This window comes from Pelatocladus sp. BLCC-F211 (assembly GCF_041928655.1).
Lineage (GTDB): Bacteria > Cyanobacteriota > Cyanobacteriia > Cyanobacteriales > Nostocaceae > Pelatocladus.
In genome coordinates, this window is the sequence record NZ_JBHFLM010000093.1 from 1 (window position 1) to 53,866 (window position 53,866).

Here is a 53,866-nt window from a genome sequence, read left to right on the forward strand (position 1 = left end):
GGTACAGCGAAGCACGGGATTAATCGTGCTGCCAACTCGGAGATTGTCAAACTTGATGGCATCGAGCCACCAAGTTTGACCTGCTATCCCTCCCCGACCTCAGCGAAGCAGGTCGGGGTATCCCGCAGAAAAAGATGAATACTTGATAAAAAACCATAGAATATAGCATTTTATCAGGCAAACTTAACGTAATTATAAAAAAATGTGAGCAATAATTGTGCTGGTAAGTAATTAAATTCTAGAATTGGAACTATTTTTAAAGTTCAGCTATCTAGGAATCAGATTCATTACCTGTAGAAAAACCCAAATCGAAATAGTTATCTATCACCAGTAATGGTTTGCAAGCTTTCAAAAACAATCATCCAAATTAATTGTAAATTTAATGTTTAATGAACGCTTATATAGTCTTTACCAGTTTTTGATCCCCATTTCGATAAAATGACGTGGCAGAAGCTTATAATTAGAAACCGCTTTTGACAGCGACGCCCATGAATCAACTTAACAATGGTTTTACTCTATTTTTGAGTCTGCTAGTCGAGGCGATGCCTTTTTTGCTGTTGGGAGTATTTTTATCCAGTTTGCTGCTATTTTTTATAGATGAGCGCAAATTGGTAGAAAAAATGCCCAAAAATCCCCTACTAGGTGCTTTAGTCGGTAGTATGGTCGGGTTTTTGTTTCCAGTCTGCGAGTGTGGTAACGTGCCAGTAGCACGGCGTTTATTGATGCAGGGAGTACCTACATCAGTAGCAATTGGCTTTTTGCTCGCCGCACCAACAATTAATCCGATTGTAATTTGGGCAACTTGGACAGCATTTCGCGATCAGCCAGAAATAGTAGTATTACGAGTAGTATTTTCCCTATTAATCGCCACTATTATTGGCTTTGTGTTTAGCTTTCAAGAAGACTTGACTCCCATAGTTCAACCTGCGATCGCTCGTTACTTGAAATTTAACCCACCCCCAACTCCAGACACAAAACACCGCCTTCAAGTTTCCCAAGGACAGCAGCAAGCAAATGTACCCACTTTATTACAGTCTGGAACGTTTTTGTTAGGAGCAGGGCAAACTACGCGCTTAGAAGCTGCTGCGTCAGCTACAACCCCAAATTCGATTCAGAGTAAACCCTTAAAAGCAAAACTGCGATTAGTATTAGAAAATACCGTACAGGAACTGCGAGAACTGGGAGCAGTATTAGTGATCGGTAGTGCGATCGCCGCTGCTATTCAAGTTCTTGCTCCTCGCGAATTAATTCTCAGCTTGGGTTCAGGCCCAATTAGTTCAATTACTACCATGTTGTTACTCGCAACAGTAGTGTCAATTTGCTCTACTGTTGATTCTTTTTTTGCTCTGTCTTTTGCTTCTATTTTTACCAGTGGTTCCTTATTAGCATTTTTAGTATTTGGGCCAATGGTTGACCTTAAAGGTATAGGTTTGATGTTAACAATATTAAGACCCAGAGCGATCTTTTACCTATTTGGTTTAGCTGCATTATTAACTTTTTTGTTCACACTGATTCTTAATTTGCATTTTCTTTAAAAATTTAGTTCCTAGTCTAAAGCCAATAGTCCAAAGCAATGACTATTGCCTACTAATTCTTGAATTTTGGCTCTTGACTAATCAGCAATGACTAAAAATCCAAACCGTATAAATAGAATTCAAAAGAAATTACTCCCCTGGCTTGATGTCTTCGCAATTACAGCTTGGGGAATTTTGCTGTTGAAATACTGGTTGACTGACAAGCTTAATTTGTTAATTCATCCGAATTATTTTGGATTAGTAGTGGCGGCTGCATTTTGCTTGTTAATTGTCGCTTTTTTCAAAGCCAAAGAACTTTTGCAGCGGCGTCGTCATGAAATGACTGGTAACATGCAACACATCAGTTTATTTCCACCTGGATGGGGTAGTGCTTTGCTGTTAGTAGCAGCCATCTTGGGATTGACCTTTACACCACAAGTATTTGCTAGTGACAAAGCACTACAACGAGATTTCAGTGAATTATTGGGTTCTACGCGCGTCAAACCACAAGCATTCCGCGCCTCTGTTGCTCCTGAAGAGCGATCGCTCGTAGACTGGGTACGGATGCTTAACGTCTATCCAGAACCAGATAGATATCAAGGTAATAAAGTCAAGGTACAGGGATTTGTCATCCATCCGCCAGACCTCGCAAAAGAATATATCTTTTTAGCGCGTTTTGTTCTGACTTGCTGCGCCGCCGATGCTTATCCTGTAGGATTACCAGTCAAATTAAAAGAAACTCGCGATCAATACCCAGTAGATACCTGGTTAGAAGTAGAGGGACAAATGACCACCGAAACAATAGCAGACAAACGTCAACTCACCATTGCAGCTAGTTCCTTGAAAAAAATTCCTCAACCAAAAAATCCCTATAGTTATTAGTCAATAGTCCATAGTCCATAGTCAATAGTCAAGCTTCTTTTACAAATGACCATTGACAATTGACAAATGACGATTAACAAATGACAAATGACAATTGACAAATGACTAGTAAAAAAAATTTTTTCCAACCCTTAGATCGCATTGCGATCGCATTAATGTTACTGCTCATTTTGATCATTGGGCTAATCATATCCCAGGGTGATGTAGTCAGAGTTCGTGTCCGAGAATTTACTTGGAAACACGTACAAAGTGAGGAAAAAGATATATCTAGGACTAATTTCACCACTCAAAATCAAAATATTGGGGCAGAATACAAAGCCTTCATCCTCAGCTTTAGCCGTCCTATGGATACAAAAAGCGTAGAGGAAAATTTAAAAATAGAGCCTCCCTTAGCAGGTACATTCAGTTGGGCGGGGCGACGCATGGGCTACAGTTTCATCACACCAGCACCCTATGGAACAACTTACAAAGTGAAGTTGGAGAAAGCAAAAGATAAATTCGCTAGCCAAGAAAAAACTAATAAACTCATACAACCATTTGAAACAACATTTAGCACACGCGATCGCGTAATTCTTTATATCGGCGCTAGCAATGAAGACCAAGGAAGGTTAGTTCTTTATAACTTAACCGAAGAACAAAAAAAGATACTTACCCCCAAAGACCTCATAGTTACCGACTTTAAGCCATTTCCAGATGGGCAGAAAATATTATTTGCCGCTCGCCCCGCAAATAGTCAAGACTTATTATCAGCACAATTGTATACAGTCACAACCGGTTTTAATGCACCTTATGAAAAAACAGCAGAAGCAGCAGCTAAAGTAGACTTGCTTTTAGACAACAAAGAATATCAAAACTTGAAATTTGATGTATCGCCTGATGGAGAAACCATTGTTGTCCAAAGAGGGAAAAAAGATAATCCTGGCGACTTTGGGCTGTGGTTTATACCAGTTATCAGTGATAGTTCTGGTCAACAAACACCTCCTCAACGCTTGCAAAGTCAACCGGGGGGAGATTTTATGATTACACCGGATAGTAAAGCTGTAGCGCTTGCCCAAGGTCAAGGAACGGCTATTTTGCCTCTACAAAAAGATGGTACTAAACCCCTAGATTTTTTCCCCCAATTTGGATTGGTACAGGCATTTTCCGGGGATGGTTCACAAGCAGCAATGGTTAAGTTTAATACAGACTATACACGAGACTTGTTTTTAGTCACCAACCAGGGCGTTCAGAAAAAACTCCTATCCACCACAGGTTCAATAGTGAATTGTCAATTTGATACTGCGTCCCCCACGCTTTACTGCTTGCTAACACAGCTATTACCAGGGGAATATTATCAAGAACAACCATATCTAGTTGCCATTGATATCAAAACAGGACAACAGAAACCATTATTGGTTCTACCTCCCGATCAACGAAACGTACAAATGAGTTTATCTCCTGATGGTTTGGGTTTATTATTTGACCAGATCCAGACAAACCCGAATCCACCAGCGAATGCACCTTTGTTGACAACTGATGATGGAGAGGCTATAGCCACTAGCAACCTGTGGTTAATGCCATTATTACCAATAGCCGATGCCCAGGAAAATGCAGACCTTAAGCCAGAACAACTGCCGTTAACAGGATTTCATCCTCGTTGGTTGCCTTGATTGAGGTGAGGGTGTGGGGCAGAATTTCTTAGTTGTTAATTTTTTAACAACTTCGCACTGTATGGTAGCAAAAAGTTATAACAAAATAATCACAAATGACTCTCCTTGGGGAGGTGACAAACTTGCCGAATGGAGTAGATTTTGATAAGACAGCATTGATACGTAATGCTACCGCAGTCACCAATCGATAAGTTTAAGCTGGTGGGTGAAAAGTGATGAATGAAGCAGACACCCCAAATAACGGGGCTTTTAATGAACCCCAAAATCCTGCTAGTGCGCCACAACCGCAACAAGCAAGTTGTCCTTTTTATTCTGTTTTGCCTCTCGAAAACAAAATAATTTCGCAATTGCCATTGTTAGCACCAGCGCCAGATCAGCAGTGTCAGGAAGATGCATCTTGTCAAGACTCAATGACAGAAACGAACCAACAAATAGAGGAAACGAGTAATTCTGAATACATATTAGAGTTAAATCAGCAGCAACTAGAGGAATTAAAACCTGAGCTAGATTGGGTTGCGGAGCCTGAAAAAGAAAAACAAGCACTGATTGACTCTGAATTTAAGCAACTGTTGGCATTAAATGAAGAATTGCGTTCTGCCAACAATGATTTATATGAACAAATAAAAAGCTTAAAAACAGCTTTATCTGAGTCGGAAGGGGCTGTGCAATGGCAGCAAAAGCGTTCTACTGTTGCAGAGTCTATGCTTAACCAACAGACTCAAGAGCTAAATGCTGCTCAAGAACAGATAAAATCCCTATATCAACAGTTGGAAACTGCACTACAAACAGTGCAAACTCAAGAAACTGTTATAGAGAACTATAAAGCACAGCTAGAAATTAACCAACAACGTCTTGCCCTACTGGAGCGAGAATGTACCTTACTTCAAACTAAATATAACGAACAATCCCACCAGCTACTGCAATCAGAAAATTCCTGTCGAGAATTACGTACTCGCTTAATGCGGCAACAACGCCAAACATTACAATTTAAAGCAGCTCTCGAAAAATGTCTAGAAACACCACCACCTAGCTCTGATTCTACAGATGCTTATACTAATACCAATAATGTAGGTAATGAACACGCTAGAAATTATCAGCGAACTCATTCTTTACTTCCCAACCAGCAACCAATTCAACCCTGGTCAGCAGAAGCTGATTCTTCCACAGAAGATACAGATCGTTTCAGGGTAGAATCTTCTTGCTCAAACCCATACCCATGGGATAACTCGACCTCTAATCAATCATCGACTACTGATACTCCATCTCAAGAAAGCACACTGACTCCAGAGCAAACAACTATCGAGCCAGAAATTGATGATGACACTGGATCACAAACAATTTCATCTTCAGACTCGTTAAGTTTAGATGAGCAAGTCGATAACTTAATTCAATTGTTTTTTGCTGCCCAAACCACATTTGTATCACCACCACTATTGGTTGAAAAAGATCCAGAAGATATAGAAGAAGCAAAAAATGATGATCAAAGTGTGACGCCCATTTGGGAAATAGTAGCCACTCCGGTGGAGGATACGGAGGATACAGAGGATACAAAAGAATCAATAATTGTCATCTCACCCAGTGCTGACACAGATTCTGAGGAAAATGAGGATTTATGGTTAGATATGTCACCATTACCCCCTTCTTTACCAGGGTCTGATGAGTCTGACAAATCGCCCTCACCCGTGGTTTATCCTGAACGACCACCTAAAGGGCGAAAGTCTTTAGCATCCGTAGAATTACCGAATTTTCGCCCTAAGAAGTAGTCAATGGTCAATGGTAAAAACTTTGGACTCTGGACTGTTGACTATGGACTATTGACTCTTGAGTCTGAACTTTTGGTTTTCCTTTACCTGTAGTTAACGCATAGCTGATAGCTGATAGCTGTAACCACAATGCTGGAGAGCGATTTTCTAACCATTGACCATTGCGGTGTAGAAAAATTGGTAGCCATCGACTCAGTAAAGCACTAATGAGACTATGACGAAGAAAGTCAAAATAGTTCCCTAACCAACGCCATAAATCTCTAGCACCAGCTAGTTCCCAAATCCACAGTAGCAATGCTGGGTTTTTCCTGGCTGCTTTGAGTGCTAACCGATTAAAAGTAAGCACATTGAATCTATCTTTGATAAAGTCATCTGCGACTTCGAGGGGTTCATCTGCCAAAAGACCAAAAAAGTTATTCAGCATAGTGTTGATGCGCTCTGGTGGTAAAAATTTACCAGTAGGAACCATCATCCCTTTGGAAAACATCCAAGTCACAGCAATATTATTTTGAAAGGCACGAATTCGGTTCAAGTGTCGAGAAGAAAGTAAATCGTGTTTGAGAGCGATATCTAAAAGAGTGGTGAGGCGTTCTAGGTTCCGAACCAAGGAACCAAATCCTGTGAAAACCAAGGGTGACTGGAGAGATGCAGCATCACCAATAGCGATTAATCGATCAAAGGCTATGGTGCGATCGCTACTCCCCACACTAAAATGCCCTGGTATATAACCAAAGGTCGGCTTTTTCCAGACTAGCTTGTCCATGTCACAGCGCCGATACTCTGGCAAAATTGTGAAAAAGTCCTCATACATTTCCAGTAAGGAACCGGGATTTTGGGCATTAACTTCGTGGTAATGAAATAAATAAATTGCTAGTTCTTCGTCTGTACCGGGAAATAATTCCCAAATTAACTGTCTTCCCCGCGAAATATCACCGTGACTATTAAGCACATCCCCATACTGACAATCCCATACTCCCGGCTCAAATCCCCGCTCAATCACCGCTCCTACCGTCGGACAAACACTGTCAAACGCACGATAGCCATTTAACTGCCAAGCGATGGGTGATGCTGTTCCCATCGCATCTACAAGCACTCGTCCGCTTGCTTGCTTGTCTATTTGATGACTTAAGTCTTTAAATGTAATAACAACTTCTGATGTATAAATATCAGCTTTGATAAACTCTGTTTCATCCCAGATTTCACCACCAGCTGCTAGCAGTTTTTGTCCGCATAGTTGGAGCAATTTCTCAGAATCTAACCCTAAATTTAGGACTGTGGGAGTGTGCAAAATTGGTGCTTTCAATGGTTTGGGAACATAAGCATCAAAAAATTTATTAAATCCGTCTTGATACTCACGGGCAATAATGAATTCTACTTCGTTGGATGTCAGCAAACCTAAATTTATCAAGCTTTGAATTTCATCACGAGAAATATTCCATTCCCGGTTCATACGTCCAAAACGTAACCGTTCCACCAACAGCACTTTGTAACCTAATTTTGCCATCACAGCCGCATGAATAACGCCAAGCGCACCGCCGATATAGATCAGGTCATATTGGGGATTGGTGTTTATTGTCCCCCTTCTCCCCTTGTCTCCCTTGTCCTCTTTGTCCCCGTGTCCCCACTTCTGGTGAGCAAACAACACCTGACGCGGCTTCTGGGGGTTGCGTACGCCTTGACGCCAGCGTTGCTCCCACCAGTACACTCGTTTCAGGTCATATTCGCCATGAGGAATTTTTTGAAAATATTTGACAGTAAGGGGATAATGGGGTGCTAGTGCTTCAAAAATCGATTGGTGGGATAAATCTATTGTTGGTGGTTCTGGGTATTGATGAGGAAAGCGGCTTCTGATTTCAGTTGTCAGGGTTTTGAGAATTTGTTTTTCTTGAGGAAAGGCTTGATCTGACCACCGGAACACCTTCAGGTAAGTAGTTCGTTGTAGTGACCAAACAAAAACAGAAAGTTCGCTGAAGTTTTCCGGAATACTTCTGCTTTTATCTGTATTTCCTATCATTCTCAGGCGGAAACCATCCGGTGTCGGCATTTTTTCCCCAATTCCTGCTTCAAAGTCAGTTTGTAACCATTTGCATACTGCTGATGTGTCCGGTGTGGGTATTTCTATGTAAAGTATCTCTTTCATTCTTTTTCAAATCTCCAGCTAATAATATGTACTAAGGCAGTTTCCAAACAAGGGTGATTTACGGTATGATCCGCCCTATCTTGTTGAATAAAAATTCAATAAAGAAATTTTAAAAGTTTGTCAAAGTTTTTGTTCATTCTCTGTTTCATTAAACCTTACGCCATGAATTATCCCATTCCAGACAACCCTCAAGAAATCATTGCCTTAAGGCAAAAACCAGTTGATGAAGCCCTAGTGGCTGCTGCGATCGCAGGTGTAATAAAAATTGTCCGCGATCAAGGCCAATCGCTGGAGGAACTAACAGCGCAATTGCTAGCTGAAGATACTCTACTAGATAAACAGCAGCGCCAGTGGCTTAGTCAAGTAGTCACCCAAGCCTGGGAAAGTTTTTCTTAGATTTGTTAGTGGTCATAGTTAGTAGTTAGTGGTCTACTAACAAACAAAAAATTCATTGCCAATTATTTTGTGTGGTGTGTGAGTGTACTATGTGTGGTCTGAGATTGGCAATTTGCGGGTGAAAAAGAATAACCACTTCCAAAGCAACAGACTTGCGACAAACAAGTCAGCAATTCTCAAGATAATATCTTGATTTAAGTCTTGACGCGGATAAATTTAGGATTACGCTTCAAATTCCTCAAAAGTTCAATTATCCGCGATGACAACCAAATAACTAGAAAATAGGTATAGGGGTATAGGGGTATAGGGGTATAGGGGTGTAGGAGGAAGAAAAACAATTAAATATTTACCCTTACACTCTTACACCCTTACACCCTTACACTCTTACACCCTTACACTCTTACTGCTGCTTGTGAATGTAGCAACAAGCCATATTCTAATCCTTCTACCACTGCTTGATAGGAAGCCTCCAAAATATTTGTGGAAACTCCTACTGTTGTCCACCGTTGATGACCACTTCCCGACTCTACCATGACACGGGTTTTGGCTGCTGTGCCTGTATGTCCGTTGAGAATCCGCACTTTGTAGTCTGTCAGTTCAAAAGCTGCAATCTGGGGATAAAAATTCACTAAAGCCTTGCGTAAAGCTGCATCCAAAGCAGCAACAGGGCCATTTCCTTCTGCTGCTTCCAAAATATTTTTACCATTTACGGCAACTTTAACTGTAGCTAGGGCGCTAGTATTTTCTTCTCCCTGTCCTAACTCACAGTGGACTTGGAAACCCCTGATTTCAAAAAATAACCGCCGACTTCCTAAAGCTTGGCGCATCAATAATTCAAAACTCGCCTCTGCTGCTTCAAATTGGTATCCTTCACTCTCCAAAGCTTTCAACCGTTCAAGAATTTTTCGAGTTGTCTGGTCATTTTTATCTAATTCAATCCCAAATGAGCGGGCTTTTGATAAAACATTACTAATTCCTGATTGTTCGGAAATGACGATCCGGCGACAATTACCAATTTGTTGTGGTTGAATATGTTCGTAGGTGAGGGGATTACGTTCTACCGCTGATACATGGATACCACCTTTGTGAGCAAATGCTGACCTACCAACAAATGGTGCATGTTCATCTGGAGCAAGATTAACAACTTCACTGACAAAACGACTGGTTTCTGTCAACTGGGAGATTTGGTTATCTTCTATACATTGAAACCCTAGCTTGAGTTGTAAGTTAGGAATTAGCGAACAGAGATTGGCATTACCACAACGTTCGCCATAACCATTGATTGTACCCTGAACCATCCTGACGCCTGTCATGACTGCGGCTAGAGCGTTGGCGACTGCTGTATCCGAATCATTATGAGTATGGATACCTAATTTTGTTCCGCTAGGAATATATTTAACTATATCAGTAATAATTTGCGTAATTTCATGGGGTAAAGTGCCACCATTAGTATCACAAAAGACTAACCACTCAGCACCAGATGCGATCGCAGTTTCTAATGTTTGTAAAGCATAATCCCGATTGTGCTTATAGCCATCAAACCAGTGTTCGGCATCGTAGATCACACGACGCCCTTGAGCGCGCAAATACTGTATCGTATCGCGAATCATCGCTAAATTTTCAGCCAAAGTAGTCTTGAGTCCTTCAGTGACATGTAAATCCCAAGACTTACCAAAAATTGTTACCCAACGAGTGCCAGCAGCGAGAATAGCTTGCAGTATTGGCTCAGAAGCCACTGTTGTGTTTGGGCGTCGAGTCGAACAAAAAGCCACGATTTCAGCCTGTTTGAGCGGTTCTTCCTGCAATTGCCAGAAAAACTGCACATCTTTCGGATTGGCGCCAGGCCAACCACCTTCAATGAACGGAATACCCAGTTGATCAAGTCTTCTGGCAATACGTAACTTATCTTCTATAGATACAGATAGCCCTTCGCGTTGAGTACCGTCTCGAAGTGTTGTGTCATAGATCCAAAGTTGAGGTAAAGAGTTAGCGCTCATAAGATGAAGAGTTGTTCAGACTACAGAATAAAATTAAAGATATGTCAGGATATATAATTGTCAAGAAAGCTAGGAGTTTATAGGCTAGCTGCTCCTTGCAGTTCATCACAACTATATTTCAAGGTCAATTGTGACAACACTACGCTGATGAAAATCTGCTCACAGATGGTGACGTTGATACCATCATTCAAATCTAGAAAACATCGACATCAAGAAGTCTGTATTCCCCACAGCACAACCACTTCAGTGTTTTTCAAGATCATCATAATATGACAATATCAAATGATTTCTAAACTTATCCTTAAGGATATGGTTGTGATTGTTTCATAACTAAAATAAGATTGGGAAATAGTTTTTTCTGTATCAGAAATAAATTGTTACAATACAACCTAAAACTTGTGTAGTGATCTGCAATGCCCAGGGTGCTAGCTCAAAGTAAAACTAGTGAGTGTATGCGCGGAACCAATCTGCGGAAGATTTTGCTGCAAAATGGTATTGACCTCTACAATAGCGATGCTAAGGTTATTAACTGTCGGTTAATCGATAGTTGTTCTTTGCAAATGCAAGTAGAAGGTAATTTTGCACCAAGCTAATTGGCGTAAACAAGGGTGGTACTCACTACCTCCTCATTATCAGCCAATTGATTTGGGTTTAGCTTGTCAAACTCAGCTTTTAGGAAATGTCAAAGTTACTAAATTTGATGGATTCTGGGCAGAAGGTTCTCAAGTAGTCTGGACACCAAAAGGTTAAAAAGGAGAAAAAATATGGGTAGATGGACACCACTCATTTTGATGGCTGGAGGTTTGGCAATTTTACTAGGTACGTTGCTGGGGATTAGCTTTCCGATGGGCGGACAAAATACTGCTCAAGCCCCAGGAGGTAAAACATCAAAAGTTCTCCCCGCCAACATCAATGTCAACAGCACTGCAACCGGTACAACTCCCACCAGAACCAACAAAACTAATGTTGCTCAGAACAACGCTGCTGATGACACATTGACCGATACCATGACTGACACAACAACAACTGCTCAAGATAATTCAAATACAACCACCACAGACGATACTCAATCAAATGATACTAACAATAACGAACCAATTCGTGCTTTGTGGTAGTGGTTGCTGATCATCAATTAACAGTTATGAGTTACTAGTTATGAGTTACCAATTATGAGTTAAAAGTTATATAGTCAATTGTCAATTGTTGATAGCCATTACTCTTGACTATGGACTCTTGACTATGGACTCTTAACTATGGACTCTTGACTATGGACTCTTGACTAATGAGTAACGATGTTTTGATTATTGGTGGCGGTGTCATCGGTTTAGCGATCGCCGTTGAGTTGAAACTGCGTGGCGCGAAAGTCATCGTGACTAGTCGTGACTTCCACGCAGCTGCTACACATGCTGCTGCTGGGATGTTAGCACCGGATGCAGAAAACATCTCCAATCAAGCAATGCAAGAATTATGTTGGCGATCGCGTTCTATTTATCCTGAGTGGACGTACAAATTAGAACAACTCACTGGTGTAAACAGTGGTTACTGGCCTTGTGGTATTTTAGCGCCAGTCTATGGAGAGGACGTGGGACATGGGGGACATGGGGGACATGGAAGCAGTGAGTTCTCGTCATCTTTTCCAGTGTCGGTGTCTTCTCAAACAGCTTACTGGTTAGACAAAGAAACTATTAACCAATATCAGCCGGGTTTAGGAGAAGAAATCACTGGTGGTTGGTGGTATCCTGAAGATGCCCAAGTAGACAATCGAGCCTTGGCAAAAGCATTGCTTGGTGCAGCGCAATCCTTGGGTGTGGAACTAAAAGAAGGAACAGCAGTAGAAGGTATCTTGCAGCAGCAAGGGCAAGTTGCAGGAGTCCAAACCAATGCTGGAATTTTGCGTGCCGAACACTATGTTTTAGCTACAGGTGCTTGGACGAATCAATTATTTCCTTTACCCGTACGTCCAACCAAAGGACAAATGTTGAGTGTGCGTGTACCAGAAGCGATCGCGGAATTACCCCTAACACGAGTTTTATTTGGTCACGATGTTTACATAGTGCCAAGGCGCGATCGACGAATTATTATTGGTGCTACGGTCGAGGATGTTGGCTTTACTCCCCACAACACACCAGCAGGAATTCAAACTTTACTACAAAAAGCCATCCGTTTATATCCTCAAATCCAGAATTATCCCATAGAAGAATTATGGTGGGGATTCCGTCCTGCTACCCCCGATGAGTTACCAATCCTGGGAAATAGCCCCTGTCAAAACCTCACTTTTGCTACGGGACACTATCGGAATGGGATTCTGCTTGCACCCATAACAGCAGCATTAATTGCTGATTTGATTTGGGAACAAAAATCTGACCCTCTTCTGTCCCATTTTCATTACTCGCGCTTCCAGAACCAATCATCTACCTCCCCTGTGATGCTTACTCATTCGCCTTCACCACTATCCTACGGGCAGATTTCCCAACCCACCCCTACCATTGCTGACACACCCCTCGTCATCGCTGGCAAAACTTTCACCTCCCGCTTAATGACGGGAACTGGTAAATATCGCACCATCGAAGAAATGCAGCAAAGTGTAGTAGAAAGTGGTTGTCAAATTGTGACTGTCGCAGTTAGACGAGTACAAACTCATGCACCTGGACACGAAGGTTTAGCCGAAGCGCTCGACTGGACAAAAATTTGGATGCTACCGAATACTGCTGGCTGCAAAACCGCCGAAGAAGCTATTCGTGTTGCCCGTTTGGGACGAGAAATGGCAAAACTTTTGGGACAGGAAGATAATAATTTTGTCAAGTTAGAAGTAATTCCCGACTCTAAATATTTATTACCAGACCCCATTGGTACCCTACAAGCGGCAGAACAATTAGTAAAAGAAGGCTTTGCGGTTTTACCTTATATTAATGCTGACCCAATGCTAGCCAAGCATTTAGAAGAAGTCGGCTGTGCAACAGTAATGCCTCTCGCCTCACCGATTGGTTCCGGTCAGGGATTGAAAACAACTGCTAACATTCAAATCATTATTGAAAATGCCAATGTTCCTGTAGTGGTGGATGCTGGTATTGGTGCGCCATCTCAAGCAGCACAAGCGATGGAAATGGGTGCGGATGCTTTGTTGATTAACAGTGCGATCGCCTTAGCAAAAAACCCACCCCTGATGGCACGCGCCATGAATCTGGCAACAACTGCCGGGCGCATAGCCTATCTAGCTGGCAGGATGCCCATCAAAGACTACGCCAGCGCCTCTTCACCAATTACTGGAACAATTACAAATTAGGGATAGGGGATAGGGGATCGGGGATGAATCAGTTATCAAATTAAACTGTTAACAGTTTAATTTGATAACTGATAACTGATAACTGATAAGTCTCCCTTGTCTCCCTTCTCCCCAATCCTCGATCCCCGATCCCCAATCCCCGATCCCCAATTCCTTTTGTAACAAATTATCTCTAATGACAAGAGCAGTATATTGCATTTATGTAACATAAAATGAATAAGTAGCGTAAGGAATTTATTCATGCCCTACACGACTGAAGAAGGCGGTCGCCTCAACAATTTTGCCCGTGAACCCAAAGTTTACCAAGCAGAGCCTCCTACAGCCCAGCAAAAGCGCAATTATCTAATTATGGGAGTTGTGGGAATAGTTCTGGTCAGTGGTTTGATTTTTGTTGCCTTCTCTGTTTCTAATCTTAGTTAATAAAAATTGCTTTCACAAATCAATTTTATTTTACAATTATTCAGGTTTCTAAATTTTTGGAAACCTGGTTTTTTTGTCTAATCTCTAAGATAGAGATAGAGGGTGATAAATTCAGAAATTTGCCCTTCAGTAGTAGGTTATTGCTATTTTATGCAAGAAAATAAGTGCAAAAACTAAGTATAATAATATACAATACCTCTATTCTTATTTCAAACCTTGATTTATCCTGAGCAGAGCAATCACTACTTGAAAATCATAGTCATAGTTAGATATACAGACTGCTTACATAATGCCCTTAAAAGGGATGTACACTGCGTTTCGGCTCCCTAGCCACCATGAGCGTGAATGATACTGCACATTCGGATAAATTTGCGTGGAATCGCCAAGTATACCACCGTCTAAAAGTTGCCCTCAGTCTTGGTTTGCGGCGACAAATTTTGGTAGCGGTATGTGATGACTTAACCCTGAGAAATCAGGTAGCAGCACGTTTGCATTCAACTTTGGCCTATCCAGTGGGGCAAGTGCTGTATCAACCATCAAATACACATGAAGCTAGTACGCCAGCTTATCCAAGACTAGTGACTCTGAGGTTGAATTTAAGTGACCCTAACCCGATCGCACAAATAAATCAATGGCTGGTGAATTATCCACCGCCAATTGTTGGTGTGTCTAAAGATAATCCTGGACGGTCATTGCCAGTACCAGCTTTTCAAATTGTAGGTGTTGAGCAGTTGACCAAGCAACCAGTGGCAATGCAACGTTTATTTTTGCACTATTTACGTTTAACTGAACAACATTTATCAAGCCCAGAATCCAGCAGTTTTCTGGAATCCAGTCTATTACTGTGGGTATCGCGTCCTTGGTTGTACGCCATACAACAATCAGCACCACAGTTTTGGCGTTGTCGTACTGGTGTGTTTGTGTTTGCTGGAGAACCGACACCGACAACTCGTACCAAAAATTCACCAGAACGCTTTTCTAGTTCTAGAAGCTTAGATGTAGGAAATATTGAACAGGTAGACTGGGAAGAACCTGTCTCTGGTGACGATTTCCCTGTGGAAGAGATTGATTTTGCGATCCAAACACCTGTAAATCGTGGACACAAACCGCAAGAACCTTCACCAATCAAATCAGAATTATTTGTTCCAGAAACATTTCAGGAGGAAGCTAGAAATAAAGTTAATATCAGCAAGACTCCACCGCCACCGCGTTTATCGCACATTAGTAGAGAGTTAACAGAGTTAGTACTAGCAACTCTTAACAGTGCGATCGCTCACGATCAAGATGAGAGTGTCCAAGTAGAGGAACTTCTAGAAGAAATAGACTCTTTACATTCCACAAAAGCTTCACCAGAAACACTGGCAGTAGCTTATCATCGTCTGGGCAACTTGTATCGCCTCCGCATTGAACAGGGACAAACTAATTTAGAGAACTTGATGGTGGCTATTTTGGCGTATCAAGAGGCTATCACCCACGATGAAACTTCGCCACAAGTGCCAGATATTTTGAACGACTTGGGTACACTCTATTGGATGCTATATCGCACACCGCCCAATTCTGAAGAAGGACAATCTTATATAGAACAGGGAATAGAATTTTATCAATTAGCTTTAAAGCTAATTTCACCTGAAACCCATCCAGAAACCTATGCACGTGTGCAAAATAATCTGGGGACTGCTTATGGTGACTTAGCACGTTTTGTTCACGCTGGGGAAAACTGGCAAAAAGCGGTGACTGCTTATCGAGAAGCACTCAACTTCCGTACCGCCGAGATGGAACCATTGAAGTATGCTGCAACTCAGAATAATTTGGGTACTGCTTACTGGCATTTGGCACAATACAATCAACCAATGGAGCATTTAAAGAATGCGATCGTTGCTTACAGTCTTGCCTTAGCCTACTACAATCCAGAACAGGAACCACTCAAATATGGCATGATTCAAAACAACATTGGTACTGCTCATTGGAATTTAGCACAGTACGAAAATCCAGGGGAGAATCTGCAACTTGCTGTGGCTGCCTATGGAGAAGCCTTGAAATATCGTACACCAGCACATGTTCCCGCCGCTTGTGCTGCCACACAAAATAATCTGGGTACTGCTTACTGGCACTTGGCCAACCAGCCACAAATAACTAAAGAAGAACGACAAAAGTTTTTAGAACTGTGCATTAATGCCTATGAAGAATCCCTGTCTCTTGCTCATTCTTTGAATGGTGTTGCTTTAAGTTTTGATATTTTTGCGACTCATAACAACTTAGGGTTAGCACATTATAATCTGGCAACAGATCAATTTTTGAATGGTGATAAAACTGCACGTTCTCAACATTTAGAATCAGCATTGGATAATCATCTACAAGCATTAAATGGATTAACTCAAAAACCCGAAGCTCACCAAACAACATTTAATTATGTAGTGAAAACTATTCGTGCTTTTCACAGTGAATTAGGAATACAAGGACAAAATCTTGCTTTATCTAAAGTTCCTGGTCACTTACTACCAGAAATACTACCGAAGTTGTAATTAGAAGATATAGGACTTACGTAGGTGTTACACACAATTCTCATTTCTTGTTTGTATTAAGTGGCTTTAGCTATTATTTTGAGGACTAAAGTCCTCACTACAAACTTAAGAATGATGCGTTAGGCGCTTTAATGATTTTATTTGCAACAAACAATATGAAAAAAATCCGCCTAACACATCCTAATTAAAATTTACTTTTTTGACTTTATAACTTCAGATTTGATTTGTGATTCCAGAAGAAAGTTGCAATATAAAAAAATATGATTCACAAAACCCTCAAGCTTTTTATTACCATCCTAACGGAGAATTATGGATTGGTGATTCAATAAAATGGCTACAAACTCTTGCTTCAGAATCAGTAGATTTAGTATTTGCAGATCCTCCGTATAATATAAAAAAAGCTGAATGGGATAATTTTGAATCGCAAGCAGCTTATGTAAATTGGTCTTTAATCTGGATTGAAGAAGTTTCTCGGATCTTAAAACCGACAGGTTCATTATATATTTGTGGTTTTTCAGAAATTATAGCTGATATTAAACTACCTGCATTAAAATTTTTTAGTGGGTGTCGGTGGCTGATTTGGCATTACAAAAATAAAGCAAATTTCTCCAACGATTGGGGTCGTTCTCATGAAAGTATCTTACATTTTAGAAAAACAAAAGATTTTTATTTTCATCCAGATAATATACGTATAACTTATGGACAACACACTTTAAAATATCCACAACATCCTCAAGCAAAAACAAGCCAATACGGCAACAATGGTAAGAATGATAGTAGAATTTGGCATCCCCATCCCAAGGGTGCAAAACCCAGAGATGTCATCGAAATACCAACTACATGCAATGGGATGCATGAAAAAACCAAACATCCAACTCAAAAGCCAGAGGAGTTAGTGAGAAAGTTTGTACTTTCCTCATCTTCTAGAGGCGATCTTGTTGTTGATCCATTTTTCGGTTCAGGAACAACGCTTGTTGTTGCAGAACAACTTGGTAGAAAATGGTTAGGCTGTGAGATTATTCCTGAATATGCAGCATGGGCAGTAGAACGTATAAAATCTGTAAAAAATATGTCAGATGAGGAATGGTTTTCGTTTGATCGCAAGAATGAAGAACGGAGAAAAAAGATTAGGTAATTAAATAAAATATTTTAATTTTCCCCTGATTTAATTACAGAAAATATAGAGGAATAATCTTCGTGTGCAAATGACATTTTCATCGCCATTTCTAATATTTTTCGTACACCTTCAATACTGCTGACATTTAAACCTGCTGCTTTTGCTTCTTCAATAAAGAAATCAGTATCTTTCATCAGGTGTTTGGTGGGAAAATTGGGATTAGCATAATTTCCCTCCAACATTGTTTGCAACTTTTTATCGAAAGTTGGGGCATAAAGGACGCTTTGACGCAGAATGTACATAAACAGGTCTTCGTCAATGCCATAACGCTGGACAAAGCCAAGACTAAGAGCAAAACTTGCTGTGAGAGAAGCAATTAATTGATTTAAAGCCAGTTTCAGCGCCGCCGCAGTTCCCACTGGCCCAACTAGGACAGGTTCCGGGCCAAAGTGTTTGAATAACTCTAAGTGACGTTGGTATTGTTCTTGATGCGCCCCTACCATCACAATTAAATTCCCAGCTTGGGCTTCTGAGATGCTGCCAAGTACGGGTGCTTCTAAATACTCACCCCCTGCGGCAACTACTGCATCTCTAATTTCTCTGCTTTCGGTTGGAGTAATAGTCCCCATTTGAATGACGCTTTTTCCTGCTACAGCTTGTGAACATCGGTCTGAAAGTAAGACACTATAGATAGCTGCGGCATTCGTCAGCATCAAAATCACACAGTCAGCTGCATTAATTGCTTGATAAGCTTTTTCTGCTATTTCCGCACCAGCTGCTTTTAACGGTTCTAACTTTTCTGGGGTGCGGTTATAGGCTATTAGCTGGACTCTTGCTTCTAACAAATTATGTGCCATTGGCAGTCCCATTAATCCAGTCCCCAGAAATGCTACCTTCATTTTTATGTTCCTTTGGTAGAGCGATCGCTGTTGGTCAGTTATCAGTTATCAGTTAGTAGTTAGTATTTTGTTTGATCCCTTCCCTTGTCTCCCCATCTCCTCTACCAACTAATATCTACTAACTACTAACTAGTTTTTTTAGCCGCCTGCGGCAAAAGTCACCATAATCATTACTGAAAGTAAAATGCCGGGAATGAGTAGCACGATTAGCATGAATAAATCATGGGTGGTCATAATTATTACCTTTTGACTAAAGAAGGATAAAATGTATAACGATAAAGGTTAAAGGTTAAAAAATATTTACTTCAGCCTTTATAATTCATTCTTCAGCCTTTAATGGTAAATTAGTTTTCACCCAAGTGAGATTAATATAGTTTTAACTTTTCAATTTGATGTTGGTAGTTGTGGCACTGTAAATCCCTTCAGCGTTAAAAATGTTTCTGTTTCCTTAAGTCCTTTACTTTGTGCCAAGACACCAAATCCACCCAATCCATAAGGATCTAAAAGCTGACGCAATGCATCGCGACGACGCAGTAAATCCGAGATGGGTTGGTTTGTATGAGAAAGGCTAACCATGCGATCGCCTAAACCCAACGCCATCAAAAATAATTCTTGCTGCGTCCAACCAACTTTAGCTAATCCACAGCGTTCACCCCATCTCTCTAAAGCTGTAAAATCAACATGGGCTGTGATGTCTTGTTGCCCAATATTGATGTAGGGGTTATTATGGCGCTGATGATGCCAGTAACACTGGAGTGTTCCTTGCGATCGCCTGGGATTATAGTAACGACTTGCTGGATAACCATAATCTATAGTTAGCACATACCCTCGCTGCAAACGGTCTGCTACTACACCTAACCAATCTAGCGCCGCTAAATTTACCTCACTGCGATAACCTTCTGGATAAACGTTTTCTAGAAACTGAATACCAACTAAATCAAAGTATTCAGCCAGTCTTGGTGTGGAAGGTTCAGCGATGACTTCTGTGAAGGGAGTGGGGGGACGTTGACTATTGACTATTGACTCTTGACTTTGTGCAGACGCGATGAATCGCGTCTCTATTGACTCTGGCTGTAGAGTCACATAAATTTCTCGCAGTTGCCCTTGCTCTAAAATAAATTGATGTACGGGTAGAGCATCCACTAATTCATTTGAGAAAAAGCAGCCGATAATAGAGTTACTAAGTATTTCTTCTAAACTGCTTTTGATTTCGACTGTGAATCCTTGTAAGCGTTGTTGTTGTTCTTGCCTAAGAATGGGGGACTTTTCTACAATGATGTACTTTAGAGCAGCAAAAAAATTTGGATAGCGCAGCTTCAAGTAATTTAAAATATCTAGTGCTAAATGGCCTTGTCCTGCACCCATTTCTACCAAAGAAAAAGCCGCAGGTTGACCTAAAATTTCCCACATTTGGACAAATTGTTCAGCTAGCAACTCACCAAAATCAGGGCCAAGATGAACAGAGGTGAAAAAGTCGCCCTGCTTACCAATGTTCACGGCTTCGGTAGAATAGTATCCATAGTCAGGATGATACAATGCCATATCCATGTAGGTAGCAAAAGTAATTCGCTGATCAGGACTATTAGCAATGCGATCGCGTATAGCAGCACATAATGTTGGATGAGAATCCATAAATTTTGAGATTTCAAATTTTCTATATTTGAATTAAATCGGATGACGATACATAATCCATGTGAAAAATTAAAACTTATTTTTTCCTATGTCAGCTATATCTACTACTAATTTTCCTCCTTTAGAAAGTGGCGATCGCTTGACTCGCGACGAATTTGAACGCCGCTATCAGGCAATGCCGCAAAATATGAAAGCAGAATTAATCGAAGGAGTGGTATACTTGGCTTCACCTGTACGTGCTAGAGGTCACGGCAGACCTCATGCTCAAATAATCGGTTGGTTGTTAGTTTACACTGCTGCAACACCTGGAGTTGATTTACAAGATAACGCCACAGTACGTCTTGATGCTGACAATGAACCTCAACCGGACGCCCTATTACGAATTGAACCAGAGGTAGGTGGCAATTCCCGTATTAATGACGATGATTATATTGAAGGCACACCAGAATTAATCGTAGAAATTGCTGCTAGTAGTGCTGCTTATGACCTGAATGATAAGCTTAATGCCTATCGTCGCAATGGGGTCAAAGAATATATTGTTTGGCAAAGTTACGAGAATCGTCTAGATTGGTTCAACTTACAACAAGGACGATATATTTTACGAGAACCAGATGCAGATGGGATAATTCGCAGTCAGATTTTTCCGGGATTATGGTTGGTGGTTGATGGTTTGCGAGAAGGTAACATGGCTGAGGTTCTAGCAGTTCTTCAACAGGGTTTGCAAACACCAGAACATCAAGCATTTGTGGAGAAACTCAGGAGGTAAGGTTGTGCAGGACAAGAAGCCAAACAACGACAACATCAAGAAGAAAGGTAAGTCACTGCCTTCTGGTATGATAATCAGGCTGGGAAAATTTGTCTGGACGACCATGTGGCATCTGATGATGTCAAATCTGGCCCCTCGTAGCCAATCAGGAGAATATATCCGTCCAGCTAGTCAATTCCGCAACTCTATTAGTACAGAAGCAGACAATCCTTATCAACCCCAAGCAGGACGTTATCGCCTTTATGTAGGTTTAGGGTGTCCTTGGGCGCATCGAACTTTAGTTGTGCGATCGCTCAAAGGTCTGGAAAATGCCATACTAGTTTCGATTGTGTCTCCTTCACCAAACGAAGGTATCTGGGTTCTTAACCAAGAAGAAGAAGGTTGTCGTACCCTTCCCGAACTCTACAATTTAGCTGTACCTGGTTATCAAGGACGTTGTACTGTTCCCGTACTCTGGGATACGCAAACCAAGACGATAGTTAATAACGAAAGTGCAGAGATTATCGTCATGTTGAATTCTCAATTTAACGAGTTTGCGACAAATCCCGGACTTGATCTTTATCCAGAAGAACTGCGTGAGCAAATTGACCGTTGGAATGAGAAAATTTACCATGCGGTAAACAACGGTGTTTATCGCTGCGGTTTTGCCCAAAGTCAACAAGCCTATGACAAAGCTTGTAACGAATTGTTTACTACTCTTGACGAAATAGACACTGTTTTAGCAAAGAGTCGCTACCTGTGTGGAGATCAGGTAACACTAGCAGATGTACGTTTATTTACTACCTTATTCCGTTTCGATGTAGTCTACTACGGATTGTTTAAGTGCGATCGCCACAGAATTCAAGACTACGAAAATTTAGGTCCTTATCTACGTGATTTATATCAGCTACCAGGAGTTTCTGACACCTGTGATCTAGATAGCGTCAAGCGAGACTACTATGGAAACCTCTTTCCACTTAACCCCGGCGGTATCATCCCCTGTGGACCCGATGTCAACAATCTCTTGAAACCACATAATCGGCAATAAGTTATTTGTCATTTGTCATTTGTCATTGGGCATGAATCAGTTAACAGTTTAATTTGATAACTGATAACTGATAACTGACAAGTCCCCAATCCCCAATCCCAAAATATTTCCTTATTTGTGCGTTAGGAAATACTAATCAATTTCGTCTTTTTCTTGCTTGATAATCTAATAAAGCTCCTGCACTGACTGTAGTCCTTCCGTTTGTTCTCCGCATTGGAATTTCTCCTCTTTGTAGGGCCATATAAAGGTTGGCTTGGTCTACATTTAAAAACTTGGCTGCTTGAACAAGAGAAATACCTCGCTTCGGAAAACCTAGTCTGTTTCTTTTGCGATGAGATAAGCGGCTAAACATAGCGAAATATAAAAAACTACTTAAGAAAGTTAACTTTTCTTACAAAAACGTTACAAAATCACATAAAGACACAGTCCATCTACGCAGCATTTCGGTTGCGTTGGAGGGATATTGTACAACTGAGTTAGTTTGACGAACAGCTAATTAGATTTACGTCTAATTAGATTATAACAGATTATGAAAACAGAACAATTTCAAATCGTGCTACGTTTTTTCAAAGCTTTAGCGGACGAAAGTCGGTTAAAGATTTTGAGTTTTCTAGCTAACCAAGAATGTAGTGTTGAAGAGCTAGCTGTATTATTGCAACTCAAGGAACCAACGGTATCTCATCATTTGGCGAAATTAAAAGAAGTAAATTTAGTTACTATGCGCCCTGAAGGTAATACCCACCTGTATCAATTGGAAAGTATGACTTTAGAGAGTGTCAGCAAAGAAATTTTGACACCAGGGAAGATAGCTTCTTGGGTTGAAGATGTAGATACAGAAGCATGGGAAATAAAAGTAATTCAAACTTACATAGAGGGAGAACGCCTCAAAGAAATTCCCTCTAGTCGTAAAAAACGCTTGGTAATTCTGAAGTGGTTAGCGAATAAATTTGAAGTCGGTGTTCAATATTCAGAAAGTGCTATTGATGAAATTCTTAAGCGTTACCATCCTGATTTTGCTAATCTCAGACGGGAGTTGATTAGTTATCATTTAATCCAGCAAAAAGACGGGATTTATTGGCGTTATATAGATTAGTAGAGAGAAATTGTTGACGAAACTTTAAAAGGGAACGAGGAAAAGGAGAGAACTGTTAAAGCACTACAGTCGAAGGATATATAGAATAGCTGTCTCGCAATTCATCTCACACCTCCCTATCGGGTAGGTGTGAGCCTTCTCGCTGTTAAAGGTAATATTTATGAGCGAGGTAACTATTTTCATAGTACAATAGTACTAAGCGTGTTGTTGCTTAATGATTTTTTAGGTCAAAAAATGGTTTCAGGAAATAAGCTAGTAAAACCGTTTCTGAAGTGGGCAGGAGGGAAAAGACAACTTGTTCCATTAATTATAGAGAATTATCTACCTAAAAATTATAATTACAAAACCTACTATGAACCATTTATTGGTGGAGGAGCGCTCCTATTTACTTTGCAACCTAAAAAGGCTGTAATTAATGATAGTAATGCTGAATTAATCAATTGTTATAAAGTTATTAGAGACTCAGTTGATGAACTAATTGATAATTTAACATTTCATAAAAATAATGAAGAGTACTATTATGCTATTAGAGATTGGGATAGGGAAGAAAGTTTTCAAGAGAAAACACCAGTACAACGAGCATCAAGAATTATTTTTCTGAACAAAACTTGTTACAATGGCTTATTTAGAGTTAATTCTCAAGGACAGTTTAATGTGCCTTTCGGTAAATACAAAAATCCAAATATTTTAGACGTAGCTGTTTTAAAAGCTGTAAGTAAATATTTGAATGATAATCAAATTACAATATTAAATTTAGATTTTCAAGATGCTCTGAAAGAAGCTAAAAGAGGAGATTTTGTTTATCTTGATCCTCCTTATGATCCAGTTTCGGATACTGCTTCTTTTACTGGCTATGATGTAAATGGGTTTAATAAAGATGAACAAATTAGGTTAAAAGACACATTTGATAATTTAGACGAGAGAGGTTGTAAAGTTCTATTGAGCAATGCTTATACAAACTTCATAAAAGACTTGTATAAAGATTATAAACAGACAAAAATATCAGCAATTAGAGCTATCAATTCTAATGCGAAAAAAAGAGGTAAAGTAGACGAAATTTTAGTAAAAAACTATGACTGACTCATCGAGCCAAAGACAACAATCTAAAAATGATGTTGCCTGGGAGAAGTTATTTGAAAAATATCATATTCTCGAAAATCTATCTAATTCCGGGTTTTTTGAAATAGACTCTGCAAGTATTAATGAATTCAGAGAAAGTAGATTAATGGCAAAATTTGACCATTATGCTAATTTACCTGAAATTTTTAAAGACCACAAACTTTCCATATTATCTATCTCTAGAAATAAATATATTATTGGCAAATTTGATGCTTATTTAAATGTTACATACTCTGATATTTTAGAAGCAATCCCTGTAGAATTTCCAAAAGGAATAGAAAGTATAGACTATACAAATTTATATTCAGAAAATTCAGCATTAAGTTGTGCTTTTAATACAGGTATCATAAATGATTTGATTGGTGGTGAAGAATCATATCACACAGTTTATGGACGAATGTCTACGGGTACATTTAAATTTCATATAAATAAAATAGTAGATGATACTCAATATAATATTGAAGTTAATAATGCTCAATGTGAAATAGATGCAGGTTTTGAAAGTGAGCAGTACTTTTTATTATTAGAAGCTAAATTATATGATGTAGATGATTTTTTAGTTAGACAACTATATTATCCATATAGGCTTTGGTCTAGTAAAATTCCAAACAAGAAAGTAATTCCAATTTTAATGACTTATTCTAACTCCAGCAATATATTTAGCTTTTTTATATATAAATTCGATGATATTTTAAATTACAATTCAATAAGATTGGTAGAACAAAGAAACTATGTAATAGCTCCTGAAATAATAACACATGAAGATGTATCTGAAATTTTTAAATTTATTACTATAGTTGCTGAACCAAATGTTCCATTTCCACAAGCGAATAAATTTGAAAGAATTATTGATTTACTTACACTTTTACTAGATAAAGAATTAACGAAAGAGGAAATCACAGCAAATTATCAATTCGATGAAAGACAAACTAGTTATTATACTGATGCTGCTAGATATCTTGGCTTAATGGATAAGTATGTAGACTCAAATACTAGAGAAATAACATTTCGTTTAAGCGATGAAGGAAACCATTTGCTAAAAAAAAGATACAAAATCAAAATCCTGTCTTTGATTGAAAAAATTTTGCAACATCAGGTTTTTTATCAAACTTTTGAATTTACTGTTGCAAATGGTTTCATCCCAGATATTAGTGAAATCCGTCAAATTATGCAGTCCTGTAGTTTAAACATAAATATTACAACTATTCAAAGGCGGTCAAGCACAGTCCGTGGATGGATAGGATGGATTGTAAATATGCTGTCTTGAAAATAGGGAACTCTTAACAGGGATTTGGGATTTGGGAATAAATTCTCATGTCCTCTTTGTGTGATTTATTACAGGAACGTTTCGCTTGATTTTTCTTTTCCCACCAAGCGCGTAGCGTCTACGCAACCAAGAAAGGGTGATGGTCAGTTGTTAGTTGGTAATAGTTTTAACAAAATTCTTTTCCCTTCACCCTTCACCCTTCACCCTTCACCCTTCAATTATTTCCCCAAATAGGCTTCTAAAACTTTGGCGTCGTGCTGAATTTCTGCGGGAACACCGTCAGCCAAATTTCTACCTTCCGCGAGTACCCAGACACGATCGCACAACGACATGATCACATCCATATTGTGTTCAATAATCAAAAAAGTCATACCTTGTTGATTCCATTTGACGATGCGATCGCAAATTTCATCAATTAGTCTCGGATTCACGCCTGCTGCTGGTTCATCTAACAAAATTAACTTGGGATTAGTCATCAACGCTCGTCCCATTTCCAACAACTTGCGTTGTCCACCAGATAACCCACCAGCGTAATCATCGGCTTTATGGGCTAAACCCACTGATTCTAATATGGCTAGCGCCTGTTGTTCGAGCTGCTTTTCTTCTTTAGTTACTATATGGGGTTGAAATTGCAACTGCCAAAAATTTTCGCCAGTTTGCTTTTGCGCTGCTAGTAGCATATTTTCCAACACCGACAACTTAGAGAGGGCGCGCGCTACCTGAAATGTCCGTACTAAACCCTGTTGAGCAATTTGATAGGATGGTAAGTTCTGAATCGGTTCACCATCAAAAACGACTTTTCCTTGATCGGGACGGATGAAGTTAGAAAGTAAGTTAAATAAAGTTGTCTTACCAGCACCATTGGGGCCGATTAAACCTGTAATACTACCTGTTGCAACTTGAATTTCAGCATTATCGACAGCTCTAATACCGCCAAAGCTTTTGCACAGTCCACTAGCAGCTAATAAGGGAACCTGGGAAGAATTATTATTTACCAAGGGTAAGTTCCTCCTTTTTACCTAAAATACCTTGAGGACGCCAAATCATCAGCACCATCAAAATTAGTCCTATGATCATGATGCGAAATGCGCCCAATTGATCGGAGGTAAGGTTAGTAAAAATCCGGGGTAGGTATTCACGAGTCAGAGTGTCGTAAGCAAAGTAAATTACTGCCCCTAAAATTGTACCAATATTATTACCAGAACCTCCTAGAATCACCATAATCCAAGCATCAAAAGTTAGCTGTGGTTGGAAATTATCAGTATAAATAGCACTGAGTTGCCAAGCAAAGAAAGCCCCAGCAACACCAGCGATCGCACCACCTAACATCAAAGATTGTAACTTGTACCAAAAAACGTTTTTGCCTAAAGCTTTGGGAACTTCTTCATCTTCACGGATAGCTTTGAGGACTCGACCCCAAGGCGATCGTACCAAAACTTCCAAACGCCAGAAAACAAAAGCAAGTGTCATCAGCGACAACAGCATCAAACCTGCTTTTGGGTTGTAATTGTATAAGCCAATCACCCCCGAAATATAAATTGCTGCTGACAACAATCCCAGTAAACTTGCTACTACTAGACGTGATATATATTCTTGTTTGTTACCTGTCCGTTTCGCTGTATCTGTCGGACGAGTCCAACGCCACAACCAATAGAAAGTTACCCCAGCAACCAAAGTCAACACACCAATCATCACCAGTTTGACAAACAAATTTGGTTGTAAATTTACAAACGGGATTGGATAACTTTGTACACCAAACGCACCAGAAATCCAAGCGTCACCTACAGGTAAATCTTGGTTATTGAGTATCAGACGAACTAGTTCGCCCACACCAATAGTGACGATCGCCAAATAATCTTCTCGCAAACGCAGAGTCGAAAAACCGATTAACAAACCCAACAAAGCCGCAACAGCACTTCCAATTACAGCCGCTAGCAGTATAGGGACACCCTTAAGGCTTAATAATACAGTCGTATAGGCTCCCAGCGTCATAAATGCCACATGACCAAAGTTAATTAAGCCTGTAAAACCCCACTGTAAATTAAGTCCGAGACCGAACAAAGCAAAAATAGAAGTAGAAATTGCTAAAAAAATCAGATATTCAGCCATATTTTGTTATTTGTCATTCGTCATTTGTCATTTGTCATGAATCAGTTAACAGTTTAATTTGATAACTGATAACTGATAACTGACAAGTCTCCCTTCCCTGAAATTGATTTGGAAGTCCCTTATGGGAACACTATATCTTGATTGTTCCGGGTAGAAGATATTATGAACTTGCTGCGAATCAGAATTCATCATTTAATTGAACAGCTAGCCGACGAAGAATTAGAAAAAGTTTGGAACGCTGTCTACAACTTACATTGTGATTTTTATATGCACAAAGCTATACAAGATGTCAAGCGATCGCAGCAACCTTGGGACACCTTAACCCATGAAGAAGCTGTACAACTATTAACTTTTTCATAATTGTTACTTGTTGGTAGTTGGTGGTGGCTGTGGCTACTTGTCACCAATGTCCCATGCCCAATGTCCCATGCCCAATGCCCAATGCCCAATGCCCAAAATGGAAGTACGCTATGCACGGTCTTTTTTAGTAGACCTCAAAAATTTAGAACCTGCTGCCTACCAACTGGTATATGATTTTGCTTTGATTGAGTTTGCAGATAAAAAACAACTGCATGACTTGCCAGATTTGCGGCAGGTCGATAAAGAGGGTATTTTTTACCGCTTAAGTCTGGGTAATTACTTAGTTGGCATAGAAATAAGAGGTGAAATTGTGAAATTTCTGCGAGTCATACCAATGCCGGATGTATAGTGCTGAGGCCACGTGAAGACTTAAAACTGTATAAGAGGGACAAAGCTTGGCTCTATCCTTAGCTTAAACTTGTTTTTGAAAATCACTTTACTTGAGATTTCCTTATGGACGCTACGGCACTTTGGCAACGATACCAGAAATGGCTATATTTCCATGAAGGACTGGGGTTTTTCCTAGATGTAAGCCGGATGCGGTTTGATGACGCCTTTGTGGAGAGGTTGCAGCCAAAGTTTGAGAAGGCTTTTGCGGATATGGCGGAACTTGAGAAAGGAGCGATCGCCAACCCTGACGAAAACCGCATGGTTGGACATTACTGGTTGCGAAATCCTGATTTGGCTCCTACTCCGGAACTGACACAAGAAATCGTCAGCACCATAGAGCAAATTGATGTATTCGCCGAAAAAGTCCACACAGGTGCAATTCATCCTCCAAAAGCACCCCGTTTCACTGATATTATTTCGATTGGTATTGGTGGTTCTGCCCTTGGACCGCAGTTCGTTGCTGAAGCTTTAGCTTCAGACTTTCCACCACTGGCGATCCACTTTATTGACAACTCCGATCCCGCAGGTATTGATCGGGTTTTAACTCAGGTGCGAAACCGCCTCACCAGCACTTTGGTTTTGGTGATTTCCAAATCTGGAGGCACACCGGAACCTCGTAATGGCATGACGGAAGTCAAAAAAGCCTACGCTGGACACAATTTGGATTTTGCTAATTATGCGATCGCCATTACCATGCCCGGTAGTAAGCTGGATGAACAAGCAAAATCTGAAGGCTGGTTAGCGAGATTTCCCATGTTTGATTGGGTAGGTGGACGCACTTCGGAATTATCTGCTGTGGGTTTATTACCAGGTGCGTTGCAGGGAATTGATATCCGCGCCATGCTCGAAGGTGCGAAAGAAATGGATGACGCTACCCGCGTTCCGGATCTCAAAAATAACCCAGCCGCACTATTAGCACTGTCTTGGTATTATGCTGGCAACGGCAAGGGCGAAAAAGACATGGTTGTCCTACCTTATAAAGACAGCCTACTTTTGTTTAGCCGCTATTTGCAACAGCTGGTGATGGAATCCCTGGGTAAGGAAAAAGATAAGACAGGCAATATTGTTCATCAGGGTATTGCAGTCTACGGTAATAAAGGTTCCACTGATCAACACGCATACGTCCAGCAGTTGCGCGAAGGTGTACCAAATTTCTTTGCTACCCTCATTGAAGTTTTAGAAGATCGTCAAAATCCATCTCCAGAAATCGAACCAGGAATCACATCAGGCGATTACCTTTCTGGTTTTTTGCAAGGAACCAGAGAAGCACTGTATGAAAAACACCGTGATTCAGTTACAGTCACCATCCCCCAAGTTAATTCTCGTACTGTTGGGGCCTTGATTGCTTTATATGAGCGTGCAGTTGGTTTATATGCCAGCTTGATCAACATTAACGCCTACCATCAACCAGGGGTAGAAGCTGGTAAAAAAGCTGCTGCTGAAATTCTAGAATTGCAAAAAAAAGTAGTAGCAGTTTTGCAACAGGAAAAAACACCTTTAAGTTTGGAGCAAATAAGCCAAAAAGTAGGTGCTACAGACAAAATAGAGTCAATTTACATGATTTTGCGACATCTCCACGCCAATAACCGTGGTGTGGTGTTAGAAGGTAATCTTGGCCAACCCGACAGTTTGAAGTTTTCCATCGGCGGATAGATTTATAGGGGATTGGGGATCGGGGAGCGGGGATCAGGGATCAGGGATCGGGGATCGGGAAAAGACTTGTTAAATAATTCTCCCTTCCCTTGTCCCCCTTGTCTCCCTTCCCCGATCCCCAATCCCCACTCCCCATTAAATTTGCAAACTCTCCCGAATATTTTGCACAATCTCCTCTGGCGATAGTGAAATATCTACATATAGAGCATCTGTCGGTTCCTCAAGAGTATCAAACTGACTTTTTAGCAATTTTTCCGACATAAAATGATTGTGTCGCTCTTGCAGGCGTTTGTTGATCAATGCAAATGAACCATGCAAGTAGACTAACTTAATGCGCTGATCACCAATGAAAAAATACTGGCGGTAGCTAGTTTTGAGTGCAGAACACGCCAGTACTACATTCTGATTTTCTTCTAACCATTTTTTAATTGCTGCTTGGATATCTTGCAGCCAAGGTAAGCGATCGCCATCATCTAGAGGTATACCACGCTGCATTTTATCGATATTTTGAGGCGAATGGAAATTATCAGCATCGCTAAATTTCCAGTCCAAAGAATCTGCCAATAGTTTACCGATGGTGCTTTTACCGGAACCGGAAACACCCATAACGAGAATAATCATTTATGATTTGTTTTCTTTTGGTACAAATGTACTTATACTATTAAAAACGAGGGTGAGGGTATAAGGGTGTGGGGTGTAGGGGAGGTAGTTGATTTGTAAGTATTATTATTTGGTTCTTAATTCGCTCTACCCCCCTATACCCTTATCCCCCTACACCCCTACCCCTATTTCTTGGTACATGCCTAAATCACAAAAGAAAGAAGAAATTCTCTCTCTCCTGTCTCAAATACAAGAAAATCCTACCACTGAAGAAGCGATCGCTATCTTGCGTCAACGTAGACGCCAAGAATGCGATCGCTGCCTTAAGCATTTATCAAAATGATTTGGAACTCTGGAAACGAGTTTGTCAGTCGGTTGAGCAAAGAGGAGATATTAGCCTACTGCAAGAAATAAGTTCGTAGTAAGGACTTTAGTCCTCAAGAAAGGACTAAAGTCCTTACTACAAACCTTTTGTTATTTACTTACATATGTACGAGTATAGTTCTGCACATAATCAGGTAGAGTAATACCCGACTGCAAACGAGAATCTGGAATTGGTGCTGCTGCTTTTTGTTCCAATGGCAACACACCAGCCCATACAGGCAAATTGTAATCTGCTTCGTCATCAAGTGGCGGCCCTGTTCGTACCTTTGCTGATGCTTCATCCAGTGGCAGAGATAATACTAAAGTTCCTTGTAGTTCCGGGCGACTGGGCGGGCGCACCTCTACCCATCGTCCCGATATGACATGTTCAGTAAAAGCGTGTAGTGCTACTAGCTTTTCTTCAGGACTTTCTACAATTGCTGCTGTGCCAAATATTACTACTGATCTATAGTTCATCGAGTGGTGAAAAGCAGATCGCGCCAGCACTAATCCATCAAGTAGGGTGACAGTAACGCAGACTTCGATGACATTTTGGAGCGATCGCAACATCCTACTTGCAGGAGAACCATGAATGTAAAGTTTGTCTCCTACTCTGCCATAAGCTGTAGGAATCACAAATGGTTGACCATCCACAGCAAAACCAACATGACACACCAAACCTTCATCTAAAATGTCATAGATAACTTGACGTTCGTAATGTCCACGTTGGGGAACGCGCCTGATTTTAGTGCGTTGCGTCACAGGCAAAACGTTTTCACTGCTATTACTCATGATCAAAAACTTGTTTCAATAGGGTATATTGTCAGCTTAATTGTGCAAGTGGTCTACTACAAGAGCCACTTTTGTGTTGTAATATCAGTCCACTTGGATATTACACGAAATTTAAGAGTATGGATTTAGCGATCGCACTCGACAGTAGTATGAATGTGCCATTACATCAACAGTTATACGAGGAAATACGTAAAGCAATTCTCAACGGACGCCTGCTACCCAATCAGCGCATTCCATCGACGCGAAAGCTCTCCAAATCATTGGGTATTTCTCGTACTACTGTTACTACTTGCTATGAGCAACTCTTCAGTGAAGGCTATATCAGAACTATTGTTGGTTCTGGCACATATGTCTGCGCCCAACTCCCGGAGGATCTGTTGCATTCTGCCCCGATTGAGTCAGTGCAAAAGTCTGCTTCTGGTCAAAGCTCGCTGTCTCAGTATGCCGCCAGTTTGAGCGAAAATGATGTGTCGATAAATACAGAATCCGAAGCCCCGATTAACTTCCGCTATGGACGGCCTGCTTTTGAATTATTTCCGATGCAGTTGTGGCGAAAATTACTGTCTCGTCACTGTCGCCGTGATTGTCATTGGTTAGATTATGCGACAGACGCGTTGGGATATCAACCGCTAAGGGAAGCGATCGCTCGTTATTTGTCCCAGTCACGTGCAGTCCAATGCGAATCTGAGCAGGTGATGATTACTAATGGCACTCAGCAAGCATTATATTTGGTGATGCGCTTGTTAATCAATCTTGGTGATGCTGTTGCTTTGGAAGATCCTGGTTATTTGAGCGCACGTCGTATCTTTTTAACCCAAGGTGCAAAGCTTCTACCAGTACCTGTGGATGAGTCAGGTTTGATAGTTAGGAAGTTAGGGAGCTATAGGGATGAACACATTAAGCTTATTTACGTCACTCCTTCTCACCAGTTTCCCACAGGAGCAATATTGTCTCTGTCTCGGCGACTAGAGTTACTAGCTTGGGCGCATTCTCATGGAGCAATGATTATTGAGGATGATTATGACAGTGAATATCGCTATGGTGACAGACCGATTCCAGCTCTACAAGGCTTGGATAAAAGCGACTGTGTGCTGTATGTAGGTACTTTTTCCAAGGTACTGTTTCCTTCACTGCGGATTGGTTACTTGGTCTTACCCAAAAGTTTAGTATCAATATTTGCCCGTGCTAAGTGGTTGAGTGATAGACATTTACCATTGTTAGAGCAGTATGTTTTAACTGATTTTATTAAAGAAGGACATTTAGAAAGACATATTAGAAAAATGCGTAAACACTATGATCAGTGTCGTCAAGTTTTAGTACAAGCCTTAAGCGATCGCTTTGGAGAACGAGTTACAATTTTAGGCGAGAAGGCTGGGCTGCATTTAATGGTGAAACTACAGACGCAACTTACGGATGAGGAGATTATTGAAGGTGCTGCGTCCTTGGGTGTGGGGATGATGTCTGCTCAATCCCAATATCTCAAAGGGAATAGCACAGGCGAATTTATTTTTGGTTACTCGGAATTGACACAGCAACAAATCCAAGAAGGAATTTGCAGATTAGCTAAAGTGATTGTTGCATAGTTCATTTCTATTAATCATGAGAATGGTTGTTCGGAAAAAGGTAGGCGATCGCAGCCCAACCAGATAAAGTTAGTAAACTCACGAGAAATACAGCTAGAAAAATAATATGCATATTTAATCAACATGAATATTTTGTATGACAAGACTTCGACTTTAATTTTCAAATATAAAATTTTCTCAAATCCATATTCTTAAGGCACTTATCAACCAATTAATTCTAGTTAAAAATAATTGTAGATGTAGATAAGGCTTTGCTATAGCTTCATAAAACCTACATGTTTTCCCTTTTATAATGAAATAATCTTTAATTATTTATAAACTATCAATTTGATATGAACTAGTTATGACTGTTTTGTGTCAATTTCTTGTATTTAATTAATATTAGCTAAGGTGCAGCTTCGCAAAATTTTAAAGGATAAAAAAACCTTTACCCTTTAACCGAAGCGTATTGAACTTAGATACGTGAATATTTAAAATTTAGCCTCAGCCAACGCAGTCAACGCAACCAAAATATTGAATTTTGAATTGTTTTGTCCCCTTTCCCTTATCTCCCTTATCTCCCTTATCCCCGATCGCCAATCCCCAATCCCCGATCCCCGGATAAAAGTAGGCAGAAACGAAAGATGCTTCCAACTCCAAGTTCACTTTCTACTTCCATGTAGCCGCCTTGTAGTTCTACTAAGCGGCGGGAGATGGTTAAACCGATACCAGTACCACCGGAGTGGCGATCGCGAGATTTGTCCGCTCGCCAAAAGCGTTCAAATATATGGGGTAAATCTTCTGGTGATATACCCATACCTGTGTCAATCACTGCTATCCAGAGTTTTGAGTCATCAATCCAAGCTTGGATAGTAATTGTGCCTTGATTTGTGTAGCGTACTGCATTACCAACTAAATTTACTAACACCTGTTCTGTGCGATCAATATCTGCTAAGACAAGAGGTAGCTCGGCTGGACACTTCAGTTGCAGAATCGGCCCATCTTCGAGCAATTGATCAGCAAACCTAGTTACTAATGACTCTAATAAGGAACGTATATTTACAAGTTTGATGTGAATTGGTAAATAACCAGCTTCTGCTTTAGAAAGTTCTTGTAAATCATTGACTAATCGCTCTAAGCGCTTAGTTTCTCTCACTAACCGTAGATAAATTTCTGGAGAAGGCTCTATACTTCCATCAGCTAGTTCCTCTAAGTAACCACGTACTACCGTCAGAGGTGTCCGCAATTCGTGAGTCATATCTCCAATTAATTCCCGTCGGCGCGTTTCTACTCCTTCTAAGCTTGCGGCCATACGGTTGAAACTAGTCCCCAATCTATTGAGTTCTGGAATGTCTGACATCGGTAGTCGAGCATTCAGTCTACCTGTAGCAAACTCTTGAGTGACTTTTTCCATCTGAGTCAACCCTTGCATAATGCGCCTAGAAACCCAGAAACTCAAACCTCCTGCTGCTGTACCACCAACAATTACTGACCAGACAGTACTGCGTCTCCAAGCGCCTTCAAATCCATCAACTAATTCTGTGCGGATATGAAATAATCTGTAACCTCGTTTTTCTAATTGCTCTAAATGTAGGACAAAAAAACGCGGAGAAGAAAGCTTGCTGATGATTACAAGGGCTAGTACCCCTACAATCATCACTACTAAGTGGGAGAAAAATAAGCGAGTTGCCAAAGGTAAAGACTTTGTCGATCGCCAACCCTTGTTAATCATGTTAAAACTTCACACTACATTAGGGTCTTCAAATTTGTAACCTACGCCTACAACAGTTTTAACAAAAGTGGGGTTAGCAGGATCTGGTTCTATTTTTTTCCGCAACCGCGCTACATGAGTATCTACCACCCGTTCGTCACCATAAAAGTTATCACCCCAAAGCTTGTCAATTAGCTGGGTGCGGTTCCAAACTCGACCAGGACTGCTAACAAAAGTACTCAACAAATTAAATTCTAGAGTTGTCAACTCCAAAATTTCTGATGGCTGAGAATCTATCTGGCGACTGATAGTACGCTGTTCTACATCTACTGTAAAATGTTGCGTACGATAAATTTGATGTTGACCCCCGCCCCGCAAACTACGCCGCAAAAGAGCGCGGACTCTAGCAACTAACTCTCTAGGGCTAAAAGGTTTAACCATATAATCATCAGCGCCAGTAGATAAGCCAATGACTCGGTCTATTTCCTCGCCTTTGGCTGTCAGCATCAATATATATGGGTCTTTTATCCCTGGTTTTTGGCGAATTCTGGCACAAACTTCTAGTCCATCCAAGCCAGGAATCATTAAATCTAGAATGATTAAGTCTGGTGTTTGCTCTTGAAACATCCGCAAAGCAGTATTTCCATCGCGACAAGTACGACAGACAAATCCTTCTTTTTCTAGAGAGTGTTGGATCAACTGAGCAATTTCTGGTTCATCCTCAACGATTAAAATATCCATTTGAGTTAGAGACGAGTAAAATGCACATAACAAATTAAGAGCAGTTTACTCCACAAAATATCTACTGCTCTGGCAAGATACCAGTATAGATGAGAATGAATTGATCAGGAAATTGTCTACTGTAGGCTGGTGTTGGATAAGGGACGGTAGTTATAAGCAGAATTAGGGTCTTTTTGGATATGTTGTTTGATTGTGTCCAAATCAATGAAGCAGTCAGCAACATCGATTAAGCTATCACTAGTCATTGAGCGGACGCTGACAATTTCTACTCGTACTCCTTTATAGGCGATCGCATTCACAGCATAGGCTAAGTCTCCATCCCCACTCACTAACACCGCAGTATCGTAATAGGGGACTAAATTGATCATATCTACCGCCATTTCTACATCTAGATTGGCTTTTTTAGAACCATCTGGAAATTGGACTAATTCTTTGGTAACTACACGATAACCATTGCGACGCATCCATAACAGAAAACCTTGCTGTTTTTCATTATTGCGATCGACACCTGTGTAGAAGAATGCACGCAATAGTTTTGCACCTTGTGTTAAACAATAAAGTAATTTGGCATAGTCGATTTCAATTCCCAGTTGTAAAGCCGTATAAAATAGACTGGAACCATCAATAAAAATAGCCACACGACCACGATTTGTTTGGCTGAAAATGCCTGTATCTACTGAAGAATCTGGTATTGTTAAATCTTCAGTTTCAATACTGGTGTCCATCATATTCTCTCCGTGCCATTGTGGTCTTTGTTTCAGTAATGTGTATGGATTTGTCTGTTTGCTAAAAGAAGTAAAATTCATTGATACCTCTAGATTTTAAATCTGGAAAGTTTTTCCTTGGAATTCGTCAATAGAAAAACTTTATTCATTTCTAACTGTGACAGCACAGCATATTTGTTCATATTTAGACTCCGCATCAATATCTGCTCTCTTTGAAAGCAGCGTACTCTTTGAGGAGAGAATCAAGTCAGCCATCAGCACATAATCCTATTTTAACTAGGCTATGAAACTTCGCTTCATAGCATTATCTATCTGATGAAAATAAATGGCTGACATTACAATAAATTAATGTCAAGCCTTGTAGTTAAATATGCAACAAATGAATATTAATATATTGTTATATTTTTACATTTCCTGGACAACAGCAATCTAAAAACTTACTTATACTCCAAACTTTTTAGAGAAAGTTTTTCAACAATATAATATGCATTTGTCAAAATTAGTGTTGGAACTATCATCTTGCACTAGAGCAATCCGATTTGACTTGTGAACTTACTCGTTGAGGCTCTTAACAGGGAACAGGGAAGAGGAAGGTAAATGTGTAAGTAAGACAGCGTAAATAATCAAAGGTTTGTAGTAAGGACTTTAGTCCTCAAGAAAGGACTAAAGTCCTTACTACGAACTTATTTAAATAATGTTACGTTACTTAAAAAGAATGTTTCACAAATAATATAGGACTGCTATAAAAATAGAATTATGGCAGCACTGAGGTAAGTTTTGACTTTCAAAATAGCAGAAATATCAAAACTATTCTTTTTTAAATTTCTATAATACTCAATTTCATTGATGGTATATTGTTATTTAATTAACATTGTTATAAAAATAAAAATAAATTATTGTAATGATATATATTTTGAAGTTTTATAACCATTTCTGAAGATAAATCGAAAATAGATAGTTTGAAAATGGGTGTAAGGGTGGGTGTAAGGGTGTAGAGGCTTGTACCGATGATTCAGGCAGGATTTTACCACTATTGCCTATTGCAAGAGTGCCTATTACCTATTACCTATTACACTGTTTTGATTTTGCTTTCATTTTCTGCTGAATTTTTGGTGGAATACCTAATCTAGAATTCGCATAAAGTCTGTCAAATTCTCGCTGGTAATGAGCAGCAACAATGGGATTTTTAATTACTAAAAGTGTCTCATCATTCCCATTATTGGCTGCTCTTGTCCAGTTGTGAGAACCTGTAATTACTGTCTTATGATCAATAATGGCAAATTTGTGATGCAATAAATCACCTTTTGCTAAAACAGGTACACCTACGGAAGTAATGGGATCTTTCCAAGGATGATTATCAAGTTGATTTTGACATTTTTCACTCAGAGCTACGCCCATCATATCTAATGCTTCGCTGTAGGGACGATAGGCAAATCCTGACTCAATTAAAGCGCGAATTTTCACATTGTTGTTGTGGCGAATTTCAAGTATATTTGCCAAACGCTGTTCCGAGAAGACAAATAATGCCATATCTATAGATTGACTAGCTGAACTTAAGGTGTTTCCAATCAAGCCATTACTGGTTTGCAGCCAAGGTTGTGTGGGAGAGTTAGGTGAAAATTTGACTGTGATTTGATTATCACCTAAGATAATTTGGTGATAATTTTGTAGAAGTTTTTGTAAACCAAACTTACTGTCTAATTTACCTGCGACTCCATCACCCCACATCAAGTTAAATTCTTTTGTAAATAAATCTGCTAATTCAGGACTGTCAATTTTTAATAAGTTATTAGCATTACCCAAACTATTAGTATTAGTAAAATCACCATGTATATCACTCATGGTAAAATTTGCGGAGGTAACGATCACAAAACGATTGTCCACAACGACAAATTTATGATGCATCAAACTGCTACCTTGAGAACCATCAGACTGATCATCAATTAAAGGTATTTTTGCTTGATTTAAAATTACCAAAGCATCTGTTTTTTTGATTTCCTCTCCACTCAGTTTTCCATCTTTATTACTATCTGCAAATAACCGAAAATCTTGATAGCGTTGCTGTTCTCTTTTCTCTAATTTCTTCACCTCGTTAACAGTAAAACTACTCCAAGGACGACTATAACGATTTTCTACAATAACTCTGACTTTCACCCCCGATTTTTGTTTATCTACAACTGCTTGCGCTATCTTAGGTAAACGTAATTCTTGGACTGCTACATCAATTGTTGATTTTGCTTGAGAAATAGTCTCAACAATTAATTTTTCTAAATCATCTCCTTGATGAATTTGGTGACGATAAGGTTCTAAATATTGAGAAGACTGAGAATGGTTGAAATAAACTTGTACAAATGGATCTTGTGGTAGTGCTTCTAAACGCTTACTGTCAGAATGGACTTGTTTACAAGCAGATAAGATTAGTATTACTGAAAAGATAGAAGACAAACGCCATTGGATAGAGAAAAAAGACACAGTGGTTTGATAAAAGTTTACTTAGCTGAACAAATTTATAATTCCCCAACTGTAGGGTTATTAAACGCACAGTTGGGAAATTATCAACGAACTTTTCACCTTGACTTCTGTAAGAAGCCTACGATATTAGCTGAAAATAGAAACAGCCCGTTTCCCAGTGTATTGACTGGAGAGTCTATGCAAATTTATTTAGATTACAGTGCTACTACGCCTACTCGCCAAGAAGCGATCGCAACAATGCAAACAGTCCTCACTCAACAGTGGGGTAATCCCTCTAGCTTGCATGAGTGGGGACAACGGGCAGCAACTGTATTAGAACAGGCTAGAATGCAGGTAGCTGGACTTATAAATGCATCTGCGGAATCAATTATTTTTACTTCTGGTGGTACAGAAGCAGATAATCTGGCAATTATGGGTGTTGCCCGTTTGTATCGCCAACCCCAGCATATAATTATCTCTAGTGTTGAACATTCCGCTATTTCTGAACCTGCGCGGTTATTAGAACAATCGGGTTGGGAAGTAACTCGCCTCTGTGTAAATCATCAAGGTAAAGTTAACCCTCTAGACTTAAAAGCAGCATTGCAAGACAACACTGTATTAGTATCAATAATTTACGGACAAAGTGAAGTTGGTACAGTTCAACCAATCGCCGAATTGGGAAAGATTGCCCGTAGTGTTGGTGTATTATTCCACACAGACGCAGTTCAACTAGCAGGGCGCTTACCTCTGAATGTGCAGAATTTGCCTGTGGATTTACTGAGTATTTCTAGTCATAAAATTTATGGTCCCCAAGGTGCAGGGGCGTTGTATGTACGTCCGGGTGTAGAATTGGTTCCCATATTGGGTGGTGGAGGACAAGAACAGCGATCGCGTTCCGGTACACAAGCAGTACCCGTAATTGCTGGATTTGGTGTCGCTGCTGAATTAGCAGCCCAAGAAATGGCGACAGAAACACCTAGATTGATGCAGTTACGCGATCGCTTATTTTCCCAGTTAACAGATGTCCCCGGTTTAATACCCACAGGTGATTTAGTTGATCGTCTCCCCCACCACGTCAGCTTTTGTTTAGAACACGCCGATGGTGAAAAAGTTAGTGGTAGAAGTTTAGTACGAGAATTAAACCGCGCCGGAATTGGAGTCAGTGCAGGGGCTGCTTGTAATAGTGGTAAACTCAGCCCTAGCCCAATTTTGTTAGCAATGGGTTATTCAGAAAAAGCTGCTTTCGCCAGTGTACGAATGACGCTGGGACGAGACACCATCGAAGCAGATGTAGATTGGGTGGCGATGGTATTTAAGCAGGTTTTGCAGCGACTATCACAGACGCGATTATACTCTTACGAGAAGCCGCTCTTACGAGCGTCTACGCGTCTGTACAATAGTCATTTGTGATTGGTAATGAAATAATTAATGGCAAAATCTCAAATCTAAAATTTTTTAAAATGGCTGAACTACCAAACTCTTTAGAAGATGCGATCGCCCAAGCGCGTACAGCTACCCAAGCAGCAATCGCAGATGGCTATACTCGGCTACAGGTTGAGTTGTTGTTTCCTGAATTGAAACTGATGGAAGTAGCACAGCAATTTCTACCCACTTTTACACAATACAACGACAAACTCAAAGTTTTTTTTGCTGATGCGGGTAGTGTTGGTCTTGCCCGTCGCGACTGGACAGATGTATCATTCCAAATTACTGACATTGGCACTGGTAGAGCTGCCTCTATTGAGTCAAAAGTTCAACCAGAAGATGAAATTTTCCTGTTTATCGCTCCTGGTTCCCCAGAAGTCCCGCAATTGGAAAAAATTTGTGGGATTATAGGCGATCGCCCCTTAGTAATGTTAAATCCTTTTTTGGAAGATGCCGGTAAGATAGGAATTGGTTATGCTGCTAGGCAAACCCGGATTCGTTTTCTCAGCACAATAGAATCTTGTTACTACTTACGTCCTGTGTACGAAGATGTCGCGTTGTTCCGTTGCTACCCTGGATTGTGGGAAATTTTGGTAGAAAATAACGGAGAATACCAAAAAATCGCCGAGCTACCACAAAAACCCTCCGGCGACGACTTAGATATAATTCTTGCTAAAGGACAAGCCTCGACAGCAACAACACAAGGAGATTCTGTCGCAGCAGTACCAGGAAAAAAACCAAGTGTGTTCAGAGGTTTGCAAAGATTTATCAAAGCACTGAGAAATTAGGATAATGCAAATTTCTTAGTGTCTTAGTGTCTTGGTGAGTCCACTTGCCGTCTTGGCGGTTCCCGTCACGTTCGCGTAGCGTCCCGGAGGGAACTTGGCAAAGTGGCGAACCCGTAGACACGTAGATGCGAAGCGGCTTCCGCAGGTAGTGGCTTCTCGTAGAGTAGGGTGTTTCAAATATTCTTTTTTCACCACCAAGGCGCAAAGACACAAAGAGCAAATTGGGATTTATGCATTGACAAGTTAGACATAATGCTCTACAGAATGGACTTATTACACAGTCCGAAACTTTGTCCTGCTTGGATTTTGAATTGCTTATGTCTAATTTGCCACCACTCAATACAGATACTATTTGGGCAATTCTCAACGAAGAAATAGATGACGCTGCGGTTAATCAATTAGTATGGCACTGCTTGGGTTATCGCTACGACCCAGTGACTGCAAAGTGGGATAATCAACAAGTATCTCCCGAATGGCGAGATGAATATCCACAACCGCCCGATTTTATTGAGAGTCGTCCAGCAACAGTCAAGTTAACTCGTTCTATTCCAACACAGTACAAACAAATAGTTAAAGAAAAGTTGGGTTTTAAGGGTTATAAAATTGGGGAATTTGGCCCTCGACAAACTCGCAGAGCAACCGCTGCTAATTGGTTATTGAGTTATATGGAACAAAAAGGCTAGTACAAGAAGGCGATCGCACGCTATGTTTTTTGACTGCAAAAGCGATCGCCTTTAGTTTTGTGCTAATTTATTCATTTGTTTTATTTTTATCTCTATCCAGCTTTTCCCGAATAGCTTCTCTACAATATTCCGGTGGATTATCTTTTTCAGATAATTCATCTTTCATGCTTTTAGGAATGCGTAAAGTGAACTACCCACACTGACCTGGCGGTACAGTGTGGGCTTCCAATTTCACAGAAGATTGCCGCATCTTGGATTTGCGTCCGCGAATTGGTCTTACATCCTCTCCATTGGCGTTAGCCTCCCCCGTCCCGGAGGAGGACAGCATTCTGATACCCTCGGCTCTAATATTCATCGCTGCATTACCATCTCTATCGTGATGAGTACCGCAACTTGGGCAAGTCCAAGTTCTTACATCTAGCGGCAGCTCAGATATTTGATAATGGCAATTAGAGCAAAGCTTGGAACTGGGGAACCATCGATTTATTTCTATCAACTTCCCATCACTACGTTCTAATTTGTAGCTGAGAAAGTTGACGAAGGTTCCCCATCCAGTATCAGATACAGCCTTTGCTAGTTTGTGGTTGCGAACCATGCCCTTGACGTTTAGGTTTTCGACTACTACAACGAAGTTGTTATCAACTATCTTTTTAGATAGTTTGTGTAGGTAGTCTTGGCGGACATTGCTAACTTGTTCGTATACCCTAGCTACAATTTTTGTAGCCTTTTTGCGACGATTGCTACTTTTGTTTTTCCGTGCTGCAATACGTTGTTTTTTGGCTAACTTCTTTTCATACTTAGCTAAGTGTTTTGGGTTTGGATATTTGGAAGTCTTTTCGCCGTCGTAGGTAATTGCAAAATCCTTAATACCTAAGTCAATTCCAACAACTTTACCGTCTGCACTAGACGTTGGATATTCGCCTTCATGCTCCATCAACACAGAAGCATAGTACTTACCAGATGGACATTTAGTGACAGTGACAGTCTTAATAGTCCCGTCAAGTAAGCGATGTATTTTAGCTTTTACAACGCCTAATGTTCCAGGAAATTTCAGACTATCGTTGATTTGTCTTACCTTCTGTGGGTACTGGATTGACTGACGATGATGTCTTGACTTGAATTTAGGGTATTGCGCTCTACCTTCAAAAAAGTTTTGATATGCACGGCTAAGATTGAGACTTACAGATTGCAAAACCTGAGAATAACAATCCCCTAACCATTCAGTCTCTTTTTCTTTTTTGAGTGGCGGCAATAAAGAATTTAACCCAGATTGAGACAAGCCCTTGCCAGTTGCTTTATAGGTTTCGATGCATTTGTTCAACCCATAATTCCACCACCAACGCGCACATCCAAAGTGTTGAGCTAACACTTGAATTTGCTCATCCGTGGGGTATATCCTGACTTTTACTGCTTGTCGTCTCATCTCAACTTCTCTATTTATCGACCTATTACTATTATATACATATTCCAGTAACATTATCCCGCAAATATTTGGCGACTCCTCATACATCTTTTCCCTGTCTTCTCTGTGGGAATAATTACTCAAACAAAGATGCAATCGTCGTCGCCTACCAGAGCAATTCCGCCACTGATTCGGAGTACCGAATTCAGTGGGGGACTTACGGCGATATAGTTAAACAGCGCCGCTATTCTGATTCGCAACACCATCAAATTGCTAGTTGGCTAGATTTATCTAGTGGTCTGTCCCATTAGTTATGAGGTGTTCGTAGTGAGCGATTTATCGCTCAATTTTTAAGGACTAAAGTCCTTACTACGAACTTATACAACTCATTACTGCAACTAAATAACGGAGAGAGTGGGATTCGAACCCACGTTGAAGTTGCCCCCAAACAGCATTTCCAGTGCTGTTTGCTGATTAGCCCTACATCTTTGCTGACAAGCTTTTTGCGTGGCTATCTTTTTAGTGCTATGCATGATTCAACCAACAATTCAACCAATAACGTTATATAATTTGTGCTATAGATTCAACCAGTTGATAGTATATGGTAGCAAACAAGAGTGATTTTAAGCACTTAAGCATTATGGTCATGCGTACTCGGTCAGGTGACATGTACCAACTTCGATTAAGCAGTAAGTTTAATCGCAAAACTATCGGCTTAGGTTCCGATAAAATACAAGCCCTCAACTTAGCGTTAATGGTTGATGAAGAAATCGAAAAATGCATTATCAACAAAAAGCCGATAGAGGTAGATGTACTAAAGCAACTAGTACACGAGAAACAAGTGGCATTACAGAATAAAAGACTTGAGGGGATAAAACTGGTTGAAAAAGATGACGTTAGAGTGCTGTGGGATAAATACGTAAAATTTCACAAAAATATTGATGCATGGACGGAAACGTATTTATTGACCACGATAAAGACTGTGACTAGTCTGGTTGAGTCATGCCCTATTCAAAAATTGGAACAAAAAACAGAGCTAGTCAACTGGTTGTTTGACTCTCCAATTAGAACAGCTAAAACCAGTAAAGACAGGTTTAAATTGATAGTTGCTGCTATTGATTGGAATTCAAAACAAGGAAATATCCCTAGATATTGGGGAATTGAGTATAGAGACTTGTTGAACAGCATTAACATTAAATCAGCCAAAAAAAGTAATAATACCGAGAATGAGGAAATTGATATTTTTAGTGTTGCTGAGGTCTACAAAATAATAGAAGCGTTAAAGGAAGAAACGCACGCACGATTTAAAGGCAGTCATGCTCAATACTGGAAATATATCTATTTTTGCTGGTTGACTGGTTGTAGACCGAGTGAAGCTATCGCTTTACGATGGGAGAACATAGACTTGATAAAGAAAAAAATCAAAATATGTGAAGTACAGGTTAACGCAAGCGGAAAAATCTTAAAAAGACAAGGAACTAAAACCGTTAATTCTCGATTATTCCCAATCAATGAAGAAATAAAAAATTTACTAGAAAGTATTCCTCAAAGAACAGGGTATGTATTTAGAAATAAGCTAGGAAATCCAATAAGCCAACAAGCATTAAATGAAATATGGCGGAATCTTTTACCCAAGTTAGGGATAAAATACCGTATTCCTTACCAGTTGCGTCACACAATGATTAGCTATCATGCGAATAATGATTTCCCTATACACAAGCTTGCTGAGTTAGTAGGGAATAGCGAAACGGTCATCAAAGAACATTACCTTAAGCTAGATATTGAACGTATAAGCTTACCAGACGTGATTAAAGAGTAATCAGAAGTAATACTCACTAAGTAAATAGACCTAGAGAGTAATATTTCTAGGTCTATCTCTATATGTGTTTTTATCTTCTCTAGTTGTTGGACTATTACTCCAACAACTAGTCCAACTATCAGAAAAGATAGAGAAATATAGGAACACTAATCATCAGCTACAGTGAAATCGACATAGTAATTTTTACCTAGCTCTAACTGTTCTACCGCTTTGGGATTAGTAACATACACTTCAATTTGTCCTGACGGTGTAGCATTCCAGAAACTTTTGTTTTCCTTAGTGTCTCCAGTGACCGCACCGAATTTGGCGGTAATTCCATCTGTGCCGTCAAACTTAGTAATGCTTTGCAACTTAAATTTTGCCTTCACTTCTATCTCTCCTAATAAAAAATCCCTTCAATTGAGAAGGGAATAGGCATGAAAACTAATGTTAGATGCACCCTAGATAGACCCTACATCCTCAAACTGTCTCAATTCACTTAAGACAGAGTTCATTGTATCAAGCAATTGGTTATCTTCTGCGATATCTTGGTTACGATATTCCTCTAATAATTGCTCTGCTGATACCGCCCTTGCCGTAGAATCTTCAGCTTGTCGCTTTGCTAATTCAATTGCTTCATCGTCAGCAATATCATCAGCTAAAGCATTAGCCAACTTTTGCTCTAAATCTGCAATCTTTTGTCTGTATAAAGCAACAATTTCCAGAAAAATATCTAATTGCATTAATTAATCATCCTTCTTTTGTAGTTCTTGTAATGCTATTGTATTTTTACATATTTCACACAACATTGCATTATTCTTTAAACTTGCTTTTACACCGCGTCGTATATCTTTAGCCATGATTATGTCATGAGTTAATTTAGCAACTTGTAGAATATTAATTGTTAATGTTGATACTAAAATCCATTCCTCAATATTCATTTTTTATCATTTGCTTTATACAGCTATTTAATTATAGCTATGCAAGATTTTCTTTATTGAACTTTAAACCAGATAGCAGGTACTTGACTAGAACTAAGACCTTGCAATGATGCAATAGAAGGAAGCGACGAACTATTTAAAACAGCCCTGCGTCCAGAGTTGATAGTGTTTGCTGGCGCTGATGTTCCAATCACCGCAACATTAGCAATATTTGCTGTAAACGCTGTGAAAGTAGGACTACCAGAAGTTGGGCGTATAGCAGAAGAATACCAACCAGGATTAAGAGTAAAAGAAGATATTTTTTTAATATATCCAGTCGTATCTGTTGCCATCGTTCCAAAATCAAGTATTAAATTTTTAGGCAATCCACCAGCTATATCATAAATACCTACTAATGTAGTACTGCCAGATGTAGCAGCGGTTGTGATGTTATAAACAAATTCTGAAAAAGTCGTAGTTTTATTAATAAAAAAGTAGCTGTAATAAACGTACCCAAATGGCGCGACTACGGTATTACACCACTAGGAAGTTACGGAAAAAAAGAAGTATGGGTATCAGCTATCGCGCGATTCCCATACAAAGCTATCGACCAAATGAGGGACGGCATAGGTTTACATCATCCGGGGAAGGAAGCATACGACCGTTTAACTGAAGTGCTTGATTTAATTGGTGAACCTACTGACAGCCAGAGAGCATTACTTAAAATGTGCGATTCAGACCAGTGGTTTGACGATGAAACTTGGAGGTATTACCAAGAGAAGCTTAGAGATATAAACCGCGCTAGCGTACTTATCCGTAATGCAATTAAATTGTTGGTAGGGTAGGCGATTTATGAAAAAAGAATGCTCTACCTATACTCAATTGCGTATGTGGTACACAATCCAGTGGATGTACAAAAAGCAGCTACAAGACTGGGAACACGAAAAAATAACGAGTTATCGCGGTAGCGGTCGATAGGTAAAAATACACCCCTCTAATGATTAGAGGGGTTTTATATTGGTATGTGTTTTTATCTTCTCTAGTTGTTGGAGTAATAGTCCAACAACTAGTCCAACTATCAGAAAAGATAAAAAGATATAGAGACATATATAGGAACCGATAGTTTACACCAGCTTCTCGCTAGTAACTCTCATGGCTTCTCTCAAGTCTCCCAACAACTGAGCGACATGCTTGTATCTCTCACTGGGCAAGCCGTTTGCTGATTTTGCCCTAGACTCATTTACTCTAGACTCCCAAGATTCAAGGATTGAGTTAACCATATCTATCTCTGAAATTATTTCTTCAGCCTGCTTGCTGTACTTCTCTGGTAGCCACCTACGGTAAGTAGTAACATCGTCACCCCAATTGCTTACCCTACCACTACCCTCACGCTTGCCCCCCCAAGTACCCTTTACTTTCACCACTTCATACTCATCAGCTTCTAGGGTTGCGAGATTTTTAGCACTCTCCACACTGCTAGCTAGTAGTTGTAATAGCTTCACTTCACCTGTAGTGGGGTGCTTTAGCTCGACTAAGTATTTATTCATTTTTCTAGGTTCTGTAAGTGTTCTACCATCTTATCTTGATTATGGGACAGTATCAAGTCTTGATTGTGGGACACAGTATGTAAGCTTTGGGGACAAATCTGGAGAGAAGTTTCTGTTAGAGAAAAGCCCTATAAATTTGTAGAGTGTGCTAAACCTGCTAGAAATCGGCTAGTTAGGGTTAGTTAAAAGCATTTACAAATTACCAGTAATTGTTAGAAATTAAAGCCTATAAGCTTGCATTGATAAGCTTTTTACCGTTTTGATTAATGATTTTTATTAGATTGCCAGTTCGTAAAGGTATAGCCAGAAGACAGAGTATCCAGGCAGGACTAACCTTGAGCGGTCGGGTAGGGTCTAACCAATTCAACCAATTCAACCAATTGTTCAACCAATTCAACCACAGCCAAAAATCGATTAGTTGCTGAAATGCTTGTTTTATAAGGATTAACGGAGAGATAGGGATTTGAACCCTAGAACGCGTTACCACGTTACAGCATTTCCAGTGCTGCGCCTTCAACCACTCGGCCATCTCTCCAGAGGTCACGATTTGCAATTGTACAATATACTTCTAGAAAGTGCAATCAAATTGCTCAAAAATCTTAAATTCAAAACCAACATGTCCCGGACATATAAAATCACAGTTCACGATCGCGCCAAAAACATCAAACACACCTTAGAAGTACCTGATGATCGCTACATCCTACATAGTTGTGAAAAACAAGGGAAAGAACTACCTTTTTCTTGCCGCAATGGCGCTTGCACCACATGCGCTGTCAGGGTGCTAGAGGGAGAAATTTACCAACCAGAAGCAGTAGGACTATCCCTAGAGTTACGTCAGCAAGGGTATGCATTATTGTGTGTCAGTTACGCCCGTTCCGACTTAGAAGTAGAGACACAAGACGAAGATGAAGTTTATGAACTCCAGTTTGGGCGATATTTTGGCAAAGGAAAAGTGCGGGCTGGTTTACCGTTAGACGAGGAGTAGGGATTGGGGATTGGGGATTGGGGATTGGGGACAAAACAATTAAAAATTAAAAATTAAGAACTTGTTGATTCATGCCCATTGACAAATGACCATTGACAAATGACAAATGACAAATGAAAAAATTTGTAATTTTATCTTGCCTGTTACTATTAGTAGTTGCTTGTCAACCTCGAAGCAAATCTCTAGAGAATGCACAGGTACAAGTCAAACTTGCACAGGTGGTGAGTGGGCAAACCTTGGAAGTGCTAGGGATGGGTGATCAACCCAATTTAATTTCCCAAGTGCGCTTACTGGGTATTGATGCACCGGATTTACAACAACGTCCTTGGGGAGATGCAGCAAAAGAACGCTTGCAAGCACTAATTCAGGGAGATTCTGTAACGCTGGAGTTTGATGTGGAAGGACAAGATAAATTTGGGCGGACTCTGGCTTATGTGTGGCAAGATAAAGTTTTGTTGAATGAAGAGTTAGTCAAAGAAGGTCAGGCGTTGTTTATTGGGCGATCGCCTAACCACAAATATGACCAACGCTTAGAACGCGCCCAACAATGGGCTAGAATTATGGGATTGGGCATTTGGAACCCAGAAAAACCCATGCGTTTCACCCCTGCTGAATTTCGTCGTCAGAATCGATAAAATGGAAGTTAAGCAACTATCAAGCACTAACACCACCAATTGATAATCGCAAAATTGACAATCCTAAGATGATCAAAAACAGTACCAGCCCAATCGTACAAGCGTAGCTAATTTCTAAATTATTAAATGCTTGTTCATAGAGGTAATAGACTATTGTTTTTGAACTATTTCTTGGCCCGCCTTGAGTCATTATATATACTTCTTCAAATACTTTAGTTGCGGAAATTGCTGAGACAACACCAACTAAAGCTAGATAGGGTTTCATCAAAGGTACTGTAATATCCCAGTGTTTGCTAATGCCATCAGAACCATCTATGGCTGCGGCTTCGTAGACATCACTCGGTATTGATTGCAACCCAGCTAGATAAATTACCATGTAGTAGCCTAATCCTTTCCAGACAGTTACAGCCATGACACTGAAAAGCGCAAAACGGGGACTAGTCAACCAAGGAATTCCCTCTGGTAAAATGCCTTTGAGTAACTGGTTAAGCAAGCCATTTTCGGCATATAACCATCGCCAAGCAATTCCTGCTACTACCATGGAAATTACCACGGGGGTATAATAAGCAGCCCTAAACCAATGCATTCCTTGCAATTTTTGATTCACTAAAATTGCCAGTCCTAAAGGAGCAATTACCAAAATCGGCACTACAACCACAAGATACAGCAGAGTATTCACCAGGGTTTGCCAAAAAACAGGATCAACCCATAAGCGGCGGAAATTAGCAAAACCAATCCACGTAGGTGTTTGAGTTAAATCGTATTCGTAACGGGTAAAGCTGAGGTAAAAAGCTTGTAGCGCCGGCCAAAAGACAGTGAGTACTAAAATTACCAAAGCAGGTAGTAAAAATACATAAGGTGTCAGTCGCTGATTGATAAAAATCCAATTTTTTGATGTCAATTTATCCATGGTGGCACTTGATATTCGTGCTGTTGACAGATGAGTGAACAGTCTTTGCTCACGCAATATAGGGAAGCAAACTCATATTACACGAAGGATCAAGGCTGATTCATGATTGTGAATCAACACCAAAAAGGTTGGGAAGTTATTTATCATCGCGCCCATGCTTTGCTGGCGGCTGAAATTGCGGCACAATGGAATGTGAAAGAACGTCCTATGCGTTGGCTAGAGACAATTGCAGCAATTTCCCATCATGATGATTTGGAAAAAGAATGGGAAGGAAAACACATTACAGATGCTGGTGCGCCCCTAGATTTTACTTTGATTAAAGATACTAAAGCGAGTGATGTGGCAAGTTTACGGGAATTAGCAAACAATGCTCGCTATCGAGGACATCTGTACGGGAAATATTATTACTCCCCACACTCCCCACACTCCCCACACCCCTATACCCTCTTTCAAGTCAACTGATAAAATTAACTGGAGCTTATTGGATAAAATCGGTGCTAGCAGCCTTACTGTACGGTAAAGAAAATTTGCGTTTAGAAACAGTTCCCGATCCTACTCCTCGAAAAGGAGAGGTGGTGATCCAAGTGGGAGCGGCAACAACTTGTGGTACAGATTTAAAAGTGTGGCGTCGTGGCGGTCATGCGAAGATGCTCAAACCTCCTACTCTTTTTGGTCATGAGGCTGCTGGACAAATCGTGGCTATCGGTGAAGGTGTCACGGGTTGGCAAATAGGCGATCGCGTGGTTGCTAATAATTCGGCTCCCTGCATGAATTGCTTTTTTTGTCAACGTCAAGAATATTCTTTGTGTCCAAATTTAACATGGAATAATGGTACTTTTGCCGAATATCTGAAAATTCCTGCCCCGATTGTACAGCATAATTTATTGTCAATTCCTGAAGATTTACCTGATGAATTGGCAGCCATGACAGAACCTTTGGCTTGCGTACTGCATGGAACCGCTCGTTCCAACGTCAAGCATGGAGATAAAGTAGTAGTCTTGGGAGATGGCGCCATTGGGTTGATGTTTGTAGCCAAGTTGGCTCATGATTTGGAAGTAGAAGTACTGCTATTCGGTGGTAATGACGATCGGCTAGAAATTGGTAAAAAACTCGGTGCAGCCCAGACGTTTAATTATCGGCAATTACCAAACATACCTACTGTAGTCAAAGAATTTACCGATGGCTGGGGTGCAGATGTAGTTATTGAAGCGACTGGTTTACCTAGTGTTTGGGAAACAGCGATCGCCTGCGCCCGTCCTGGTGCAACGGTGAATTTATTCGGCGGTTGTCCACGAGATACGACAATTACCGTCAACACTGAGCAACTCCACTACAGTGAACTTACGCTCAAAGGAGTATTTCATAATACCCCTGAGTTTGTCAGAGCGGCTTTATCACTGATTGCTAGTCGTAGAATTCCCTTCGAGTTATTAATTAGCGAACAGCGTCCTTTACAAGATTTAGAAACGGTATTTTGTGATATGCGATCGCGCAAAGTGATCAAAGTTGCCATGATTCCGTAGTTGTACTTATAAATAAATCAAGGCAGTAGGGGAAAACTAAAATTAGCCTTTTTAATCAAGTAGGTTGGTATAAACAAATGCTAAAAAACCCCCTGCTGAAAGTTTTGATATTGCCTTTTTCTCTAGTTCCCTATATCTGCGGGGGAACATTTTTTGCTGACCAAGCCAAAGCTTTACCAGGACAATCGACAGAAGAAGTTGGCGCTTGGATACAAGCACACCCAACGCTGCGTCCCAATAGTAACGAGCAATTTTTTATACAGAAAAGCGATACAGCAGCCCAACGATTCACTTTTCAAGCATCGGTGTTTGCTCCTGGTAAAGTAGAGTTTATTCAAGACCGCAGTCACATTCGGAGCGAAAGGCTGAGTATGTATGATGCCATTAATGGCATGAGTTTTGAGCGCTTGCAAGAATCTTTACGAGTAGTATATGGCGTGGATATTTACCAAGATTTTAAACGCGCTCAAGTAGTGTATGAATATCCAACTCAAAGTACAGTTAATTCCGCGCGTTTTGCCAAAACTCCCATCCGGGAAGCCTTGCGGGGAGAATTACGTCTAGGTGGGAGCTACGCATATTGGATAGAAATTGCCCAACCCAAGAACGGAAAAGCTTTCACTGGTCAAATGACTGTTTTGCTCAAATCCGACTTGGATAAACTAAAAGCGCAATTGCAAAAAAGATAGTTTTTGGTCATTGGGCATTAATCAGTTATCAGTTATCAGTTATCAAATTAAACTGTTAACTGTTAACTGAGAAGTTATCCCCCTTCTCTCCCCCCGATCCCCGATCCCCGTTACCCCTTATCCCCAGAGGGGACCCCACCTGCCCCTTATCCCCAAAGGGGACCCCTACCTTCCCCGATCCCCAACTAATGTAAATTTTGCCAGTTACCGGAAAAGATACTTTCAGTGGCGATCGCGATTCTCAATAAGTCTTCTTTCAGCAGAGGAGGCCAGTCAACCCCTGCTTTGCGTCCTGCTGCAAACAGCATTTGAGTTTTGATAGTTAGTTCATATAAGGCGTAGGCGAGTTCTCGTTCAATAGTAGTAGCTTCTTTAAGACCTTCAAATACCACTTTCAACGCCAGCAAAGTAGAGGTAATCTGACCGGGAACTGGTGGTTTTCCCTGTTGCAAGCGGCTGAGTAGCGCATCTGGGTTATCTTCAGAAGTGATTGTTTGATCTATGAGGAATTTGCAAGCAGTTTCGTAGTTCATACCATTTCCGAGTCACCACATCAGTCTTACCTACGGCTATTTAAACATTTTTTTACTTTTAACAATACATACATATAGCTGTAGAAGCTAGTATTTATACTATGAGCGATCGCCCATTACTGTGAGCATAAGCTGTAGCCTAGCTTTGTAAACCTCAGTAATCAATCCACTGTAACGATTTGTGATACCTGTTTTTCCAGATATACACAGAATTGTTAGACTGTCTCATAATCAATGCTTACCCAACAGAATGTTAGTATTTGAAAAAATGACCAATAATTCCTTGATGGTACAGAGCAAACAGATCTATCTGTGGAATAAATCTAAAATCCAAAATCTAAAATCCTGTTAGAGGATGACCAACCAAAGAGGTATCGAGTCATGACTATGGTGAAGCAGCAAGCTGAATCCAAACGCAAAGTACTTCTATATCCTGGTGAAGATAATTATTTTGTCGTTGAAGTACCCAGTTTGCCAGGATGCATTAGCCAGGGAAAAACTCGTGAGGAGGCTCTTGCCAATATTGAAGAGGCAATCACTCTTTACATCGAAGTTTTACAAGACCGAGGTGAACCTATTCCAAATGATACGGTTGAGATTGTTCTGGTATGAGCTTTGGCAGCAGCAGCCCCGCGCTCAATTGCGTTGCATGAGCGTCGGGAAGAATGCGTGCAAGTTGACGACACTTCCCTGACCAATGCCGGAGGCGAGGGAAGGGGAGATGGAGGAAACGAGCAAATCTCCCGTGCTACTAGACGGGTGCGTTTTGATTTTCAATGTACTGACGCAGTACCGAGACAGTAACCCCGCCACAGGAGGCGATGAAATACGATTCATTCCAAAGCACATCTTTCCAATAGATGCTGTTGATGTGGTCTGCAAATTCGCTTCGGATTCGACGACTAGACACTGATTTAATGTTATTGACGAATTTAGATAAGTCCATTTGTGGGTAATACTGAAACAGTAAGTGAATATGGTCTTCTTCCCCATTGAACTCAATCAGTTTACAATCCCATTTTTGACAAAGGTCAGACAGAATTTCGTGTAACCGTTTCAGCATCTCGTCTGTGAAAGCTTTACGT

General features: G+C 40.3%; 52 protein-coding genes, 2 tRNA genes and 2 pseudogenes. 32 read left to right on the forward strand and 24 right to left on the reverse strand.

The genetic code is table 11. The features are described from left to right. Window positions 1-488 precede the first annotated feature (488 nt). From ACE1AT_RS11240 to ACE1AT_RS11255, 4 genes are all read left to right on the forward strand, one after another. A complete protein-coding gene (locus ACE1AT_RS11240; protein ID WP_374868247.1) occupies window positions 489-1,535 on the forward strand; it encodes a permease in 1,047 nt (348 codons plus the stop codon). A gap of 87 nt (window positions 1,536-1,622) precedes the next feature. Continuing rightward, on the forward strand, window positions 1,623-2,396 hold the full coding sequence (locus ACE1AT_RS11245) for a TIGR03943 family protein (RefSeq protein ID WP_374868249.1): 774 nt from the start codon (window positions 1,623-1,625) through the stop codon (window positions 2,394-2,396). A gap of 101 nt (window positions 2,397-2,497) precedes the next feature. After that, on the forward strand, window positions 2,498-4,045 hold the full coding sequence (locus tag ACE1AT_RS11250; RefSeq protein ID WP_374868251.1) for a hypothetical protein: 1,548 nt from the start codon (window positions 2,498-2,500) through the stop codon (window positions 4,043-4,045). Between the two features lie 215 nt (window positions 4,046-4,260). Continuing rightward, window positions 4,261-5,808 carry a hypothetical protein gene (locus ACE1AT_RS11255; protein WP_374868253.1) on the forward strand — a complete coding sequence of 516 codons (1,548 nt, stop codon included), beginning with the start codon at window positions 4,261-4,263 and terminating at the stop codon, window positions 5,806-5,808. 7 nt (window positions 5,809-5,815) lie between these two features. On the opposite strand, the gene ACE1AT_RS11260 is transcribed toward ACE1AT_RS11255, so the two are convergent. Continuing rightward, window positions 5,816-7,948 (reverse strand): NAD(P)/FAD-dependent oxidoreductase, encoded by a 2,133-nt coding sequence (locus ACE1AT_RS11260; protein WP_374868255.1) that lies wholly within the window; start codon window positions 7,946-7,948, stop codon window positions 5,816-5,818. A gap of 162 nt (window positions 7,949-8,110) precedes the next feature. Here ACE1AT_RS11260 and ACE1AT_RS11265 point away from each other — a divergent pair, with 162 nt between their 5' ends. Then, entirely contained in the window at window positions 8,111-8,344 is a 234-nt protein-coding gene (locus ACE1AT_RS11265; protein WP_016860799.1) for a hypothetical protein, read from the forward strand. A 392-nt stretch (window positions 8,345-8,736) separates the two neighbouring features. Here ACE1AT_RS11265 and cimA read toward each other — a convergent pair whose 3' ends face one another. Continuing rightward, window positions 8,737-10,341, reverse strand: coding sequence for a citramalate synthase (cimA, locus tag ACE1AT_RS11270; protein ID WP_374868258.1), 1,605 nt, complete (start codon window positions 10,339-10,341; stop codon window positions 8,737-8,739). A gap of 413 nt (window positions 10,342-10,754) precedes the next feature. Between cimA and ACE1AT_RS11275 the strand changes: the two are divergent. The 6 genes and pseudogenes from ACE1AT_RS11275 (at window position 10,755) to ACE1AT_RS11300 (ending at window position 17,701) form a co-directional block, all read left to right on the forward strand. After that, window positions 10,755-11,091 (forward strand): annotated as a pseudogene (locus ACE1AT_RS11275) (hypothetical protein). 14 nt (window positions 11,092-11,105) lie between these two features. Then, entirely contained in the window at window positions 11,106-11,456 is a 351-nt protein-coding gene (locus ACE1AT_RS11280) for a hypothetical protein (protein WP_374868260.1), read from the forward strand. A gap of 167 nt (window positions 11,457-11,623) precedes the next feature. Then, on the forward strand, window positions 11,624-13,624 hold the full coding sequence (gene thiO / locus ACE1AT_RS11285) for a glycine oxidase ThiO (protein ID WP_374868262.1): 2,001 nt from the start codon (window positions 11,624-11,626) through the stop codon (window positions 13,622-13,624). Window positions 13,625-13,864: 240 nt separating this feature from the next. Continuing rightward, window positions 13,865-14,044, forward strand: coding sequence for a photosystem II assembly protein Psb34 (gene psb34 / locus ACE1AT_RS11290; protein ID WP_374868264.1), 180 nt, complete (start codon window positions 13,865-13,867; stop codon window positions 14,042-14,044). Between the two features lie 335 nt (window positions 14,045-14,379). Next, window positions 14,380-16,566 carry a tetratricopeptide repeat protein gene (locus ACE1AT_RS11295; RefSeq protein ID WP_374868266.1) on the forward strand — a complete coding sequence of 729 codons (2,187 nt, stop codon included), beginning with the start codon at window positions 14,380-14,382 and terminating at the stop codon, window positions 16,564-16,566. A gap of 226 nt (window positions 16,567-16,792) precedes the next feature. After that, a complete protein-coding gene (locus tag ACE1AT_RS11300) occupies window positions 16,793-17,701 on the forward strand; it encodes a DNA-methyltransferase (protein ID WP_374868268.1) in 909 nt (302 codons plus the stop codon). Window positions 17,702-17,715: 14 nt separating this feature from the next. On the opposite strand, the gene ACE1AT_RS11305 is transcribed toward ACE1AT_RS11300, so the two are convergent. Together ACE1AT_RS11305 and ACE1AT_RS11310 are read right to left on the reverse strand one after the other, a co-directional pair. Beyond that, window positions 17,716-18,582: an NAD(P)-dependent oxidoreductase gene (locus ACE1AT_RS11305; RefSeq protein ID WP_374868270.1), complete on the reverse strand. Its 867-nt coding sequence runs from the start codon at window positions 18,580-18,582 to the stop codon at window positions 17,716-17,718. 384 nt (window positions 18,583-18,966) lie between these two features. Continuing rightward, window positions 18,967-20,214 (reverse strand): class I SAM-dependent methyltransferase, encoded by a 1,248-nt coding sequence (locus ACE1AT_RS11310; protein WP_374868272.1) that lies wholly within the window; start codon window positions 20,212-20,214, stop codon window positions 18,967-18,969. 88 nt (window positions 20,215-20,302) lie between these two features. On the opposite strand from ACE1AT_RS11310, the gene ACE1AT_RS11315 reads away from it, so the two are divergent. Next, window positions 20,303-20,980 (forward strand): Uma2 family endonuclease, encoded by a 678-nt coding sequence (locus ACE1AT_RS11315; protein ID WP_374868274.1) that lies wholly within the window; start codon window positions 20,303-20,305, stop codon window positions 20,978-20,980. 4 nt (window positions 20,981-20,984) lie between these two features. Further along, window positions 20,985-22,007, forward strand: coding sequence for a glutathione S-transferase family protein (locus tag ACE1AT_RS11320; RefSeq protein WP_374868276.1), 1,023 nt, complete (start codon window positions 20,985-20,987; stop codon window positions 22,005-22,007). 136 nt (window positions 22,008-22,143) lie between these two features. Here the strand turns inward: ACE1AT_RS11320 and ACE1AT_RS11325 are convergent, their stop codons facing one another. Beyond that, on the reverse strand, window positions 22,144-22,359 hold the full coding sequence (locus ACE1AT_RS11325; protein ID WP_026722475.1) for a hypothetical protein: 216 nt from the start codon (window positions 22,357-22,359) through the stop codon (window positions 22,144-22,146). A gap of 177 nt (window positions 22,360-22,536) precedes the next feature. Between ACE1AT_RS11325 and ACE1AT_RS11330 the strand changes: the two genes are divergently transcribed. The 3 genes from ACE1AT_RS11330 (at window position 22,537) to ACE1AT_RS11340 (ending at window position 25,486) form a co-directional block, all read left to right on the forward strand. Then, entirely contained in the window at window positions 22,537-23,100 is a 564-nt protein-coding gene (locus ACE1AT_RS11330; protein WP_374868278.1) for a metalloregulator ArsR/SmtB family transcription factor, read from the forward strand. Between the two features lie 234 nt (window positions 23,101-23,334). Further along, the gene (locus ACE1AT_RS11335; protein ID WP_374868340.1) at window positions 23,335-24,180 is read left to right on the forward strand and encodes a DNA adenine methylase; all 846 of its coding nucleotides are present in this window, start codon (window positions 23,335-23,337) and stop codon (window positions 24,178-24,180) included. Further along, on the forward strand, window positions 24,173-25,486 hold the full coding sequence (locus ACE1AT_RS11340) for a translation elongation factor (RefSeq protein WP_374868280.1): 1,314 nt from the start codon (window positions 24,173-24,175) through the stop codon (window positions 25,484-25,486). The genes ACE1AT_RS11335 and ACE1AT_RS11340 overlap by 8 nt, the downstream gene beginning before the upstream one ends. A gap of 218 nt (window positions 25,487-25,704) precedes the next feature. Here the strand turns inward: ACE1AT_RS11340 and ACE1AT_RS11345 are convergent, their stop codons facing one another. Continuing rightward, complete coding sequence (locus ACE1AT_RS11345; protein WP_374868282.1) at window positions 25,705-26,484, reverse strand: ABC transporter ATP-binding protein; 780 nt, start codon at window positions 26,482-26,484, stop codon at window positions 25,705-25,707. Next, the gene (locus ACE1AT_RS11350; RefSeq protein WP_374868284.1) at window positions 26,474-27,595 is read right to left on the reverse strand and encodes a branched-chain amino acid ABC transporter permease; all 1,122 of its coding nucleotides are present in this window, start codon (window positions 27,593-27,595) and stop codon (window positions 26,474-26,476) included. The genes ACE1AT_RS11345 and ACE1AT_RS11350 overlap by 11 nt, the downstream gene beginning before the upstream one ends. A gap of 162 nt (window positions 27,596-27,757) precedes the next feature. Between ACE1AT_RS11350 and ACE1AT_RS11355 the strand changes: the two genes are divergently transcribed. From ACE1AT_RS11355 to ACE1AT_RS11365, 3 genes are all read left to right on the forward strand, one after another. Beyond that, complete coding sequence (locus ACE1AT_RS11355) at window positions 27,758-27,955, forward strand: hypothetical protein (protein WP_096675056.1); 198 nt, start codon at window positions 27,758-27,760, stop codon at window positions 27,953-27,955. 97 nt (window positions 27,956-28,052) lie between these two features. Then, entirely contained in the window at window positions 28,053-28,304 is a 252-nt protein-coding gene (locus tag ACE1AT_RS11360) for a cytotoxic translational repressor of toxin-antitoxin stability system (RefSeq protein WP_374868342.1), read from the forward strand. A gap of 104 nt (window positions 28,305-28,408) precedes the next feature. Continuing rightward, complete coding sequence (locus tag ACE1AT_RS11365; protein ID WP_374868286.1) at window positions 28,409-29,998, forward strand: glucose-6-phosphate isomerase; 1,590 nt, start codon at window positions 28,409-28,411, stop codon at window positions 29,996-29,998. A 135-nt stretch (window positions 29,999-30,133) separates the two neighbouring features. On the opposite strand, the gene ACE1AT_RS11370 is transcribed toward ACE1AT_RS11365, so the two are convergent. Beyond that, entirely contained in the window at window positions 30,134-30,619 is a 486-nt protein-coding gene (locus tag ACE1AT_RS11370; RefSeq protein ID WP_374868288.1) for a gluconokinase, read from the reverse strand. A 178-nt stretch (window positions 30,620-30,797) separates the two neighbouring features. Here ACE1AT_RS11370 and ACE1AT_RS11375 point away from each other — a divergent pair, with 178 nt between their 5' ends. Then, entirely contained in the window at window positions 30,798-30,941 is a 144-nt protein-coding gene (locus ACE1AT_RS11375) for a hypothetical protein (RefSeq protein WP_374868290.1), read from the forward strand. Window positions 30,942-31,072: 131 nt separating this feature from the next. Here ACE1AT_RS11375 and ACE1AT_RS11380 read toward each other — a convergent pair whose 3' ends face one another. Then, entirely contained in the window at window positions 31,073-31,753 is a 681-nt protein-coding gene (locus ACE1AT_RS11380; protein ID WP_374868292.1) for a pyridoxamine 5'-phosphate oxidase family protein, read from the reverse strand. Between the two features lie 119 nt (window positions 31,754-31,872). On the opposite strand from ACE1AT_RS11380, the gene ACE1AT_RS11385 reads away from it, so the two are divergent. Further along, window positions 31,873-33,336, forward strand: coding sequence for a PLP-dependent aminotransferase family protein (locus ACE1AT_RS11385; protein WP_374868294.1), 1,464 nt, complete (start codon window positions 31,873-31,875; stop codon window positions 33,334-33,336). A gap of 562 nt (window positions 33,337-33,898) precedes the next feature. On the opposite strand, the gene ACE1AT_RS11390 is transcribed toward ACE1AT_RS11385, so the two are convergent. From ACE1AT_RS11390 to ACE1AT_RS11405, 4 genes are all read right to left on the reverse strand, one after another. Continuing rightward, on the reverse strand, window positions 33,899-35,047 hold the full coding sequence (locus ACE1AT_RS11390; RefSeq protein ID WP_374868296.1) for a sensor histidine kinase: 1,149 nt from the start codon (window positions 35,045-35,047) through the stop codon (window positions 33,899-33,901). A 9-nt stretch (window positions 35,048-35,056) separates the two neighbouring features. Continuing rightward, complete coding sequence (locus ACE1AT_RS11395) at window positions 35,057-35,767, reverse strand: response regulator transcription factor (RefSeq protein ID WP_374868298.1); 711 nt, start codon at window positions 35,765-35,767, stop codon at window positions 35,057-35,059. Between the two features lie 116 nt (window positions 35,768-35,883). Then, window positions 35,884-36,573 (reverse strand): NYN domain-containing protein, encoded by a 690-nt coding sequence (locus ACE1AT_RS11400; protein ID WP_374868300.1) that lies wholly within the window; start codon window positions 36,571-36,573, stop codon window positions 35,884-35,886. Between the two features lie 981 nt (window positions 36,574-37,554). After that, window positions 37,555-38,964 (reverse strand): phospholipase D-like domain-containing protein, encoded by a 1,410-nt coding sequence (locus ACE1AT_RS11405; protein WP_374868302.1) that lies wholly within the window; start codon window positions 38,962-38,964, stop codon window positions 37,555-37,557. A gap of 177 nt (window positions 38,965-39,141) precedes the next feature. On the opposite strand from ACE1AT_RS11405, the gene ACE1AT_RS11410 reads away from it, so the two are divergent. The 3 genes from ACE1AT_RS11410 to ACE1AT_RS11420 all read left to right on the forward strand — a co-directional run bounded on the left by ACE1AT_RS11410 (window position 39,142) and on the right by ACE1AT_RS11420 (window position 41,839). Continuing rightward, entirely contained in the window at window positions 39,142-40,353 is a 1,212-nt protein-coding gene (locus tag ACE1AT_RS11410) for a cysteine desulfurase family protein (RefSeq protein ID WP_374868304.1), read from the forward strand. 50 nt (window positions 40,354-40,403) lie between these two features. Next, window positions 40,404-41,156, forward strand: coding sequence for a DUF1995 family protein (locus ACE1AT_RS11415; RefSeq protein WP_374868306.1), 753 nt, complete (start codon window positions 40,404-40,406; stop codon window positions 41,154-41,156). Window positions 41,157-41,473: 317 nt separating this feature from the next. After that, on the forward strand, window positions 41,474-41,839 hold the full coding sequence (locus ACE1AT_RS11420) for a DUF1823 family protein (RefSeq protein WP_374868308.1): 366 nt from the start codon (window positions 41,474-41,476) through the stop codon (window positions 41,837-41,839). 190 nt (window positions 41,840-42,029) lie between these two features. Here the strand turns inward: ACE1AT_RS11420 and ACE1AT_RS11425 are convergent, their stop codons facing one another. Together ACE1AT_RS11425 and ACE1AT_RS11430 are read right to left on the reverse strand one after the other, a co-directional pair. Beyond that, window positions 42,030-43,262 (reverse strand): RNA-guided endonuclease InsQ/TnpB family protein, encoded by a 1,233-nt coding sequence (locus ACE1AT_RS11425; RefSeq protein ID WP_374868310.1) that lies wholly within the window; start codon window positions 43,260-43,262, stop codon window positions 42,030-42,032. Window positions 43,263-43,650: 388 nt separating this feature from the next. Next, window positions 43,651-43,731, reverse strand: a tRNA-OTHER gene (locus ACE1AT_RS11430). A 177-nt stretch (window positions 43,732-43,908) separates the two neighbouring features. Between ACE1AT_RS11430 and ACE1AT_RS11435 the strand changes: the two genes are divergently transcribed. Then, window positions 43,909-45,060, forward strand: coding sequence for a tyrosine-type recombinase/integrase (locus ACE1AT_RS11435; RefSeq protein WP_374868312.1), 1,152 nt, complete (start codon window positions 43,909-43,911; stop codon window positions 45,058-45,060). A 146-nt stretch (window positions 45,061-45,206) separates the two neighbouring features. Here ACE1AT_RS11435 and ACE1AT_RS11440 read toward each other — a convergent pair whose 3' ends face one another. From ACE1AT_RS11440 to ACE1AT_RS11455, 4 genes are all read right to left on the reverse strand, one after another. Further along, a complete protein-coding gene (locus tag ACE1AT_RS11440) occupies window positions 45,207-45,428 on the reverse strand; it encodes a hypothetical protein (RefSeq protein WP_374868314.1) in 222 nt (73 codons plus the stop codon). 72 nt (window positions 45,429-45,500) lie between these two features. Then, window positions 45,501-45,782, reverse strand: coding sequence for a hypothetical protein (locus ACE1AT_RS11445; protein WP_374868316.1), 282 nt, complete (start codon window positions 45,780-45,782; stop codon window positions 45,501-45,503). A 3-nt stretch (window positions 45,783-45,785) separates the two neighbouring features. Further along, complete coding sequence (locus tag ACE1AT_RS11450) at window positions 45,786-45,980, reverse strand: hypothetical protein (RefSeq protein ID WP_374868318.1); 195 nt, start codon at window positions 45,978-45,980, stop codon at window positions 45,786-45,788. A gap of 53 nt (window positions 45,981-46,033) precedes the next feature. Further along, window positions 46,034-46,312: a hypothetical protein gene (locus ACE1AT_RS11455; RefSeq protein WP_374868320.1), complete on the reverse strand. Its 279-nt coding sequence runs from the start codon at window positions 46,310-46,312 to the stop codon at window positions 46,034-46,036. 261 nt (window positions 46,313-46,573) lie between these two features. Between ACE1AT_RS11455 and ACE1AT_RS11460 the strand changes: the two genes are divergently transcribed. Further along, window positions 46,574-46,804, forward strand: a complete 231-nt coding sequence (locus tag ACE1AT_RS11460; protein WP_374868322.1) for a hypothetical protein — start codon at window positions 46,574-46,576, stop codon at window positions 46,802-46,804. A gap of 279 nt (window positions 46,805-47,083) precedes the next feature. Here ACE1AT_RS11460 and ACE1AT_RS11465 read toward each other — a convergent pair whose 3' ends face one another. Further along, window positions 47,084-47,506 (reverse strand): hypothetical protein, encoded by a 423-nt coding sequence (locus ACE1AT_RS11465; RefSeq protein WP_374868324.1) that lies wholly within the window; start codon window positions 47,504-47,506, stop codon window positions 47,084-47,086. A gap of 448 nt (window positions 47,507-47,954) precedes the next feature. Then, window positions 47,955-48,041: transfer RNA gene (locus ACE1AT_RS11470), tRNA-Ser, on the reverse strand. A gap of 81 nt (window positions 48,042-48,122) precedes the next feature. On the opposite strand from ACE1AT_RS11470, the gene ACE1AT_RS11475 reads away from it, so the two are divergent. Beyond that, window positions 48,123-48,491 (forward strand): 2Fe-2S iron-sulfur cluster-binding protein, encoded by a 369-nt coding sequence (locus ACE1AT_RS11475; protein WP_017309933.1) that lies wholly within the window; start codon window positions 48,123-48,125, stop codon window positions 48,489-48,491. 113 nt (window positions 48,492-48,604) lie between these two features. Then, on the forward strand, window positions 48,605-49,126 hold the full coding sequence (locus tag ACE1AT_RS11480) for a thermonuclease family protein (protein WP_374868326.1): 522 nt from the start codon (window positions 48,605-48,607) through the stop codon (window positions 49,124-49,126). Window positions 49,127-49,145: 19 nt separating this feature from the next. Here ACE1AT_RS11480 and ACE1AT_RS11485 read toward each other — a convergent pair whose 3' ends face one another. Beyond that, complete coding sequence (locus tag ACE1AT_RS11485; protein ID WP_374868328.1) at window positions 49,146-50,036, reverse strand: carbohydrate ABC transporter permease; 891 nt, start codon at window positions 50,034-50,036, stop codon at window positions 49,146-49,148. Window positions 50,037-50,138: 102 nt separating this feature from the next. Here ACE1AT_RS11485 and ACE1AT_RS11490 point away from each other — a divergent pair. From ACE1AT_RS11490 to ACE1AT_RS11500, 3 genes and pseudogenes are all read left to right on the forward strand, one after another. After that, window positions 50,139-50,420, forward strand: a pseudogene (locus tag ACE1AT_RS11490) (DUF3891 family protein); the annotation flags it as partial. Between the two features lie 110 nt (window positions 50,421-50,530). After that, entirely contained in the window at window positions 50,531-51,559 is a 1,029-nt protein-coding gene (locus tag ACE1AT_RS11495; RefSeq protein WP_374868330.1) for a zinc-binding dehydrogenase, read from the forward strand. A 77-nt stretch (window positions 51,560-51,636) separates the two neighbouring features. Further along, window positions 51,637-52,248: a hypothetical protein gene (locus tag ACE1AT_RS11500; RefSeq protein ID WP_374868332.1), complete on the forward strand. Its 612-nt coding sequence runs from the start codon at window positions 51,637-51,639 to the stop codon at window positions 52,246-52,248. A 185-nt stretch (window positions 52,249-52,433) separates the two neighbouring features. Here the strand turns inward: ACE1AT_RS11500 and ACE1AT_RS11505 are convergent, their stop codons facing one another. Continuing rightward, on the reverse strand, window positions 52,434-52,781 hold the full coding sequence (locus ACE1AT_RS11505) for a Dethiobiotin synthetase (RefSeq protein WP_374868334.1): 348 nt from the start codon (window positions 52,779-52,781) through the stop codon (window positions 52,434-52,436). A gap of 381 nt (window positions 52,782-53,162) precedes the next feature. Between ACE1AT_RS11505 and ACE1AT_RS11510 the strand changes: the two genes are divergently transcribed. Then, a complete protein-coding gene (locus ACE1AT_RS11510; protein WP_374868336.1) occupies window positions 53,163-53,393 on the forward strand; it encodes a type II toxin-antitoxin system HicB family antitoxin in 231 nt (76 codons plus the stop codon). A gap of 139 nt (window positions 53,394-53,532) precedes the next feature. Here ACE1AT_RS11510 and tnpA read toward each other — a convergent pair. After that, window positions 53,533-53,866: IS200/IS605 family transposase (gene tnpA, locus ACE1AT_RS11515; RefSeq protein WP_374868338.1), on the reverse strand; the 334-nt coding region annotated here is incomplete at its 5' end.

Excerpts from the sequence above, each read along its gene's own strand:
- ACE1AT_RS11480 (WP_374868326.1), top strand. The coding sequence starts at position 48,605 with ATGAAAAAATTTGTAATTTTATCTTGCCTGTTACTATTAGTAGTTGCT.
- ACE1AT_RS11465 (WP_374868324.1), bottom strand. The coding sequence starts at position 47,506 with ATGAATAAATACTTAGTCGAGCTAAAGCACCCCACTACAGGTGAAGTG.
- ACE1AT_RS11510 (WP_374868336.1), top strand. The coding sequence starts at position 53,163 with ATGACTATGGTGAAGCAGCAAGCTGAATCCAAACGCAAAGTACTTCTA.
- ACE1AT_RS11475 (WP_017309933.1), top strand. The coding sequence starts at position 48,123 with ATGTCCCGGACATATAAAATCACAGTTCACGATCGCGCCAAAAACATC.
- ACE1AT_RS11390 (WP_374868296.1), bottom strand. The coding sequence starts at position 35,047 with ATGATTAACAAGGGTTGGCGATCGACAAAGTCTTTACCTTTGGCAACT.
- ACE1AT_RS11315 (WP_374868274.1), top strand. The coding sequence starts at position 20,303 with ATGTCAGCTATATCTACTACTAATTTTCCTCCTTTAGAAAGTGGCGAT.
- ACE1AT_RS11240 (WP_374868247.1), top strand. The coding sequence starts at position 489 with ATGAATCAACTTAACAATGGTTTTACTCTATTTTTGAGTCTGCTAGTC.
- ACE1AT_RS11380 (WP_374868292.1), bottom strand. The coding sequence starts at position 31,753 with ATGAGTAATAGCAGTGAAAACGTTTTGCCTGTGACGCAACGCACTAAA.
- ACE1AT_RS11245 (WP_374868249.1), top strand. The coding sequence starts at position 1,623 with ATGACTAAAAATCCAAACCGTATAAATAGAATTCAAAAGAAATTACTC.
- ACE1AT_RS11265 (WP_016860799.1), top strand. The coding sequence starts at position 8,111 with ATGAATTATCCCATTCCAGACAACCCTCAAGAAATCATTGCCTTAAGG.
- ACE1AT_RS11355 (WP_096675056.1), top strand. The coding sequence starts at position 27,758 with ATGAACTTGCTGCGAATCAGAATTCATCATTTAATTGAACAGCTAGCC.
- ACE1AT_RS11400 (WP_374868300.1), bottom strand. The coding sequence starts at position 36,573 with ATGAATTTTACTTCTTTTAGCAAACAGACAAATCCATACACATTACTG.
- ACE1AT_RS11455 (WP_374868320.1), bottom strand. The coding sequence starts at position 46,312 with ATGGCAACAGATACGACTGGATATATTAAAAAAATATCTTCTTTTACT.
- ACE1AT_RS11485 (WP_374868328.1), bottom strand. The coding sequence starts at position 50,036 with ATGGATAAATTGACATCAAAAAATTGGATTTTTATCAATCAGCGACTG.
- ACE1AT_RS11435 (WP_374868312.1), top strand. The coding sequence starts at position 43,909 with ATGTACCAACTTCGATTAAGCAGTAAGTTTAATCGCAAAACTATCGGC.
- ACE1AT_RS11325 (WP_026722475.1), bottom strand. The coding sequence starts at position 22,359 with ATGTTTAGCCGCTTATCTCATCGCAAAAGAAACAGACTAGGTTTTCCG.
- ACE1AT_RS11330 (WP_374868278.1), top strand. The coding sequence starts at position 22,537 with ATGAAAACAGAACAATTTCAAATCGTGCTACGTTTTTTCAAAGCTTTA.
- ACE1AT_RS11415 (WP_374868306.1), top strand. The coding sequence starts at position 40,404 with ATGGCTGAACTACCAAACTCTTTAGAAGATGCGATCGCCCAAGCGCGT.
- ACE1AT_RS11280 (WP_374868260.1), top strand. The coding sequence starts at position 11,106 with ATGGGTAGATGGACACCACTCATTTTGATGGCTGGAGGTTTGGCAATT.
- ACE1AT_RS11420 (WP_374868308.1), top strand. The coding sequence starts at position 41,474 with ATGTCTAATTTGCCACCACTCAATACAGATACTATTTGGGCAATTCTC.
- ACE1AT_RS11375 (WP_374868290.1), top strand. The coding sequence starts at position 30,798 with ATGCCTAAATCACAAAAGAAAGAAGAAATTCTCTCTCTCCTGTCTCAA.
- ACE1AT_RS11500 (WP_374868332.1), top strand. The coding sequence starts at position 51,637 with ATGCTAAAAAACCCCCTGCTGAAAGTTTTGATATTGCCTTTTTCTCTA.
- cimA (WP_374868258.1), bottom strand. The coding sequence starts at position 10,341 with ATGAGCGCTAACTCTTTACCTCAACTTTGGATCTATGACACAACACTT.
- ACE1AT_RS11505 (WP_374868334.1), bottom strand. The coding sequence starts at position 52,781 with ATGAACTACGAAACTGCTTGCAAATTCCTCATAGATCAAACAATCACT.
- ACE1AT_RS11255 (WP_374868253.1), top strand. The coding sequence starts at position 4,261 with ATGAATGAAGCAGACACCCCAAATAACGGGGCTTTTAATGAACCCCAA.
- ACE1AT_RS11335 (WP_374868340.1), top strand. The coding sequence starts at position 23,335 with ATGGTTTCAGGAAATAAGCTAGTAAAACCGTTTCTGAAGTGGGCAGGA.
- ACE1AT_RS11370 (WP_374868288.1), bottom strand. The coding sequence starts at position 30,619 with ATGATTATTCTCGTTATGGGTGTTTCCGGTTCCGGTAAAAGCACCATC.
- ACE1AT_RS11350 (WP_374868284.1), bottom strand. The coding sequence starts at position 27,595 with ATGGCTGAATATCTGATTTTTTTAGCAATTTCTACTTCTATTTTTGCT.
- ACE1AT_RS11385 (WP_374868294.1), top strand. The coding sequence starts at position 31,873 with ATGGATTTAGCGATCGCACTCGACAGTAGTATGAATGTGCCATTACAT.
- ACE1AT_RS11305 (WP_374868270.1), bottom strand. The coding sequence starts at position 18,582 with ATGAAGGTAGCATTTCTGGGGACTGGATTAATGGGACTGCCAATGGCA.
- ACE1AT_RS11310 (WP_374868272.1), bottom strand. The coding sequence starts at position 20,214 with ATGGATTCTCATCCAACATTATGTGCTGCTATACGCGATCGCATTGCT.
- ACE1AT_RS11340 (WP_374868280.1), top strand. The coding sequence starts at position 24,173 with ATGACTGACTCATCGAGCCAAAGACAACAATCTAAAAATGATGTTGCC.
- ACE1AT_RS11450 (WP_374868318.1), bottom strand. The coding sequence starts at position 45,980 with ATGAATATTGAGGAATGGATTTTAGTATCAACATTAACAATTAATATT.
- ACE1AT_RS11395 (WP_374868298.1), bottom strand. The coding sequence starts at position 35,767 with ATGGATATTTTAATCGTTGAGGATGAACCAGAAATTGCTCAGTTGATC.
- ACE1AT_RS11260 (WP_374868255.1), bottom strand. The coding sequence starts at position 7,948 with ATGAAAGAGATACTTTACATAGAAATACCCACACCGGACACATCAGCA.
- ACE1AT_RS11365 (WP_374868286.1), top strand. The coding sequence starts at position 28,409 with ATGGACGCTACGGCACTTTGGCAACGATACCAGAAATGGCTATATTTC.
- ACE1AT_RS11295 (WP_374868266.1), top strand. The coding sequence starts at position 14,380 with ATGAGCGTGAATGATACTGCACATTCGGATAAATTTGCGTGGAATCGC.
- ACE1AT_RS11360 (WP_374868342.1), top strand. The coding sequence starts at position 28,053 with ATGGAAGTACGCTATGCACGGTCTTTTTTAGTAGACCTCAAAAATTTA.
- ACE1AT_RS11445 (WP_374868316.1), bottom strand. The coding sequence starts at position 45,782 with ATGCAATTAGATATTTTTCTGGAAATTGTTGCTTTATACAGACAAAAG.
- thiO (WP_374868262.1), top strand. The coding sequence starts at position 11,624 with ATGAGTAACGATGTTTTGATTATTGGTGGCGGTGTCATCGGTTTAGCG.
- ACE1AT_RS11425 (WP_374868310.1), bottom strand. The coding sequence starts at position 43,262 with ATGAGACGACAAGCAGTAAAAGTCAGGATATACCCCACGGATGAGCAA.
- ACE1AT_RS11460 (WP_374868322.1), top strand. The coding sequence starts at position 46,574 with ATGAGGGACGGCATAGGTTTACATCATCCGGGGAAGGAAGCATACGAC.
- ACE1AT_RS11410 (WP_374868304.1), top strand. The coding sequence starts at position 39,142 with ATGCAAATTTATTTAGATTACAGTGCTACTACGCCTACTCGCCAAGAA.
- psb34 (WP_374868264.1), top strand. The coding sequence starts at position 13,865 with ATGCCCTACACGACTGAAGAAGGCGGTCGCCTCAACAATTTTGCCCGT.
- ACE1AT_RS11250 (WP_374868251.1), top strand. The coding sequence starts at position 2,498 with ATGACTAGTAAAAAAAATTTTTTCCAACCCTTAGATCGCATTGCGATC.